Origin of the sequence: Gilliamella sp. B3892, assembly GCF_026536305.1 — a bacterium.
Lineage (GTDB): Bacteria > Pseudomonadota > Gammaproteobacteria > Enterobacterales > Orbaceae > Gilliamella.
Window position 1 is genome coordinate 1 of the sequence record NZ_JAFNOK010000012.1, and the last position, 57,671, is coordinate 57,671.

The 57,671-nt window shown below is 38.2% G+C and carries 55 protein-coding genes, 1 tRNA gene and 1 other annotated feature (1 of these 57 running past the window's edge); of the genes, 30 read left to right on the top strand and 26 right to left on the bottom strand.

The features are described 5' to 3' along the window. The first annotated feature begins 198 nt into the window (after window positions 1–198). Together J3U74_RS10595 and J3U74_RS10600 are read left to right on the top strand one after the other, a co-directional pair. Window positions 199–453 (top strand): DUF4224 domain-containing protein, encoded by a 255-nt coding sequence (locus J3U74_RS10595; protein ID WP_267329361.1) that lies wholly within the window; start codon window positions 199–201, stop codon window positions 451–453. Beyond that, complete coding sequence (locus J3U74_RS10600) at window positions 437–1,459, top strand: tyrosine-type recombinase/integrase (RefSeq protein WP_267329362.1); 1,023 nt, start codon at window positions 437–439, stop codon at window positions 1,457–1,459. The genes J3U74_RS10595 and J3U74_RS10600 overlap by 17 nt, the downstream gene beginning before the upstream one ends. 93 nt (window positions 1,460–1,552) lie before the next feature. Here J3U74_RS10600 and J3U74_RS10605 read toward each other — a convergent pair. From J3U74_RS10605 to hemA, 4 genes are all read right to left on the bottom strand, one after another. Then, a tRNA-Leu gene (locus tag J3U74_RS10605) sits at window positions 1,553–1,639 on the bottom strand. A gap of 99 nt (window positions 1,640–1,738) precedes the next feature. Then, entirely contained in the window at window positions 1,739–1,981 is a 243-nt protein-coding gene (locus J3U74_RS10610) for a zinc ribbon domain-containing protein (protein ID WP_220219543.1), read from the bottom strand. A gap of 102 nt (window positions 1,982–2,083) precedes the next feature. Continuing rightward, entirely contained in the window at window positions 2,084–2,338 is a 255-nt protein-coding gene (locus tag J3U74_RS10615) for a DUF1289 domain-containing protein (RefSeq protein WP_220219542.1), read from the bottom strand. Window positions 2,339–2,374: 36 nt separating this feature from the next. After that, entirely contained in the window at window positions 2,375–3,646 is a 1,272-nt protein-coding gene (gene hemA / locus J3U74_RS10620) for a glutamyl-tRNA reductase (protein WP_267329363.1), read from the bottom strand. A 177-nt stretch (window positions 3,647–3,823) separates the two neighbouring features. On the opposite strand from hemA, the gene lolB reads away from it, so the two are divergent. Beyond that, a complete protein-coding gene (lolB, locus tag J3U74_RS10625) occupies window positions 3,824–4,447 on the top strand; it encodes a lipoprotein insertase outer membrane protein LolB (protein WP_267329364.1) in 624 nt (207 codons plus the stop codon). 12 nt (window positions 4,448–4,459) lie between these two features. Then, a complete protein-coding gene (gene ispE / locus J3U74_RS10630) occupies window positions 4,460–5,302 on the top strand; it encodes a 4-(cytidine 5'-diphospho)-2-C-methyl-D-erythritol kinase (protein ID WP_267329365.1) in 843 nt (280 codons plus the stop codon). Between the two features lie 71 nt (window positions 5,303–5,373). Here the strand turns inward: ispE and J3U74_RS10635 are convergent, their stop codons facing one another. Next, a complete protein-coding gene (locus tag J3U74_RS10635) occupies window positions 5,374–6,021 on the bottom strand; it encodes a DUF421 domain-containing protein (protein ID WP_220219538.1) in 648 nt (215 codons plus the stop codon). Between the two features lie 166 nt (window positions 6,022–6,187). Between J3U74_RS10635 and J3U74_RS10640 the strand changes: the two genes are divergently transcribed. After that, window positions 6,188–6,358, top strand: coding sequence for a hypothetical protein (locus J3U74_RS10640; RefSeq protein ID WP_267329366.1), 171 nt, complete (start codon window positions 6,188–6,190; stop codon window positions 6,356–6,358). Here J3U74_RS10640 and J3U74_RS10645 read toward each other — a convergent pair. Genes J3U74_RS10645 through J3U74_RS10655 form a run of 3 tightly spaced genes read right to left on the bottom strand, consistent with a single transcriptional unit; the run spans window position 6,355 to window position 9,842 of the window. After that, complete coding sequence (locus J3U74_RS10645) at window positions 6,355–7,041, bottom strand: response regulator transcription factor (RefSeq protein WP_220219537.1); 687 nt, start codon at window positions 7,039–7,041, stop codon at window positions 6,355–6,357. The genes J3U74_RS10640 and J3U74_RS10645 overlap by 4 nt on opposite strands. After that, window positions 7,038–8,489, bottom strand: a complete 1,452-nt coding sequence (locus J3U74_RS10650) for a sensor histidine kinase (RefSeq protein ID WP_267329367.1) — start codon at window positions 8,487–8,489, stop codon at window positions 7,038–7,040. The genes J3U74_RS10645 and J3U74_RS10650 overlap by 4 nt, the downstream gene beginning before the upstream one ends. A 3-nt stretch (window positions 8,490–8,492) precedes the next feature. Continuing rightward, window positions 8,493–9,842: a vWA domain-containing protein gene (locus J3U74_RS10655; protein ID WP_267329368.1), complete on the bottom strand. Its 1,350-nt coding sequence runs from the start codon at window positions 9,840–9,842 to the stop codon at window positions 8,493–8,495. Window positions 9,843–10,128: 286 nt separating this feature from the next. Between J3U74_RS10655 and apt the strand changes: the two genes are divergently transcribed. The 3 genes from apt to J3U74_RS10670 all read left to right on the top strand — a co-directional run bounded on the left by apt (window position 10,129) and on the right by J3U74_RS10670 (window position 13,257). Then, window positions 10,129–10,680 (top strand): adenine phosphoribosyltransferase, encoded by a 552-nt coding sequence (apt, locus tag J3U74_RS10660; protein ID WP_220219534.1) that lies wholly within the window; start codon window positions 10,129–10,131, stop codon window positions 10,678–10,680. Between the two features lie 309 nt (window positions 10,681–10,989). After that, window positions 10,990–11,760, top strand: a complete 771-nt coding sequence (ddaH, locus tag J3U74_RS10665; protein WP_220219533.1) for a dimethylargininase — start codon at window positions 10,990–10,992, stop codon at window positions 11,758–11,760. A gap of 87 nt (window positions 11,761–11,847) precedes the next feature. Continuing rightward, a complete protein-coding gene (locus J3U74_RS10670; RefSeq protein ID WP_220219532.1) occupies window positions 11,848–13,257 on the top strand; it encodes a basic amino acid/polyamine antiporter in 1,410 nt (469 codons plus the stop codon). A gap of 15 nt (window positions 13,258–13,272) precedes the next feature. Here J3U74_RS10670 and J3U74_RS10675 read toward each other — a convergent pair whose 3' ends face one another. After that, complete coding sequence (locus J3U74_RS10675) at window positions 13,273–14,019, bottom strand: tRNA1(Val) (adenine(37)-N6)-methyltransferase (protein ID WP_267329369.1); 747 nt, start codon at window positions 14,017–14,019, stop codon at window positions 13,273–13,275. Next, window positions 14,009–14,680, bottom strand: a complete 672-nt coding sequence (gene nfi / locus J3U74_RS10680) for a deoxyribonuclease V (RefSeq protein WP_255556219.1) — start codon at window positions 14,678–14,680, stop codon at window positions 14,009–14,011. Before nfi ends, J3U74_RS10675 begins: the two co-directional genes overlap by 11 nt. Window positions 14,681–14,734: 54 nt before the next feature. On the opposite strand from nfi, the gene J3U74_RS10685 reads away from it, so the two are divergent. The 3 genes from J3U74_RS10685 (at window position 14,735) to J3U74_RS10695 (ending at window position 18,006) form a co-directional block, all read left to right on the top strand. Continuing rightward, complete coding sequence (locus J3U74_RS10685) at window positions 14,735–15,319, top strand: IMPACT family protein (protein ID WP_267329370.1); 585 nt, start codon at window positions 14,735–14,737, stop codon at window positions 15,317–15,319. 1,387 nt (window positions 15,320–16,706) lie between these two features. Then, window positions 16,707–17,204: a GNAT family N-acetyltransferase gene (locus tag J3U74_RS10690; protein WP_370634054.1), complete on the top strand. Its 498-nt coding sequence runs from the start codon at window positions 16,707–16,709 to the stop codon at window positions 17,202–17,204. Window positions 17,205–17,268: 64 nt separating this feature from the next. Then, complete coding sequence (locus tag J3U74_RS10695) at window positions 17,269–18,006, top strand: rhomboid family intramembrane serine protease (protein ID WP_267329371.1); 738 nt, start codon at window positions 17,269–17,271, stop codon at window positions 18,004–18,006. A gap of 60 nt (window positions 18,007–18,066) precedes the next feature. Here the strand turns inward: J3U74_RS10695 and lolE are convergent, their stop codons facing one another. From lolE to lolC, 3 genes are read right to left on the bottom strand one after another with little or no spacing between them, the layout of a single operon-like run. Further along, complete coding sequence (gene lolE / locus J3U74_RS10700) at window positions 18,067–19,308, bottom strand: lipoprotein-releasing ABC transporter permease subunit LolE (RefSeq protein WP_267329372.1); 1,242 nt, start codon at window positions 19,306–19,308, stop codon at window positions 18,067–18,069. A 1-nt stretch (window position 19,309) separates the two neighbouring features. Further along, the gene (gene lolD / locus J3U74_RS10705) at window positions 19,310–20,026 is read right to left on the bottom strand and encodes a lipoprotein-releasing ABC transporter ATP-binding protein LolD (protein ID WP_267329373.1); all 717 of its coding nucleotides are present in this window, start codon (window positions 20,024–20,026) and stop codon (window positions 19,310–19,312) included. Continuing rightward, window positions 20,019–21,221, bottom strand: coding sequence for a lipoprotein-releasing ABC transporter permease subunit LolC (gene lolC / locus J3U74_RS10710; RefSeq protein WP_366518661.1), 1,203 nt, complete (start codon window positions 21,219–21,221; stop codon window positions 20,019–20,021). Before lolC ends, lolD begins: the two co-directional genes overlap by 8 nt. A 160-nt stretch (window positions 21,222–21,381) precedes the next feature. On the opposite strand from lolC, the gene mfd reads away from it, so the two are divergent. From mfd to mmuM, 5 genes are all read left to right on the top strand, one after another. After that, complete coding sequence (gene mfd / locus J3U74_RS10715) at window positions 21,382–24,846, top strand: transcription-repair coupling factor (protein ID WP_267329374.1); 3,465 nt, start codon at window positions 21,382–21,384, stop codon at window positions 24,844–24,846. 32 nt (window positions 24,847–24,878) lie between these two features. After that, entirely contained in the window at window positions 24,879–26,435 is a 1,557-nt protein-coding gene (locus J3U74_RS10720; protein ID WP_267329375.1) for a DUF945 family protein, read from the top strand. A 344-nt stretch (window positions 26,436–26,779) separates the two neighbouring features. Further along, window positions 26,780–28,255 (top strand): YdgA family protein, encoded by a 1,476-nt coding sequence (locus tag J3U74_RS10725; protein ID WP_267329376.1) that lies wholly within the window; start codon window positions 26,780–26,782, stop codon window positions 28,253–28,255. 97 nt (window positions 28,256–28,352) lie between these two features. After that, a complete protein-coding gene (gene mmuP / locus J3U74_RS10730; protein WP_220219521.1) occupies window positions 28,353–29,753 on the top strand; it encodes an S-methylmethionine permease in 1,401 nt (466 codons plus the stop codon). Beyond that, window positions 29,743–30,687: a homocysteine S-methyltransferase gene (gene mmuM, locus J3U74_RS10735; RefSeq protein ID WP_267329377.1), complete on the top strand. Its 945-nt coding sequence runs from the start codon at window positions 29,743–29,745 to the stop codon at window positions 30,685–30,687. Before mmuP ends, mmuM begins: the two co-directional genes overlap by 11 nt. A 629-nt stretch (window positions 30,688–31,316) precedes the next feature. On the opposite strand, the gene hxlB is transcribed toward mmuM, so the two are convergent. The 8 genes from hxlB to J3U74_RS10775 all read right to left on the bottom strand — a co-directional run bounded on the left by hxlB (window position 31,317) and on the right by J3U74_RS10775 (window position 38,253). Beyond that, window positions 31,317–31,853, bottom strand: a complete 537-nt coding sequence (gene hxlB, locus J3U74_RS10740) for a 6-phospho-3-hexuloisomerase (RefSeq protein ID WP_267329378.1) — start codon at window positions 31,851–31,853, stop codon at window positions 31,317–31,319. Between the two features lie 3 nt (window positions 31,854–31,856). Further along, the gene (locus J3U74_RS10745; RefSeq protein WP_267329379.1) at window positions 31,857–32,513 is read right to left on the bottom strand and encodes a ribulose-phosphate 3-epimerase; all 657 of its coding nucleotides are present in this window, start codon (window positions 32,511–32,513) and stop codon (window positions 31,857–31,859) included. Window positions 32,514–32,526: 13 nt separating this feature from the next. After that, window positions 32,527–33,042 (bottom strand): YjbQ family protein, encoded by a 516-nt coding sequence (locus tag J3U74_RS10750; protein WP_267329380.1) that lies wholly within the window; start codon window positions 33,040–33,042, stop codon window positions 32,527–32,529. 114 nt (window positions 33,043–33,156) lie between these two features. After that, window positions 33,157–33,441 (bottom strand): PTS sugar transporter subunit IIB, encoded by a 285-nt coding sequence (locus J3U74_RS10755; RefSeq protein WP_267329381.1) that lies wholly within the window; start codon window positions 33,439–33,441, stop codon window positions 33,157–33,159. A 14-nt stretch (window positions 33,442–33,455) separates the two neighbouring features. Beyond that, the gene (locus J3U74_RS10760; RefSeq protein ID WP_267329382.1) at window positions 33,456–34,793 is read right to left on the bottom strand and encodes a PTS galactitol transporter subunit IIC; all 1,338 of its coding nucleotides are present in this window, start codon (window positions 34,791–34,793) and stop codon (window positions 33,456–33,458) included. A gap of 31 nt (window positions 34,794–34,824) precedes the next feature. Beyond that, window positions 34,825–35,280: a PTS sugar transporter subunit IIA gene (locus J3U74_RS10765; protein ID WP_220219514.1), complete on the bottom strand. Its 456-nt coding sequence runs from the start codon at window positions 35,278–35,280 to the stop codon at window positions 34,825–34,827. Then, window positions 35,270–37,246 carry a BglG family transcription antiterminator gene (locus tag J3U74_RS10770; protein ID WP_267329383.1) on the bottom strand — a complete coding sequence of 659 codons (1,977 nt, stop codon included), beginning with the start codon at window positions 37,244–37,246 and terminating at the stop codon, window positions 35,270–35,272. The genes J3U74_RS10765 and J3U74_RS10770 overlap by 11 nt, the downstream gene beginning before the upstream one ends. 398 nt (window positions 37,247–37,644) lie before the next feature. Then, complete coding sequence (locus J3U74_RS10775; RefSeq protein WP_220219512.1) at window positions 37,645–38,253, bottom strand: riboflavin synthase subunit alpha; 609 nt, start codon at window positions 38,251–38,253, stop codon at window positions 37,645–37,647. A 294-nt stretch (window positions 38,254–38,547) separates the two neighbouring features. Between J3U74_RS10775 and crcB the strand changes: the two genes are divergently transcribed. Further along, a complete protein-coding gene (gene crcB / locus J3U74_RS10780) occupies window positions 38,548–38,928 on the top strand; it encodes a fluoride efflux transporter CrcB (RefSeq protein ID WP_220219511.1) in 381 nt (126 codons plus the stop codon). A gap of 103 nt (window positions 38,929–39,031) precedes the next feature. After that, entirely contained in the window at window positions 39,032–39,430 is a 399-nt protein-coding gene (locus J3U74_RS10785) for a cell division inhibitor SulA (protein WP_220219510.1), read from the top strand. A gap of 431 nt (window positions 39,431–39,861) precedes the next feature. Here the strand turns inward: J3U74_RS10785 and J3U74_RS10790 are convergent, their stop codons facing one another. Next, window positions 39,862–40,479 carry a TetR/AcrR family transcriptional regulator gene (locus J3U74_RS10790; protein ID WP_267329384.1) on the bottom strand — a complete coding sequence of 206 codons (618 nt, stop codon included), beginning with the start codon at window positions 40,477–40,479 and terminating at the stop codon, window positions 39,862–39,864. Window positions 40,480–40,678: 199 nt separating this feature from the next. On the opposite strand from J3U74_RS10790, the gene J3U74_RS10795 reads away from it, so the two are divergent. From J3U74_RS10795 to hisIE, 11 genes are all read left to right on the top strand, one after another. Continuing rightward, window positions 40,679–41,887 (top strand): Tm-1-like ATP-binding domain-containing protein, encoded by a 1,209-nt coding sequence (locus J3U74_RS10795; protein WP_220219508.1) that lies wholly within the window; start codon window positions 40,679–40,681, stop codon window positions 41,885–41,887. Between the two features lie 14 nt (window positions 41,888–41,901). Beyond that, the gene (locus tag J3U74_RS10800; RefSeq protein WP_220219507.1) at window positions 41,902–42,729 is read left to right on the top strand and encodes a phosphoenolpyruvate hydrolase family protein; all 828 of its coding nucleotides are present in this window, start codon (window positions 41,902–41,904) and stop codon (window positions 42,727–42,729) included. A gap of 414 nt (window positions 42,730–43,143) precedes the next feature. Continuing rightward, window positions 43,144–43,554 (top strand): DoxX family protein, encoded by a 411-nt coding sequence (locus J3U74_RS10805; RefSeq protein ID WP_267329385.1) that lies wholly within the window; start codon window positions 43,144–43,146, stop codon window positions 43,552–43,554. Between the two features lie 549 nt (window positions 43,555–44,103). Then, window positions 44,104–44,229, top strand: a sequence feature (His leader region). Window positions 44,230–44,267: 38 nt separating this feature from the next. Beyond that, entirely contained in the window at window positions 44,268–45,167 is a 900-nt protein-coding gene (gene hisG / locus J3U74_RS10810) for an ATP phosphoribosyltransferase (RefSeq protein ID WP_267329386.1), read from the top strand. A gap of 7 nt (window positions 45,168–45,174) precedes the next feature. Beyond that, window positions 45,175–46,476, top strand: a complete 1,302-nt coding sequence (gene hisD, locus J3U74_RS10815) for a histidinol dehydrogenase (RefSeq protein ID WP_267329387.1) — start codon at window positions 45,175–45,177, stop codon at window positions 46,474–46,476. 9 nt (window positions 46,477–46,485) lie between these two features. Beyond that, complete coding sequence (hisC, locus tag J3U74_RS10820) at window positions 46,486–47,544, top strand: histidinol-phosphate transaminase (RefSeq protein ID WP_267329388.1); 1,059 nt, start codon at window positions 46,486–46,488, stop codon at window positions 47,542–47,544. A gap of 8 nt (window positions 47,545–47,552) precedes the next feature. After that, on the top strand, window positions 47,553–48,620 hold the full coding sequence (gene hisB, locus J3U74_RS10825) for a bifunctional histidinol-phosphatase/imidazoleglycerol-phosphate dehydratase HisB (RefSeq protein ID WP_220219502.1): 1,068 nt from the start codon (window positions 47,553–47,555) through the stop codon (window positions 48,618–48,620). Further along, window positions 48,620–49,207: an imidazole glycerol phosphate synthase subunit HisH gene (hisH, locus tag J3U74_RS10830; RefSeq protein WP_220219501.1), complete on the top strand. Its 588-nt coding sequence runs from the start codon at window positions 48,620–48,622 to the stop codon at window positions 49,205–49,207. Before hisB ends, hisH begins: the two co-directional genes overlap by 1 nt. Before the next feature lie 17 nt (window positions 49,208–49,224). After that, window positions 49,225–49,962, top strand: a complete 738-nt coding sequence (gene hisA, locus J3U74_RS10835) for a 1-(5-phosphoribosyl)-5-[(5-phosphoribosylamino)methylideneamino]imidazole-4-carboxamide isomerase (RefSeq protein WP_366518662.1) — start codon at window positions 49,225–49,227, stop codon at window positions 49,960–49,962. Continuing rightward, the gene (gene hisF, locus J3U74_RS10840; RefSeq protein ID WP_220219499.1) at window positions 49,944–50,720 is read left to right on the top strand and encodes an imidazole glycerol phosphate synthase subunit HisF; all 777 of its coding nucleotides are present in this window, start codon (window positions 49,944–49,946) and stop codon (window positions 50,718–50,720) included. Before hisA ends, hisF begins: the two co-directional genes overlap by 19 nt. Then, complete coding sequence (gene hisIE / locus J3U74_RS10845; RefSeq protein ID WP_220219498.1) at window positions 50,714–51,340, top strand: bifunctional phosphoribosyl-AMP cyclohydrolase/phosphoribosyl-ATP diphosphatase HisIE; 627 nt, start codon at window positions 50,714–50,716, stop codon at window positions 51,338–51,340. Before hisF ends, hisIE begins: the two co-directional genes overlap by 7 nt. 67 nt (window positions 51,341–51,407) lie before the next feature. Here the strand turns inward: hisIE and cysB are convergent, their stop codons facing one another. The 3 genes from cysB to matP all read right to left on the bottom strand — a co-directional run bounded on the left by cysB (window position 51,408) and on the right by matP (window position 55,645). Beyond that, window positions 51,408–52,379, bottom strand: a complete 972-nt coding sequence (cysB, locus tag J3U74_RS10850; protein ID WP_220219497.1) for an HTH-type transcriptional regulator CysB — start codon at window positions 52,377–52,379, stop codon at window positions 51,408–51,410. A gap of 170 nt (window positions 52,380–52,549) precedes the next feature. Beyond that, entirely contained in the window at window positions 52,550–55,150 is a 2,601-nt protein-coding gene (gene topA, locus J3U74_RS10855) for a type I DNA topoisomerase (protein WP_267329389.1), read from the bottom strand. Between the two features lie 30 nt (window positions 55,151–55,180). Then, window positions 55,181–55,645 (bottom strand): macrodomain Ter protein MatP, encoded by a 465-nt coding sequence (gene matP, locus J3U74_RS10860; protein ID WP_220219495.1) that lies wholly within the window; start codon window positions 55,643–55,645, stop codon window positions 55,181–55,183. Between the two features lie 148 nt (window positions 55,646–55,793). On the opposite strand from matP, the gene J3U74_RS10865 reads away from it, so the two are divergent. Further along, window positions 55,794–57,476: an amidohydrolase gene (locus tag J3U74_RS10865; RefSeq protein ID WP_220219494.1), complete on the top strand. Its 1,683-nt coding sequence runs from the start codon at window positions 55,794–55,796 to the stop codon at window positions 57,474–57,476. A gap of 139 nt (window positions 57,477–57,615) precedes the next feature. Here J3U74_RS10865 and J3U74_RS10870 read toward each other — a convergent pair whose 3' ends face one another. After that, window positions 57,616–57,671 carry the 3' end of a PTS fructose transporter subunit IIC gene (locus J3U74_RS10870; RefSeq protein WP_267329390.1) on the bottom strand. It continues 1,348 nt past the right edge of the window, so the window shows 56 of its 1,404 coding nt (coding positions 1,349–1,404); its start codon lies beyond the right edge, outside the window; its stop codon occupies window positions 57,616–57,618.

A 57,671-nucleotide genomic window follows, 5' to 3' on the forward strand; every position in this document is an offset into this window, starting at 1 on the left:
TGGAACAACCGCAGGAGTTGCAATGGCCAATAATAGAAATGCAATTCTATGTGAATTGAATCATGAATATGTTGCTCTCGTAGACGAACGTATTAACTCAATAGTGAACAAATAACAAGGAAATGATTATGACTAAACAATTAAAACCCTACCCGTTTTGTGATAGCGCAGATTTATTTATTGATGAAAGACGAATGTATGAATGATATTGAGTTAGGAGATTTAGGCGTGAGCGAATCAATCATATTAACTGATGATGAATTACTGCTGCTAACGGGCAGAAAAAACAAAAGTCTTCAAATAAAATGGTTAAGAGAAAACAAGTTTAGCTTTCATGTCAATTTACTTGGAAAGCCAATAATTTTGCGTTCATCATTGAATCAAAAAGTAATCATTGAACAAAAACAACAGCAAGAGCCAGATTTTGGAGCTTTAAATGGCAAGGAACCGTAAGGACAAAAAAGACAACATCCTTCCCCCACGCGTATCAAAAAATAAATATTCATACTACCTCAAAACAAAAGAAAACAAAACAGTTACACTAGGCTCAATAAATATGAGCATGGTTGAATTATGGGCAAAGTATGAAGGGGTAATTGCAGAACAACAGAAAGTGATGACGTTTAGTAAATTATGGAACATGTATTTAAAAAGCGCAGGGTTTAATAAACTAGCGTCACGCTCACAAAAAGATAAGCTAAAAGGAGCTAAAAAAATATTACCCGTTTTTGGTCATATAAATGTTAATAATATTAAACCAGAGCATATACGGCGATATATGGACATTAGAGGCGAGCAAAGCGAAGTGCAAGCAAATCATGAGCTATCCTATATGTCTGTTACATTTGGTTGGGGATATGAACGTGGATATTGTAAAATTAATCCCTGTGCAGGTATTAAGAATTTTACGATCACACCCAGAGATAAATATATCGACGATATCGAATACTACACTATCTATGATGAAGCTATAGATATTATTAAAGTCGCAATGGAAATATCATATTTATGTGCTGCTCGACAGGGTGATATACTTAATCTAAAACATAATCAGATTCTAAAAGAAGGCTTGTATATCAAACAAGGAAAAACAGGTAAAAAACAAATCAAGCAGTGGACAGAAAGGCTAAAAAAAGCTATTGATTTAGCCACAAAACTATTTCCGCCCTCTTCATCCGATTCTTTGGTTTTACTTAATCAGTCAGGAGAAGCATTGATCCAAAAAACATTTAATTCATATTGGCTGGATGCAAAACGAAAAGCAGAAGAAAAATTAGGTAGAGAAATCGATTGCACATTTCATGATATTAAAGCTAAAGCTATTTCAGACTACGAAGGTGCGACAAAAGATAAACAGCTATTTAGTGGTCACAAAACTGAAGCACAAGTTAATACTTATGACCGAAAAGTTAAAGTTACACCAACCTTAAATCCCCCCAAAAAAGAAAATTTATTCTAACTGTATATTCTAAGTGAATTCCAAGCATGTATTTTGTTTAGCTGTAAAGCAGCAAACAAATAATATAACGAATTGATTTAATTGGTGTTTAAGTGGTGCCAGTGGTCGGACTCGAACCGACACGCTTTTAAGGGCGGCGGATTTTGAATCCGCTGCGTCTACCAATTTCGCCACACTGGCATTAAGAAGTGTAAATAAGTAAACGTTGGCATTATACTAAGCTTTGCGATATCTGCAACAGATATTATCGTTAAGTCTTCTGGTTGCCTAAAATTTCAGCTACCATTTGCGTTTCCATGCCGGTAATTTTTTAAGAATGACATAAGCGGTCTGTTTTGCCACCGGATAAATGATATTGTGCTCTTTTGCATAACGTAATGTGACTTCCTGCCATTTTTCATCAAACGTTTTCATCGTCCCGTCTTGATGAGCGCAATGTTTACAATAATTTTTGGAGATATCGTGTAAAGGATAATCGCCGATTGATGTCATTGGCATACCGCAGGCAATACACATTTTCATAATTTAATCCCAATTCACCAAATGAAAAAACACATACGGATAACAAAATCCTACTCCGAGTTTAATAGGATTACAAGATGAGTTTAGCAGGATGATAACAGTTTAAAAGTTCAGCTCCATTTGTGGCGTCGTAGATGTGGATTGTTGTTGGCGTTGTTGCTGTATTAGCAAATAGCGACGCCTTAATGCTCGCTGTTTGCATAAACGTAACACGTCTTGTTTTTGACTATTAGATAGCTTTAACCAGTTAAACCGCTCTGCTCTTGATCGATAGCAAGTTAAACAATAGCCTTGCTTATCGGTCTCACAAACACGTTTACAAGGGCTTTGAATATCAAAAAACTCAATCTGATCCAATTTTTACCACATCCTTTTAGGGTGCTGTATAGATGCTTAATGCGCCTTTAACCCTAAAGCTTTACTGAGTACTTTAAAACAATCATCACAATCATGCGCAGCTGCGTGTAATAACGTTTGAGTTGGCGCATGAATCAGTTTATTGGTTAATCGATGCGAAAATTCGGCAAATACCTCATCGATATTCGCACCCTGTTTGATAGCGTTACGAGCCTTGAGTTCTAACTCTCGCTTAATATTTTCGGCGTTACGTCGATACTGTACGATATAATCAACCGCTTCTCTGGCTTTCAACCATTCAAGAAAAATCTCCGCTTGCTGTTGAATAATGGCGTGGGCTTCTTGAGCGGCAATTGCACGTTGTTCAAGATTATGCTCAACCGTTTGTTGCAAATCATCAATAGTATAAAGATGAATAGGTTTGAGTTGATTGACTGTCGCTTCTATATCACGAGGCACCGCCAAATCGATAAATAGCATTTGCCGATAATCTCGAGCTTGTAATGCTTGTTTAACCATTGTTTGACTAATAATAGGTGATAAGCTCGCTGTCGAACTAATAACAATATCAACCTCGCTTAGCCGAGCTGCAATATCCGATAAAGCAATCATCTCAGCATCAACAATTGCGGTAAGTTTTAATGCATTTTCAACCGTGCGATTAGCAACAATGATATGATTGAAGTTATGGGGTTTTAAATAACGGGCAATAAGCTCAATAGTTTCCCCTGCTCCAACCAGCATAATATTTAAGCTTGAGGTATCAGTAAATAACTGGCGAGCAACTAAACAGGCAGCATAAGCAACCGATGCGGTATTGGCTCCAATATTGGTTTGACTACGCACAATTTTGGCAACATGAAATATCGATTGAAACAGTTTAGTTAATTTGACCGATAAGCAATTTTGTTGCTGTGAATAGTGATAAGCTTGCTTAACCTGACCTAAAATCTGCGGCTCACCAATAATCATCGAATCGATACCACAGGCAACTGACATTAAATGTTCAACGGCTTGTTGCCCTTCATGCCAATAAAATGAATCTCGATAATGACTGATATCAAAATGATGAAATTGCGCTAACCAGTTTTCAACAGACTGTTTAAGCCGTAAATAGTCAGTTTGATGCTCATAACTTAAGTAGATTTCAGTTCGGTTACAAGTCGATAAAATAACACAGCCTTCCACTAAAGGATGTTGGTAAAGACTAGATAACGCTTGTTCGACTAATTCATTAGGAAAAGCCAATTTTTCCCTTAAAGCTAGTGGCGCTGTTTTATGATTAACACCTAATATTGTAATTGACATTGCAATGCTTCTTATTTTAAATTTTTTATTAGAAATAATTATTTTATTAAGCGTTCTTTGGGTTTGTATTATACATAAAAAAAATATAAAGGTTAATTTACAGTTAGATTTTCTTATTCGCTCATTTATCAGTTATAATCATCCTACCCTAGCCTAAACTAACTAAAGAGCTGACTTATGTTTCATAAAATAAAATATGTGCTTGTTATAAGCTTGCCATTGCTAATTACAGCTTGTCAAACGACCAAATATCAAACTACGGCATCATCACAGCAACAATGGCAGATGCATCAACAAGAACTTAAACAAATTACCGCTTTTCAAGTTAAAGGTAGCATAGCCCATATCGGCGAAAAAAACCGCAGCTATGGACGTTTCTTAATCACACAACAATCACCTAATCGTTACGAAATTAGATTAACCACACCGATTGGTACCAATATTTTAACGCTCAGAGCCGAGCCTGATTATGCTCAACTGACTGATAGTGACGGTGGACGTTATGATGATAGAAACGTTGAAAGTTTAATGAGAAGAGTGACTAACGTGAACATTCCGCTTGAGTCATTACACAATTGGTTGAAAGGTTATTCTGATGATCCAAATGCCGATAAATTAGATAATTTGGGTAGATTAGCCGCCACTTCATTTATGCAAAACAATAATAAATGGGCGCTTAAAATTACCAATTATGATACCTATACCTATCACAACAAAAAGATTGATTTACCGGCAACAATTGAACTTACCCATAAAGATGATCTTGTTCGCCTAAAAATCAGCAACTGGACTTTACAATAACGGATAAACCGAATGAAACACTGGTTGTCACCTGCTAAATTGAATTTATTTTTATATATTACTGGTCGTCGTGCTGATAATTACCATAATTTACAAACGCTGTTTCAATTTATTGATTATTGCGACAGCTTAACATTTAACGTTACGGCATGTGATGAGATCAAATTATTAACACCATTTGATCACGTCCCTGCCGATAAAAATTTAATTACCATTGCCGCACAGCGATTAAAAAATTATAGCAATCGGCAGGAATTAGGTGTCGAGATAAGTATTGATAAAAAAATACCAATGGGTGGCGGCCTTGGCGGTGCATCATCCAATGCAGCCACCGTGCTAGTTGCATTAAATCATTTATGGCATCTTAATCTATCAACACAAACATTAATGGAAATCGGGCGTCAAATTGGCGCTGATGTACCGATTTTCATTTACGGACATGCTGCTTTTGCCGAAGGAATTGGCGATCAGTTCCAACGTGTTGATATTGCCGAACATTGGTATTTAGTCAGTTACCCAAATATTGAAGTGTCAACGATAGACGTATTCAACGATCCTAAGCTGACTCGTGATACAGCTTGTCGAACGATTGATGAGCTTCTTTCAATACCCTTTGATAAACTCAGTAATGATTGTGAAAAAGTGGTACGTCAACGTTATCCCAACATTGATGAGTTAATCCATTACCTTTCACAATTTGCCCCTACCCGACTAACCGGCACAGGCGCATGTGTTTTTAGTCAATGCCAATCAAAAGATCATGCTTTGGCATTACAGGCTAAACTTAATAACACCATGTCGGTGAGTAGTTTTATTGCAAGGTCATTAAATCATTCGCCTTTGTACCAATCATGAAATCTAACCTTAAGGCGCTCAGTTAAAGCGACTTAAGGTTTATCAAAATTGTTTGCAATTACTATGATTGACTAATTAACCGCATCGCTAGGAATTATAAATAGATGCCCGTTATAGTATTCAACACAATATAGCCCTTCATAACTGTGATAACCTTGCTCAGCTAATTTCGCTTTTAGCCAATCTTCATCTTTTCCTAAATCTTTAAGTACATCATCTAACGGCTCTTCGTTTTCCAGCACGATTGATGCTATTCCTTTATCGCCTTTTTTAATGACCGACAGTTGCCCATTAGGCTCTAAAATCGCCTTTTCAACTTCGTGTATGGTAAATATGTTTTTCATTCTTAATAAAACGGCAAAACTCGACATGTCTAAATTGACCGCCGCAAATTCATTTAATTTAATTTTGCCTTTATCCATTAATACAATGGGATTACCGACAATAAAGGCTTTGGCATTTTGACTTTTCTTTTTTAAATAGTTGGAAACATACATAATCGTTGTCCACATCAGTAGCACAACCAAAAAATCAAATATCGTTAATTTAGGGTTATAGATGATGCCGCCAGCAATACCACCCAAAATCATATTACCGATAAAATCAATGCTGGACATTTGAGATAACGATGTTTTACCGGTGATTTTAAGAAATAAAATGATACAGATAAACACGACAAATAATTTCACTGCAATAATTAAAAAATCGTAATAATTCATTTTAGTCTTACTCCAATAGTATTGATAAAACATCAAACAAGTTATAGGGTTATAAAAACAAATGAATAGAACTAAAAACAGTACAGCAGCGAAAGTGACGCTTTTAAGAAAAAATTGTCACGATTAATGGTTTAAATGTATTTCGCCCATTTGCGAAATGCCAATCTTGAACACATTTAAAATACCACATAATCTGTTTATTCAATACCACCTGTATTCGGCTGGATCTATTACAGATGATAGTTTAAAGCCAGCAGACTACAGTAACGAACAGCAACGAACCGCAACGCTTAAAGAGCGTGACAAATCTAAACCGATCAAAACCGTTATCGCCTAGTACCGATAACCCAGTCCATGTGCGGTTTTGATTAAAGTTGGATTGAGTGGATCGATTTCTATTTGCTTACGCAACTTAGAAATATGTTGATCTAACGTTCGGCTATTGGGTGAATAATCATAGCCCCATACATAATCAAACAACATATCGCGAGTGACAACCTGATTTTTATGTTGATATAAGCACTCTAAGATTTTTACTTCACGCAATGAAAGCTCAATAACTTGATCATTTCGTTTGGCACAAAGTTCGGTTGGGTAAACCCATAAATCACCAAAAATAAAAAATGGACTGGATGTTTGATTAGAAGAGAGTTGAGATTTAAGATAACGTTTGGCAATGGCTTTGATTCTTGCTCTGAGTTCGTGGATACCAAAAGGCTTACTCATGTAATCATCGGCACCCAATTCTAGACCAATCACCCGATCAATCTCTTCATCTTTGGCCGATAAAAATAAAATGGGAACATCATCATTAGCTTTGCGAATCTCACGGCAAACAGAGTAACCGTCTAAGTCCGGCATCATAATATCTAAAATAACAAAATCGGGCGGGTTTTTACTAAATAGCTCAAGAGCGATTGTACCATTGGAAGCCTCAATAACGGTGTAGCCTTCCTGCTCTAAAAGATCGGTCATCCCCTTTCGGATATATTGATCATCTTCGACAATTAAAATTTTCATTTTGACTCCATTAAGATTAATGAAAACGCAACGCCTGGTTTCTCATTAGTCACTTTGATACTACCATTGAGCTGTTGGGCTAATTGATTTGCAATAGTTAAACCAATACCAGTGCCCGAAACGCCTTCGGTAATTGAAGAGTTAATTCGATAAAAAGGCTTAAAAATCTTTTTTAATTGATTATTAGCAATACCATTACCATAATCTCGAACGGTAATAATGGCTTTGTGATTTTGTTCAGTCAGAATTAAATCAACTTTTTGACCATTTGAAGCATATTTCTCAGCGTTACTTAAAAAGTTGCTGATGATCTGTATCACGCTGTCTTGATCCGTATTCATCATAAAATCATAATGAACATCACAAATTAAATTCAGTTCTAAAGACTTGGTTTCCAAAACCGGCCTAAAGGTGAAATAAATTTGCTTTACAAGTTGAGTGATATTGACGGGTTTAATATTGAGTTTAGCTGGCTTATTAAAATTGAGCACATTTTGTACTAATCTTGTCAGCCGATTACTTTCACTGGTGATCACATCCAAATAATCCGGTACCGGTTGGACTTCATCAATTAATCGCTCTTTGAGCATTTCAGAATAGAGAGATATATTGGTTAATGGTGTTTTAAATTCGTGAGACACTTGCCCGACAAAGCTAACTTGTTGTTTTGCCAAACGTAATGTTTGGGTATATTCGCGATAACAATAGAGAGCAAGTCCTAAAATTATCAGAATAAATAAAACAATAACACTGACACCAAAAATATAGATATTGGTTAAATTTGCTGATTGATAATAATAAGTTAATTGCCAATTTTGTAACGGATAATCTAATGAGATCACAATTTCATTAGGGTACTTTTCCCCGTTATTATAAATCTGCTTTTCATCATTAGATAAATTAAAGCTATCGTTCATTGCCTTTTCATCTAACAGATTGATCACATCTAATGATAATTTAATATTAGAAAGTTCAAAACCGATAATGGTATCTGACTGGATTGACCAATAAACTAGGTAATTATAGGCTTGATACCAACCTGTGCTCGAACGGTGCTGTTCATTTTGAGTATTATGGTTAAATAAAATCGAGTTATCATATCCAATAGATTCAACTAATTGAGACCATTGTTTATCTGTATCATTGCTTAAATATTTAATAACACCATGGTCAATCACAAAAATATTTTTTACATCAGTTTGGATTTGTAACAATTTATCTATATTTGATTCATCATATAATAATATGTCAGACAGGCTATTAAAATAGGTCGATCGCTGGGTTAACAGCGATCCAATTAAAGACTTTATATTTTCTGCACGGCTTTGTGCTAACAACTTCTCCTGATTTTCGCGTTTTATTACTTCGTGTTCTAGCGTGCGCCAACCAAGATAGCTAAAAGCCATAATAAATATACAAAGAGATAGGATCGCTGTTAATTTTTTCATAAGTTATTTTTCGATTTTATTTTGTCTCGATTGAAATTGTTTTTCGACCATTTTCTTACGAGCAACTTTTGCATCATCCTTCTCGATTGCATCAGCTAAAGCCTGATTAATATCCATTTGTGCTTTCATCTTTTCGCTAGCTTCGGGAGCGATACCCATGTATCGCATTGATTCTTCTGAAAGCTTCTCTGCAGAAACAGTTAATAGTGATTTAGCTTCTTCCGTTTTTCCTTGATTATACAGTGCCACCGCTTCGTCATTTGCCAGAATAACTTTTTGTATTTCACTTTCAGCAATAATATTTGGATCAACCGCTTTATCTACCACATCTTGCTTATTGGTATAAGCAATATTGACGGTCTGATTTTCTTTTTCTACTTTCTTATTAAGTAAGTCATTATACGAAAATTCGATATTTGCTAAAGTTTTATTTTCGCCAGCTTTTCCTTTTGGTGGAATAACTTCTAATAATACATACCTTTCTTGATTTGCATATAGCTGGTTCATTTTAATAATCACTTTATTACCTTTAATGATACCATCTCGACCCATTAAACGAACAGGTTTTGTGCCATCTTTAAGATTAATGGTAATAACAATATCTTGCGCTACAGTGGACATGACATCTTTAAATTCCCGAACAAATACATTTTCAAGTTTGGAAGTATCATCAACAAATACATGATTACCGTCGCTGTAACTGGCAATTGAAGACATCAGTTGTTCATTATAGTCATCGCCAATACCAAAAGTACTAATGGCAATATTCTTTTTAGCCGCCACAATCGCCAATTCGGATAATTCCGATACAGAAGATGGCCCTATATTAGCTTGTCCGTCCGAAAGGAGGATGATACGGTTAACATTATCCCGTGAAAGTTGTTTAGAAACCTGATTTATCCCTTTACTTACACCGGCAAATAAGGCAGTACCGCCATTTGCAACCAGATTTTTTTCAATTAAACTTATTATTTTTTGTTTATTTTTGACTTTGGTCGAAGACAGAATAACTTCAGCATTAGTATTATAAGCAATAATTGATAAAGTATCGTCCTCATTTAACATATTGACAGCTAAAATAGCGGCTTCTTTCGCTTTTTTGATACGTTCGCCTGACATCGAGCCTGAACGATCAATAACAATTGCCAAATTGATAGGTACACGTCCGGTCGGTTCATTTTTTTCACCAATTAACGATATTCTCAGATAATTCTTTTCTTCACCATTTTCCAGAATAATTGGCTGAGCAAGTTCAGACTGAACTTGAATTCGAGGTTTAACCAAATCGGTAGCCTGACTCATAAAGCTCAATAGGGTAAATCCTACAGCAGTTATTAGTTTAATCATTTTCATTGTTTCATCCCTTTGTGAAAAGTTTATTTAATTATCCAACTTTTGCCAATCAAAATGTCTAATGCATGTATTTATATGTAAAAGTATGTAAAAACAATTACGAGTTTGAAAATAGACCTTTAAACAGGATTGAGGAATAGAATTCCTTTAAAATTTACAGGTTAATATAACAGCAATTGCCTTATTTAACCAACATGTCATTTTTTGTTTATTGCCAGCTTAAAGAGCAAAGGTATATAATAAAAAATTAGCAACTCTTATAGAGAACATATAGAGAATCTTGAATATGACTCAGTTACAAGAAAAACTTGAACTTATCAGAAACAGTATCATCACTATTCCCGATTATCCTAAACCAGGGATTTTATTTCGTGATATTACCAGCTTACTTGAAGACCCTATTGCATTTAAAACCGCTGTTGAATTACTGATTGACCACTATCGAGATAAAAAAATCGATAAAGTTGTCGGCACCGAAGCCCGTGGATTTATCTTTGCCGCTCCTATCGCCTTAGCATTAGGCGTAGGATTTGTACCAGTTAGAAAACCGCATAAGTTACCGCGTCACGTATTTAGCGAAGCGTACCAACTGGAATACGGCACTGATACCCTCGAAATGCATTGCGATGCTATCAAACCTAACGAACGAGTATTAATCATTGATGATCTGCTAGCAACCGGTGGTACTGTTGCTGCAACCGCCAAACTAATTGAAAAAGCAGGAGGCATCGCTCAAGATGCGGCTTTTGTGATTAATTTACCGGATCTGCATGGTAAAACAAAATTAACCGATTTAGGTATTAACTGTTTTACTCTCATCGACTTTCATGGTGAATAACCGACTAAACGGGGGTGAAGCTATCGCCCTCGCACCACCAAAATCAGCATAAAAGCCATGGATAAGGCTTTACTCATAACTAACGAAATTACTACCATTTTTTAACAGTTCATTAACATGTTGCCCTTTCCTTTTCTTTTTTCAAAAGATATTCATCACTTTATCGCTGACTCCAAATCATACATACGCAATCCCCGCATCACAATATAAATGCATAAAAAAGCATATTAATGCTTGATTAAGCCAATAAACTGAATTATTATGCAAAATCTAAGCATAATTATTTATAAAGAAAGGAAATGTAAATAGATGAAAAAATTTAGTCATATTATTGCCCGAACACCTGCTAAATCATTGGTTGACGGATTAACTTCAGCAAATTTAGGTAAGCCCGATTATCAAAAAGCCTTAGATCAACATAACAACTATATTCGAGCCTTACAGCAATGTGATGTTGATATTACCATTTTACCCGCCGATGAGCGCTTCCCCGATTCAGTGTTTGTCGAAGATGTCACGTTGTGCACACCACATTGCGCAATTATCACTCGCCCCGGCGCACCTAGCCGCCGTGAAGAGACTGAAATTATGATCGACACGATTGAACGATTCTACCCAAATAAAGTAGAACGCATTACCGCGCCGGGAACGGTTGAAGCTGGTGATATTATGATGGTTGGTGATCATTACTACATTGGTTTATCTGCCCGCACTAATCAAGAAGGTGCAGATCAAATGATCGCTATTTTGCAAAAGTATGGCTTAAGTGGTTCAGTTGTCACTTTAGAAAAAGTGCTACATCTAAAAACCGGCCTTGCTTACCTTGAAAACAATAACTTACTTGCAGCCGGCGAGTTTATTACTAAACCGGAATTTCAACATCTTAATATTATTACCATACCGGAACAAGAAAGTTATGCCGCCAACTGTATATGGGTTAATGGGCGGGTCATTATGCCTTCAGGTTACCCGATAACTAAAGCAAAAATTGAAGCATTAGGTTATATCGTTCTTGAAGTCGATACCTCGGAATACCGTAAAATTGACGGTGGTGTAAGTTGTATGTCATTACGATTCTAAACCATTGTTAAACGAGAAATAATAGTTAGACGAGAAACAATAATTATACGAGCCTATTTCAATTTAATTGACCAAAAAGAAAACACAATGAATACACCAGTAAGAAAAAAACTCGGCATCCTACCGCTTACCCTTTTGGTGGTAGGTAGTATTGTTGGCAGCGGGATTTTTAGTTTACCGCAAAATATGGCTGAAGGCGCTGGCGCCGGCGCTATTTTGATTGCATGGGTCATTACCCTATTTGGCATGTTAATGCTAACGAGAATATTTCAATATCTCTCAATCCGTTTTTATAAAATTAACGACGGTTTATACGGCTATGTACGTGAAGGCTTTGGCGATTACATCGGCTTTAATGCCGCATGGGGATACTGGATATCAGCATGGATGGCCTGTGCCAGCTATTTAGTGATTCTTTTTAGTGCGATAGGCTCGTTTGATTGTTTTAATTATTTTGGCGACGGAACGACCTTGCCGTCAGTAATTGCCGGACTGATTTTTTTATGGATAGTCCATTTTTTTGTCTTAAAAGGCATCTATCGGGCATTTTTACTTAACTGTTTAGTCACTCTGGCCAAAATCATCCCCATTGGGCTATTTATTATTTGTGTCATTTTGGCATTTAAGGTAAATACCTTTAAGATCGATTTTTGGGGCTCACCACAGCTCGGCACAATCATCGAGCAGATCGAGCACACCATGCTTTACACGGTTTGGGTCTATTTAGGTATTGAAAGTGCGACCGTCTATGCCGCTCGAGCCAAAAATATGATCAGCATTAGTCGAGCAACATTTTTTGGCTTTGCCATCACCAGTCTGTTATTGGTTTGTGTTTCGGTTTTATCGTTGGGCGTTGTGCCACAAAATGAACTTGCCGAAATGAAAAACCCCTCTATGGCGTTAGTGATTGAGCGAGTCGTCGGCAGTTGGGGCGCGACCTTTATTAATCTGGGTTTGATTGTGTCAGTCAGTGGCGGCTTATTATCATGGCTGATGTTAGCGGCTGAAATGCTCTTTCTCACCGGACAAGGTGAAAAGCACACCGTACCAAAATGTTTTGGTAAACTTAATAAAAATGGCACCCCGGCCAATGCGTTATGGTTAACCACGTGTTTGGTTACCATATTAATTATTCTGGCGCACTTTCATCAATCCGGTTACAACACCTTGATTCAGTTATCGACATCAATGGTACTTATCCCCTATTTATTAGCGGCGCTGTTTGTGTTTAAACTCGCTTTAAATCGTGGTAAAGCTTATTTGATACTGATTGGTTCAGCCGGATCTATCTACGGATTTTGGCTGATTTATGCAGGCGGCATGTCCTATTTACTGTTATCGATGATTTTATATAGTGTGGGGCTGGTTTTTTATCTTTATGCCCGCAAACAGCGAAACTTACCTGCATTTAGCTATCTGCATGATAAACTTTATGCGATAGCAATCATTACACTGGCAATCATTGCTATCATCTATTTTTATATCCTGCCAAGTTAATATCAGTAAATGGCGTTATTTTCTGAACAGATAAAAGTCAGTCAATAGCGCTCTGAACGCTTTTGAGTACCGCCCGTCAACATCACGCATACAAAGTTGCTGGGTTAAAACATTGTGCGTTGGCTCAAAAGCAAACGCCATTAGTGACAACGAATATTCTTTATCTGCACTATAGTTAACATTCATCTGCTGGTGTAAATAGAGCTGATTTGACTCACATAACATCTTAAACTGATCGGCTAAGTGATAAGGCAGGACTAAACAAAAAAGCCCGTTTAACGACAATAGTCGTTTAACTGAGGCAATAAGCTCTGTAAAGCTTAACGTTTCAGTATAACGCGCAAACTGCCGCCTTGTAGTTCGACAGGCAACGGCTGAGGCAAAATAAGGCGGATTGGTCACAATCAGATCATAACAATGGGCTTGATTTAATTGAAACTGATTAAGATCGGCAATCATCGCATTTATCGATTGAAAATCGGCTTGCAAACTATTTTGCTGGCACTGATTCACCGCTTGCTCATCAATATCAATCGCATCGATTTGACAATCGGTACCTGCTAAACGTTGTGCTAGCATTAACGCAATAACACCACAACCGCAACCAATATCCAACACCTTTTTGGGCATCGTTTCCAGTGGCGTCCAAGCACCTAATAAACAGCTATCGGTCGTCACTTTCATTGGGCTGTTATCGTGGGCGACAAAAAAGCGCTTAAAGGTAAATCCGCCTTTTTTTAATGCTGTTTGATCAGTTGTCATGGCAAAATTTCTTAAATAATGGTTTATTGGACGCAACCGCATCCGCCCAGCGTGTCGGCTCCGGTAAGCGATATCCCCGTAAACATAAGTTCACCCATTTGAGTGCACTATCGAAACTAACACGATGACCGGGTGAGATAAATAACGGATTACAGTTATTTTTGCTTTGTAGAACCCAACCAATTTGCGCCTGTTTATCAATTAACGCAGTGACATTACCGGCGACTTTGGCAATCGGCTGAAATTGACCGCAAAGGCGCTTTTTAGCCACACCAATAGTTGGCATATCCAATAACAACCCAAGATGGCTAGCGATGCCTAAGCGGCGAGGATGGGCAATGCCTTGACCGTCGACAAAAAGCAAATCCGGTTTATGTTCAACTTGTTGCCAGGCGGCAAGTAAAGCCGGATACTCACGGAAAGAGAGATAGCCAGGAATATAGGGAAAGGTCGTCTCTATACGAGCGATATGATGCTCAACCAGCACCAATTGCGGGTAAGTTAAAATCACAATGGCTGCTCGGGTAATTCGACCGTCATCTTCAAAACCCACATCGGTACCACCAATTAATTTCACCGATGAGCTAAACTCATCAGTTAGTTTAACCTGCCCGGCTAATTGTTGTTGTGATTGTTTTAATTGTTCTAAATTGATAGACATTTTTATTTCGCTGAGTATGATCTATGGCAATAAATCGATTTTACCAGAATTAGTATGCCATATACATTAGCAAAACCGACCCAATTCATCGAAGAGATCAAAAAAAGCCGCTTTATTGTTAATGCGGCGCCGGCGGTAAATCCCCAGCAAGCCGGAGAGTTTATTGACCAAATCAGTGATCCAAATGCCACCCACAACTGCTGGGCGTGGAAGATTGGGCAACAGTATCGCTTTAATGATGACGGCGAACCGACCAGCACCGCCGGGCGCCCTATTTTATCGGCCATTGAAGGGCAAGATTGTGATCAAGTCGTGGTGGTGGTTACCCGCTATTTTGGTGGTATAAAACTGGGTACCGGTGGCTTGATACGAGCCTATGGCGGCAGTGCCAGCCACTGTTTACAACAAGCAGAACTGATTGAGCTTATCACACGCATACCGGTCGAATTTCACTGCTATTACAGTGAATGGCCTATCATTGAAAATCGACTTAAAGAGCTTGATGCGATTATTGAAAATCAAGATTTTGATGCGCAAGGCGTCAATGTTAGTTTGGCAATCACTGAAGATAAAACCGCAATACTACAAAAAAACATCAGCGACATAACCCGTGGGCGAGTGATTATCCAATTACCCTAACAACGTGAGTAAGACAATAATACCGTTACTCAACAAGCTGTATAACAAATCAAAACGAAATTGACTTAAATGGCTTGACAAGAAGTTTCAGAAAACACCTATGTTTTAGTAAAAAACGTTTTTAAAAAGATGAATCAATGATTTGCTTAAAACCATTTCTGCCAGATTAAATACCCTATCCTTAGCGTTACTTTGAAACAGATACAGGTATTTAGAAAATCAGATTAACACTTAATTTCCCCAAAATAGCTTGTCAAAAACTTTCAGAAAATACCTATGTTTTAGTAAAAACGTTTTTAAAAAGATGAATCAATGATGTGCTTAAAACCATTTCTGTCGGATTAAATACCCTATCCTTAGCGTTACTTTGAAACAGATACAGGCATTTAGAAAATCAGATTAATACTTAATCGCCTCAAAATAGCTTGTCAAAAACTTTCAGAAAATACCCATGTTTTAGTATAAAAGCTTATATAAAAAAATAAATCAACGTTGTGCTTAAAACCATTTCTGCCAGATTTAATACCCTACCCCTAACGTTAGTTTGAAAGCAATACTAACATTTAGATAAAGCAGATTAACACTCAATCTACCTAAATAAGCTTGACAAGAAGTTTCAGAAAACACCCACGTTTCAGTATAAAAACGTTTTTAAAAAGATAGACAAATGATATGTATAAAACCATTTCTGCCAGATTAAATACCCTATCCTTAGCGTTACTTTGAAACAGATATAGGCATTTAGAAAATCAGATTAATACTTAATCGCCTCAAAATAGCCTGTCAAAAACTTTCAGAAAATACCCATGTTTTAGTAAAAACGTTTTTTAAAAGATGAATCAATGATGTGCTTAAAACCATTTCTGTCGGATTAAATACCCTATCCTTAGCGTTACTTTGAAACAGATACTGGCATTAGAAAATCAGATTAACACTTAATCTCCCCAAAATAGCTTGTCAAGAACTTTCAGAAAATACCTATGTTTCAGTATAAAAGCTTATATAAAAAAATAAATCAACGATGTGCTTAAAACCATTTCTGCCAGATTAAATACCCTATCCTTAGCGTTACTTTGAAACAGATACAGGCATTTAGAAAATCAGATTAATACTTTATCGCCTCAAAATAGCCTGTCAAAAACTTTCAGAAAATACCTATGTTTCAGTATAAAACCGTTTTTAAAATAGCCATTGATATTTCAATGCAAGTTTATGGCTTTGGGTCAAGTAACGAGATTTGTCCCGGGCGTTTAATACACTCAATATCACTTACCTAAAGTTGTTAAAGCCAATCAGACAAATTCGGCAAGTAGATTGCTTTATATTCTCGGTTGCTTGCCTGTGATAATCAAATTACAATAAATCACACTGTCCAAATTTTAGATTCATTATGATTACATACTGTGATGCCACTTTAGATGATTTAGCCTTTATTGTTGATGTGTATAATTCAACCATTGCCAGTCGTTCGGTAACGGCTGATATCAATCCGGTTACTGTTGAAAGTCGGCTCGATTGGTTTAACCAGCACAATCCTCAACATCGCCCCCTTTGGCTAATCAAATATCACAACCAACCTTGTGGCTGGGTGAGTTTGTCATCATTTTATGGTCGGCCGGCTTATGATAAAACTGTTGAGATCAGCCTCTATCTTCATCAGGATTTTAGAGGTAAAAAAATCGGACAAATAATGGTGGCAAAGATTGAAGCATTTGCTCAGCAAGCAGGCATAAACACTATTCTTAGCTTTGTTTTTGGACACAACACCGCCAGTGTCAATTTATTTAAAAAAATGCACTATCAACAATGGGGATTATTGCCAAATGTTGCCGAACTTGACGGTGTTTCACGTGATTTAGTCATTTTTGGTAAACCGCTAAATTAACCGTTTATTGACTGACAATGATATCGCTTTATTCTACTGATTTATCTGAAAGGATTATCTCGTTATGAGTTTATTAAAACAGACACTTTTTTTAGCCAAACAAACCAAAATTACCAGCTCGCTTGTGGTGATAAATGTTGCCTATTTTATTATATCCCGAATGCTTGATAGTCGAGGACTTACCACTCATGATAACGCGTTTTTGATTGATTGGGGGGCGGATGTTGCGCAATTGACTTTCTCCGGTCAATATTGGCGCATGTTTACCAACCTTTTTGTACATATTAGCGTTACCCACTTAGCGATGAATATGCTTGCCTTATGGAGTGTCGGCAGCATTTTAGAAAGAGTCATCCCACCTTTTGCTTTTTTAGGTATCTATTTTCTGTCCGGACTTTATGGCAGTTTAGCCAGTGATATTGCCACAATAAATGTGGTTGTGATTAGCTGTGGGGCATCGGGAGCGATTTTAGGTATTATTACGGCTTTCCTGGCGTTTTCACTTGTTAATCACGTTGATATGGAGCAGCTGCCAATAAAATCAATTATTGTCAGTTTAGTGCTTACCGCCGCAATCGGCTTGCTACCGTCTATCGATAATATGGCGCATATTGGCGGTGCCGTAACCGGATTTATTCTCGGTGGGATAGTTTCGGCATGTCTACGAAAGTTTAAATACTCTAGCAGTTTATTAAATATCATTATTGGGATAATTTTTATAATAGCGGCCGTAGGTTTATATCTAGCTTATCTAGATTATCTAGATTATCAATTTCCTGCTAACTATCGCTACTATTATTAAACTAAAAAAAGGCGTTATATACATCAATAATAACGCCTTTTTTTAAAATCAATCAGACGATTAAAAGCTATTTAAAATACGTGCCGGATCGATTTTACACGCTCGTCGGGCTGGATAATAACTGGCAATCAAACTTAACAGCATCGCGGTTACAAAGACAATTAACACATCAAGAAAATGAATTTCGGACGGTAAAAAATCGATAAAGTAGATATTACTGTTCAAAATTTTATGCCCCATTAATGACTCAATCCCTTTCATTATGTTTGAAAGTTGCCAAGACATTAGCACCCCTAAAATCACCCCAATGATACTGCCGATCAAGCCTGAGATAACCCCATACCAAATAAAGATATGTCTAATTAGGCGGTTGGTTGCACCAAGGGTTTTTAAAATCGCAATATCTCGTTGTTTATCTTTTACCGCAATAACTAAGGTTGAGACAATATTAAAACAGGCAACGCCAATCACGACAATCATTGCCAGATACATAATTTGCCTGATCATTTGGATATCACGATACATAAAACCGAAACTGTTTTCCCAACTGTTGAAGGTCATATTTTCGTTAAGATTTAATGCCGCCAGGCCGATGATCTGATTGGCTTGATAAAGATTATTCACATTGATCATTAAACCTGTGACACTGTCACCCATATCCAGCAGATTTTGCGCATCACTCAACGGCACTAAAGCGATATTATTACTTAAACTACCACTTAATTCTAAAATACCTTGCACTTGTAAACGTACCCTTCTCGGGGATTTAAGCTGATTCGGTTCGCTTGATACCGGAATTAATAACGATACCCAATCGCCTTCGCTCACCGCTAAACTTTTGGCTAACCCAGATCCAAGGATAATTTGTTGCTGGTCTGCCTTAAACGATGACCATTTATCATTTAAAACATAATTAGGTAAAGCGCTGATTTGTTGCTCTTGCACCGGATCAACCCCTTGCACCTCGACCGCCCCCAGCTTACTCCCGTTTTCAACCAAACCGGTAAAACTGACAAAAGGAGCGCTTGAAACTATGTTTGGGCTATTATCTTTTAGCTCTTGTTGGACATCTCGCCAATTATCTAAGTTACCGATTTCCGGATATAATTGACCGTGCGGCACAACCGATAAAACCCGATTATGCAGTTCCCGCTCAAAGCCATTCATGGCACTCAAACCAATAATTAGCGCCGCTATACCTATAGCAATACTGAAGGTTGAAACAATTGAAATTAACGACACCATGCCACTTTTACGGCGCCCTCGGCGAAATCTAATGGCGGTAAAGAGAGATAAAATCATATTAATTACCCATTAAACTTGTGTTGGCTGCACTGCTTTCAGTTAATCGCCCGTCACTCATAATTAACTGTTTATCAAGTTTGTTTGCTAATGCTAAATCATGGGTGACCACTAAAAAGGCGGTACCATGTTCACGGTTTAACTTGATAAGCAGATCAAAAATCGCATCGGCTGTTGATTTATCGAGATTACCGGTTGGCTCATCAGCCATAACTAAAGCCGGATTATTAATTAACGCGCGCCCAATTGCCACTCGCTGACGCTCACCGCCAGAGAGCTCAGACGGGCGATGATTGGCTCGTTTAACTAAATTAACCGAATCAAGCATCGCCATAGCCCGTTGTTTGGCTTCGTTTGGTTTTACTCCACCAATTAAAAGCGGCATAGCGACATTTTCCAGCGCCGTAAAATCGGGTAAAAGGTGATGAAATTGATAAACAAATCCAATTTGTTGATTACGCAGTTGCGCCTTTTCCTGCTCGGATAACCGATTAAGTTGTTGCGACTTAAACAAAATTTCACCCGATGTCGGTTGATCTAATCCGCCAAGCAGATGCAACAAGGTACTTTTACCTGAGCCGGAACTACCAATAATTGCCATTAATGATTTTGGATAGATATCAAACGTGACATCTTTTAACACCTCTGTCACCATTTTGCCTTCTTGATAGGTTTTACACAGATTTTTAGCTGACAGTAGTTTTTCTGAATTATTCATAACGTAAAGCCTCGGCAGGTTGAATATTAGCGGCACGGTAGGCAGGATAAATAGTTGAAATTAACGATAACATAAGCAATCCAAAAATAATTAATATAATTTGTGTCGGTTCAATCAAAGACGGCAACAAAATACCGGCAAACGACAAGCCCAAAACTTGCATGATTTCATTGAGATAAAGCGCAATCAACAATCCTATCGTACTGCCTAACAAGGTACCAATAATGCCCGATGTCGCACCTTGAATAATAAAAATGAGCATGATTTTTAATCGTGACAGCCCTTGCGTTTTCAAAATGGCAACTTCGCCTTGTTTTTCCATAACTAACAAGCTCAGCGAGGTGATAATATTAAATGCCGCCACAATAACAATTAAGCTAATGAGTAACCCCATAACATTTTTTTCCATTTTAACCGCTTGAAATAGCTCGCCTCGCTTAGCTCGCCAATCATTAAAGACTAATCCGTCCGGTAATGGTGCGCTGACCACTGAAGCAATATCTAATGGTTTATCTAAAAACAGCCGCCAACTGGTAATGTCGTTGCCACGATAACGTAATAAATTTTTGGCATCGGTTTGATTAACATAAATTAATGCTTGATTGATATCATGATTGACGGCAAACAGCCCAACAACATTAAATAACCGCTGTGAAGGAATACGACCAATTGGCGTAATTTGGCTAGCGTCAGTCACCATTAAGCGAATTTTATCACCCAATCCCACGCCTAGTTGATTAGCTAAGCTCTGTCCTAAAATCACATTATATTGTCCGGCTTTAAGTGCGGAAATCTCGCCCATGTAGATATAGTGCGTAATCGGATCATTATCTTCAGCATTAATCCCCATTAAGGTACTAACCGTGATGCTATGCTCACTTTGTAGAATCACATCACCGGTGACTAAGGGCGTAATGCGGTTAACGCCGGGTATTTTTTCAAATTGTGATGAAGGAAAGGCAACCGGATCGAGTCGACCTTGTTGTGTGGTAATTTGCGCTTGCGGAAAAAACTTTAAAATACTGTTTTGCATCTGTTCTTCAAGTCCATTCATAACCGATAACACAACAATCAGACCGATAGAACCTAGCATAATGCCGATCATCGACAGCCATGATACAAACCTGCCAAAGCCGTCGGTCTTTTGACCGTAGACATAGCGCAAGCCAATAAAAAACACTAATGGGCGAAATATTTTTGACATAAACGTATACAATACCTGAAACTTTGTGATAAAGCTTAACGAGTTGAATGTAAAGTGCTTATCATACAGGATTAAACAGATATAGAAAACAACCACGTAATTACGTTATAATCCTGCAATAACTATCGCAACGATATCAATTAACCTTATCATGCCTAATATAATGAATATTTCGACAATCATTCCTAAAAAATCCGGTGATATCAAGCAAGTGGGTGAACTTGTTGGCTCATCATTATCTCAACTGTGTGCGCAAGTAATTGAAGCGCATAATGGCTTAGTTGTGATTATTACCGATGATATGCAACAAACTACCCGAATTAATGAGGAGCTGAAACAGTTTTCTCGCTTTCCGTCAATATTCTTTCCCGATTGGGAAACCTTACCTTATGACAGTTTTTCACCGCATCAAGATATTGTATCGGAACGTTTATCGTGTCTTTATCATTTAGGACATTTGACTAAAGGTGCACTCATCTTACCGATTAATACCTTAATGCAAAAAGTCTGCCCACAAAGCTATTTAGGCGGGCATGTCTTTATGATGAAAAAAGGCTTAAGTATTAGCCGTGAAAATCTACGTTTACAGCTGGAAAATGCCGGTTATCGATCTGTCAGCCAGGTTATGGAACACGGCGAATATGCAACCCGTGGCGCCCTGTTTGATATTTTCCCTATGGGGAGTGATAATCCGTATCGGATTGACTTTTTTGATGATGAAATTGATAGCATTCGAACCTTTGATGTCGAAACACAGCGCACGCAAGATGAAATAACCGAAATACAATTACTTCCGGCTCACGAGTTTCCTTTTGATAAATCGGCTATTGAACTATTTCGCAGCCAGTGGCGTGAACAATTTGAAGTCAGACTTGAGCCAGAAAGCATCTACCAGCAAGTGAGTAAAAATATTTTGCCCACCGGCATTGAGTATTGGCAAGCACTGTTTTTTAGTGAGCCGTTAACGCCACTATTTTCCTATTTTTTAGATAATACGTTGATTATCAATACGGCAAACATTGAACAATTTGCCAATAAGTATTGGCAAGATATTTTGCAACGATATGAAAGCCGCCGTGTCGATCCTATGCGGCCGTTATTAGCGCCAACGACGATTTGGTCTAAAACCGACGAAATATTTGCTTATTTAAAAAATTATCCCCGCATTGTGGTTTCTAATACCGCCTTTAAACAATCGGCGAAAAGTATCAATCTGCCTTATCGCACTTTGCCCGATATTGCCATTGCGATGCAACAGAAAGATCCTTATTTACACTTTCAACAATTTATTGATGATTTTAACGGTAAAATTGTCTTTTCGGTCGAGTCGCAAGGCCGCAAAGAGGCGTTGCAAGAAGTGCTTGGTCGTATTCGGATTCACCCAACAACAATCGATCAACTCACTGAATTAAACCAGACTGAAAACCGATTCTGTTTGATGATTGGCGCCAGCGAGCAAGGCTTTATTGATGAACAACAAAACTATGCTTTTATTACCGAAAACGAGTTATTAGGTCGGCGGATTATCCGTCGTAAAAAAGAGCATAAACAAGCGATTAATACTGATAACTTGATTCGAAGTTTAGCCGAATTAACGCCCGGTAAACCGGTTGTGCATATTGAGCATGGGGTTGGACGATACGCCGGACTCACCACGTTAGAAACCGGTGGCATTAGTGCCGAATACCTTATCTTACTTTATGCAAATGACACTAAGCTTTATGTTCCGGTATCTTCATTAAATTTAATTAGCCGCTACTCAGGTGGTGATGAAGAAAATGCCCCACTAAACAGACTGGGCACCGATGCATGGAGTAAAGCCAGACAAAAAGCCGCCGAAAAAGTTCGGGATGTGGCCGCCGAATTGCTGGATATTTATGCTGAGCGGGAGAGCAAACCCGGATTTGAATTTAAACAAGACCGTGAACAGTATGAACTATTTTGCAGTGCATTTCCCTATCAAGAAACGGAAGATCAGCAAAATGCCATTGGTGCTGTTATTGGCGATATGTGTTCACCATATGCCATGGATCGCTTAGTGTGTGGCGATGTTGGCTTTGGTAAAACCGAAGTGGCTATTCGCGCCGCATTTTTAGCGGTGATAAACCAAAAACAAGCAGCAGTATTAGTCCCAACTACCCTGCTTGCTGAGCAACATTATGAGAGTTTTTGTGACCGTTTTGCTAATTGGCCAATTCGAATTGAAAGCTTATCTCGCTTCAAAACCGCCAAACAACAACAAGCAATTATTAAAGCGTTGGGCGAAGGTAAAGTCGATATTGTTATTGGCACCCATAAATTACTGCAAGAAGATGTGAAATGGAAAGATCTTGGACTACTTATTGTCGATGAAGAGCACCGTTTTGGTGTTCGGCAAAAAGAACGAATTAAAGCCATGCGTGCCAATATCGATATTTTAACGCTAACGGCCACCCCTATTCCACGTACACTTAATATGGCAATGAGTGGTATGCGTGATTTGTCAATCATCGCAACGCCACCAGCACGTCGACTCGCTGTGAAAACATTTGTTCGGGAATACGATGATTTAGTGATTCGTGAAGCGATATTACGTGAAATCTTACGTGGTGGTCAGATCTACTATTTACATAATGATATATCAGATATTGAAAGCGTAAGTGAAAAACTGGCACAACTGGTACCGGAAGCTCGAATTACCATTGGTCATGGTCAAATGCATGAACGGGATTTAGAGCGGGTGATGAATGATTTTCATCATCAACGTTTTAACATACTGGTTTGTACAACCATTGTCGAAACCGGTATTGATATTCCCAATGCCAATACAATAATTATTGACCGTGCTGATAAATTTGGTTTAGCACAATTGCATCAATTACGAGGTCGTGTTGGGCGCTCTTATCATCAAGCTTACGCTTATTTATTAACGCCTCACCCTAAATTACTGAGTAAAGATGCGAAAAAACGCCTTGATGCCATTGCCACTTTAGAAGATTTAGGCGCCGGTTTTGCACTTGCCACCCATGATCTTGAAATTCGTGGCGCTGGTGAACTACTGGGTAGCGATCAAAGCGGGCAAATCGAAACTATCGGTTTTAACCTTTACATTGAATTGCTTGAAGATGCGGTCAAATCCCTAAAAGAAGGCAAAGAGCCGACGCTTGAATCCTTGCTTAATAGCCAACAGACTGAAGTAGAGTTAAGATTGCCAACCTTAATTCCTGATGATTTCATCCCCGATGTCAATACCCGTTTGTCACTCTACAAGCGAATTGCGAGTATTGAAAATCTTGATGAGCTAACCGACATTCAAGTTGAAATGCGTGATCGCTTTGGTCAATTACCCGATGCAACAGTGTTTTTATTAGCCACAACCAAAATCCGTTATTATGCTAACCAATTAGGTATCACAAAAATTGAATTTAGCGATAAAGGTGGTTATATAGAATTTGGTAATAATAACCAAGTTTCGGTCGATTATTTAATTGAACTAATTCAAAAAGAGCCTAAAAACTATCGTCTCGAAGGAACAAACCGTTTAAAATTACAACAAAAAGAGTTACAACAAAATCAACGTATTGATTATATTAATAATTTACTAAGTGATTTTGCAAAGCACCGTGAAAATCCATAATGAAATTTAACAACAAATAAGGAATTATGATAATGAAGAAGGCATCAGTCGCGATTGGGATAGTTGCTGTATTAGGCATAGCTTATGTTGGCTCAACTTGGTACTCGGGAAACCTTATTGAAGATAATATCGATGAGCAGATAACCGCTATTACAAAGCATCTTAACAGCAATAAACGTTCGGTTAGATTTAACCTGATTAAGAGTCATTACGAAAAAAATCTGTTTTCGAGCAAATTTCACTTAAAAGTGACGCTATCTCAACAACCTAAATACCAATCGGAGGCTAGCGATGATGATCAACTTACCCTATTTGAAGATGATATAGCTATTCACCACGGACCTTTTCCACTTGCCGCCTTAGCTAAAGGTAATTTTACCCCTCAACTCGCTTTGATTGAATATCAAATGTCCGAAAAAAAGAACCCTGATCTTTGGAAGAAAGCGGGTAATCAGCCTCCACTTACTGGTTATATAACTATCGACTATAACAGCAATAACCAAATTAATTTAATCACCAAAGGGGGAGAACTAACACATAATGAAATCCCGTCACTTAGCCCTGATGTAACAATAGAATATGGTGAAAGTAGCATCAATTTATTTAGCAAAAATCATGGTCATGATATGGGTGGTAACATAAAAAGTGATAATTTCAGCATTTATGCCAACAATGAAAACAAACTATCAATTTCTCAGTTTGAAGCTTCTCTCTCCTCGCCTAATGGTCTGGGTTTACAGGATTTTGAGATAAATATTGGCAAGCTATTTCAACGTGATCTTACTGAATTTCCTCTAGATGCATTATCCGTAGATGTTGAGCTTTATGATATTTTGAAATTAGAAAATTTTAAAGCCAAAGGCCGTGTTAATGGCATAACTAAGGATATAGAGATACATAACACTTTGGATAAATTAGTCTCGTTATCTGAGGAGGAGCCGGATTTAGTGTTATCTAATATCGACCTGAAGCAAATTTACCGCGCAGCTAACGATAATCAACTGCCAAATGGTTCCCTGCAAATGAAAATTGAGTCAATCAATTATGGACAACAACACCTCGGTAAATTGATATTCGATATCGATTTTTCAGATTCGAATGATTTGTTTGTCAGGAAACTTGTTTCATTAGGACTTGGAGCTATTGAATCTAATCATGCTAGTGTCCCTAACAATCCGAACATTGCATTGAATATATTCAATTTTCATTCCGATGCAGGGGATTTAAATTTTTCTTTCAAAATTAAACAATTAAGTCTGGGGAGCATCAAGACGTTTTTAAACGATACTGTTCTAACAAAAATCAAACTTGAAGCACCATTTGCCGTTTTAGATCGCTTTGTTGCTCAAGTGTCAAATCCTGATTCGAGTGATGTCACTGATGAACAATTATTTGAGACAAACAAAATAATAGACTCACTGTTACATGAGCTTGAAGATAGTCCGATTGTCGATATCAAACAAGGAAGTAACCCGGGCATTTATAGCGATATAGAGATTCATGGCAATAAAGATAAAATAAGGCTAAATAATCATTTCATATCAAAAGAAGAGTTTTTACAATTTTTCGAATCAAATGTGTATGATTAAAAAAACAGTCATCCTTAACCTATTGCGCCAATATTATTGGCGTAATATCGCTGAAAATCAGCAAAAATGGTAAAAAATACCCCTATACAGCCAATAATCTCCCCCTACTCAATTATTTTCCGATCGCACTATTCGCCTGTCTGTAACGATAAAAATGTTAAAGTAATAGGGCTTACCCATTGTCAAAGGTTTAAAAAGTTATCGCTTCATAGGCTTAAATCGTTTAGAATTGCCAACGATCAGCTTTAACAAATTGAATGCGTTATAAATTTGTTCGTTGATTTTGGATTTTGCTAAGAAACAAGAACAATAATTTACAATTTTATAAATGAAAGAGATTTGACATGAAAAAAAGTACACTAGCTATTGGTATTATTGCAGTATTAGGCATTGGATATGTCGGCACATCATGGTATACAGGAAATGTAATTGAAAATAACTTCGACAACTACATTGCTGAAATCACTAAAAATTTCAACAACTCTCAAGAAATGTTCAATGTCGTTATCACCCATAATCAACCGGAAAAAGGCCTCTTTTCAACTAAGATGCATATGAATGTAATGCTAACGTCATTAGATGATGGCCGTAGCGTTAAATTATATGATGATAATATCACGATTCATCATGGACCTTTCCCTGTTGCTGCGTTAAGCAAAGGTACTTTTTTACCTCAAATGGCTTGGGTAGAATTTGAACCTACTGAACAAACATCGCCAGAAGTTTGGAAGATTGCTGGTAATAAGCCTTTTTACAAAGGTCATTTGGGTATTACTTATGGCGAATTTTTTACATTACAATTGGTCTCTAGCGCAATCAATCTATCTTCTGATGTCATTCCAGCAATCCCTAGTGGAAACTCAGTGGCATTTAGTAGCGGTGAAATAACGGTAAAAGGCAATTCTGATTTATCTGATTTGCAAGTCAATACAAAGTTAGATGACCTGGATGTCACCATTAGTGACAGTAATGGTAAAAATAACATTAAAATCGACGGTTGGAATTTATCTCTACAGCAAGGAGAAAACCATCAAGATTTTCTATATGAATTTAAAGTTGATGACGTAAAACTCACTGCATTTAATAGCATCCCTTTACTGAAAATCCATAATATAACTCAAAAAGGTACGTTAAACTTTCTTGAAATGCAACAAGATATAACAGCAAGTATTGATAAAATTGAAGTCGATCCGCGTCCATTAACGATGGGACAAATCGCAAACTTTTCTATCAGTGATTTACAATTCAAGCAAAAAACACAAATTGATGATAAGGAAAGAGTCAATGGCTCATTGTTATTGAAAGTAGGTTCTTCAACATATGGAAAACAAAACTTAGGTGATCTTACTTTTGACTTCAGTGTTAAAAATCTATCTAAAGAATTTGATAGAAATCGTTATTCTACTGCCATTGGTTCAGAAATTACTGTCAATGAGATTAGTTTGCACAATGAAGCAGGTGTTGCAAAAATAAGTGGCTTATTTAAAGCAGCTGATGAAGTGGATGAAGAAGATCTAGATATTAATAACATACTAAATTGGGATACAGTTAAAGGACAACTTGAAATCCCTTTCAGTGTAATAGCATTAGTGAAAACACAAATAGAATCGCCTAATGATGAGAAAATATCACAAAATAAAGTTGATATGAACCGAATGCAGGTAGCAACTATGGCTAAAATGGCTTTCGCTGATAATCCTATGTTTAAAGTTGATGACAATGGTATTTCAAGTAATATATCAATTATAAAAGATCAAGAGTATAAGTTGAATGGTAAAACATTTACTAAAGAAGAATTAGAAGCATTAACGAATCAATGACTCCATTAAACGCCGTACCTCAATTTATTCACTCGTCAATTCCACTAGCTTAGCTAGTGGAATATTATTTTTAATTTATCAACATTGAAACATCCCTATGAATACTCAACCTTCGTCGTTAGATCAAAATCAATTTAAACGGACCATGAAGACAAGGCATCTGATAATGCTGTCACTAGGTGGGGTCATTGGTACAGGACTCTTTTTTAATACGGGTTATATCATTGCCACTGCCGGCGCAATAGGGGCAATTATTGCTTATTTAATTGGCGCTTTAGTGGTCTATTTAGTCATGTTATGTTTAGGTGAACTTGCCGTTGCCATGCCTGAAACGGGTGCTTTTCATACTTACGCTTCACGCTTTATCAGTCCCGCTACGGGATATACGGTTGCTTGGCTTTATTGGCTCACTTGGACAGTTGCGCTAGGCTCGAGTCTGACTGCTGCCGGCTTATGTATGCAATATTGGTTCCCGCAGGTTTCGGTATGGATCTGGTGCTTAATTTTTTGTATCGTTATATTTACGTTAAATATTATTAGCTCACAATTTTTTGCCGAAAGTGAATTTTGGTTTTCAATCATTAAAGTTATCACCATTATTGTTTTTATTATCGCAGGTAGCGCTGCAATCTTTGGTTTTATTCCAATGAAGAACAACATGCCAGCCCCATTTTTACATCATATTACTGAAAATGGTTGGTTCCCTAACGGTATCACCCCAATTATTATGACAATGGTCACCGTTAACTTTGCTTTTTCTGGAACAGAACTTATTGGCATTGCCGCCGGTGAGACACATCATCCGGAAAAAACGATTCCATTAGCGATAAAAACAACGATTTTACGACTGATAATTTTCTTTGTTGGCACCATTTTTGTGCTGGCTGCTTTACTCCCGATGAATCAAGCAGGAGTAATAAAAAGCCCTTTTGTTGAGGTATTTGAAAATATTGGTTTACCTTATGCCGCAGATATCTATAACTTTGTTATTATCACCGCTATTTTATCCGCCGCTAATTCGGGACTTTATGCCTCTGGTCGAATGTTATGGTCTCTGTCAAATCAAGGGACTTTACCTAAGTGTTTTAGCCGACTCACTGGCAACGGTATTCCAACTATGGCAATTATAGTCAGTATGTTAGGGGGATTATTAGCACTCTTTTCCAGTGTGATTGCGCCCGACACGGTATTTGTTGCGCTAACGGCGATCTCTGGATTTGCGGTAGTTGCTGTTTGGCTGAGTATCTGCGCTTCTCATTACTTTTTTAGGAAGCAACTCACTGATGCTCAAGTTAAATCGTTAAAATATAAAGCACCATTTTATCCATTCGTTCCCATTTTGGGCTTTATACTTTGTTTAGTTGCTTGTGTCGGATTAGCGTTCGATCCGAATCAGCGCATCGCGTTATATTGTGGTATTCCTTTTGTCATTTTCTGCTTTATTGCGCACCATTTTACTCAAGTCTATCAAAAACGAGCAGTTAAAAATGAAATGTAATAACCTAATTGACCAACTATTAAAACAGAAAAAATATATTATCATCGACGGCGCTTTAGCAAGTGAGCTACAACGCCGAGGATGCGATCTTAATGATAGCCTTTGGTCAGCCAAAGTGCTCATTGAACAACCGGAACTTATCAGCCAAGTCCATTATGATTACTTTAAAGCCGGCGCCGATTGTGCCATTACAGCCAGCTATCAAGCTTCACCGCAAGGCTTTGCACTAAAAGGTATTGATTTAACAACATCCATTGCCTTAATTAAAAAAAGCGTTGAGCTTGCTAAACAAGCAAAACAACGCTATTTAAATGAAACGGGGCTCAATAAACCACTCATTATCGCCGGCTCTGTCGGCCCTTATGGTGCCTATTTGGCAAATGGTTCCGAATATACTGGCGATTATCAACTTAGCGAAGCGGCTTTTATTGATTTTCATATTGAGCGAATAACCGCCTTAATTGAAGCGCAGGTTGATATGTTGGCATGTGAAACACTGCCTTCATTTGCTGAAATTAAAGCCTTAGCCAAACTTATCACTAATTTTCCGTCGATTAGCTGTTGGTTTTCTTTAACGTTAAAAGATGAACATCATCTCAGTGACGGCACCCCATTAACTGAGGTTATCGAATTTTTAAATGGTTGTGATCAAATTGTCAGTATTGGTATTAACTGTATTGCGCTGGAAAAAGTCACCCCTGCCCTTGAAGTATTAAGCACACTGACTCAAAAACCATTAATTATCTACCCTAATTCGGGTGAACAGTATGATCCAACAACTAAACAATGGCATGCAAACCATAGCCATAATTGCACTTTTAGCAATCAATTACCCCGCTGGATAGAATTGGGTGCCAAATTGATCGGTGGCTGCTGTCAAACAACGCCGGATGATATTGCCCAAATAGCCCGGTTATTAAAAGATAAAATGTAACCGTTTTTTGACAAGAAGTTTCAGAAAATGTATATGTTTAAGTATAAAGCTTTTTTATATAGTAAACCGATTAAGAATCTATTTCAGTACCAGACATAAACACTCATAGCTTCTTGTCAAAAACTTTCAGAAAATGTATATGTTTAAGTATAAAGCTTTTTTATATAGCAGACCGATTAAGAATCTATTTCAGTACCAGACATAAACACTCATAGCTTCTTGTCAAAAACTTTCAGAAAATGTATATGCTTAAGTATAAAGCTTTTTATATAGTAGACCTATTAAGAATCTATCCCAGTACCTTGTATAAACACCAATATTTCTTGTCAAAAACTTTCAGAAAATGTATATGTTTGAGTATAAAGCTTTTTTAATATGGTAAACCGATTAAGAATCTATTCAAATACCTTGCATAAACACCAATATTTTCTCGTCAAGAACTTTCAGAAAATGTATGTGTTTGATTATAAAGCTTTTTTAATATGGTAAACCGATTAAGAATCTATCCCCTTACCTTGCATAAACACCAATATTTCTTGTCAAAAACTTTCAGAAAATGTATATGTTTAAGTATAAAACATATCAAATACTGACTAATACACTATTTGATATGTTTTTATTATTTGACATTATTCAATATTGGCATGCCTTGACTTCATCAGTTCAGGCGATTGATGTAACAGCCCCATTAATCGATAAATCACGCTATCATAAATCAGTAATGCTAGTTGTTCAAAAGTACTGCCCATGGGTTGGGTAAAATGGGATAATTCAATCTTGACAGTCACACAGCTATCGGCCAGCTTCGCCAATGTTGAGTCGGCATTGCCGGTTAGAATAATGACTTTCACTCCCAGCTTTTGCGCCTGTTTGGCATAAGCAATTAAACTTGCGGTTTCACCGGAATGGGAACCCAGTATCAGCACATCATCCCCATTGGCTTTGGGCTTACTGATTTCGTTAATCACACTTACTGACAATCCTAAATGCATTAAGCGATTGGCAAAAGCACTAATTATTAGACCCGATCGCCCCGTTCCGGCTAAAAAAATGTGATTGGCAGCAATAATAGCATCACAAAATTGATTTAACTGATTTTGCTCAATATGATCAATCTGTGCAGTAATTTCATCTAATATATTGTTAAGTATGGTTTTAATTTGCATATTTTATCCTTGTGCCATGATTGCGGTTAACTTAGCAATATTGTTTTGGATATCATTGTTTTTGAAAATAAAGCCACCGGATACAATGTTTGTCGCACCGGCTTGTAAACAATCTGATAAATTTGCATCGGTAATATTACCGTCGACTTGAATATCGTAATGGTAATTATGCTTAATCTTTTCCGATTGCAATTGAGCCATTTTCGCCAGCGTGAAGGGTAAAAAACGCTCTCCCTTTTGTCCCGGATTAACGCTCATCACTAATACACGATCAACAATCGGCAATAACAGTTTTAGTGCGGCGACCGGTGTTGACGGATTGATCGCAATGCCAACTTTAATCCCATAACTGATAATTTTGTCGATTACAAAAGCGTGGTGAACAGTTGATTCAAAATGAAAGGTCAAAATATCAGGTTTAACGGCAATAAAATCCATAATCGATAGTTCCGGTTTTTCAATCATCAAATGACAATCGACCTTAAAGTGAGTATGTTTTTTTAAACTTGCTATAAATTCGCTATTAAAACCTAAGTTTGGCACATAGTGATTATCCATAATATCTATATGCACATCACTTATCCCACAGCTTTGTAAGGTGGATAAGGTGTCTTTAATCAGATAGAGATCGGAATTAAATAATGAGGGTGACAACAACATAATGACTCCTTATTCAAAGCCCCATAAGCATAAAATTTACTGTACGTTGCCTTGCTCGCAACGTATCCCAATCGACGAAGTAAACTCGTCCAAGTGAGCCAAGTAACGGCTTGCCATTTTTGACGATAATAACCAGTGAACAGCTACCAAATAATGAGGATTTTATATGGGCATCGGTATTTAGCATTACCCATTTTTCAGCAGGATAATGGGGGTCATTTAAACTTAAACCAAAGGCAATATGTTTTGGTCCCGGGCTGTTATACTGGTTTTCACTGGTCATTTTGGGCACTATTTTTTCTAAAATATTATTGATGTCCACATGTAAAAGATCGTCCCCATAAAAGTTGGTGTCATGCATTGACTCTTCAAAAAATAAAGAACAAGTGGTGTGCGTTGTGGCAATGGTTAATTGCCCGTTTTGGATATTAGCGTGTTGCATAAACTGATCGAGTGCATTACTAATATCATGATAAGAGTGCCGACCAACTACAGTACTGATCGTTAAAGTATGATGATAGATTTTCATTTTTGACGCTCTGCTCTCTCCTCCCCCGTTTTTAATCACTCTGCGTTATATGCCGCAAGTTGAATTAACCAAAACAGAGTAATATTAACGAGGGAATTAATCTGATAAATGGTGCTAAACCGCTAAACGTTTGCTTAACTCTGCAAAAAACTCATCTAGCCCGACACCAGTTAATAGAGGTAACCCATTTAGCACTTTATCTTTTATCGACTCAGGAACAATGGTTGTGCTGACAACGACATCATAAGCGTCAATTTTGTTAAGTTCATCGGCAATTTTGGATTGATAAATAGTGACATCATTTAAGCGGTTTTTATCCGCCAACCACTTGTTTACCTTACTGACTGCTATCGTTGATGTGGCATGCCCTGCTCCGCACATTATTAATAGTTTTTTCATCGTTTGTTTTCCTTTTAATACATTTCAATTTTTTTGATTTTGTTGATATAGATAAGTAGACATAAGATCACAAGCGCTAAGCCTATTAATCCTAAATAACCCAAATAATTTAGTAACAGTACAAATAAGGTAACTGGCCATAATCCACATAAGATAACGCTAACGGTGCCAGCCATACCCACATCGTAATTAGCTAAATGAAAAACGTCGGTAATAATCGGCGCTAACCAAGTTGACATATACAGGCATATCACTAAATAGATTGTTCCGCCCAAAATTGATCGGACAATATTGCCTTTGAAAAAAGGGACCATTAGGCAAATGCCAAAAGCGTAAAAAGCTAAATCACCAAAGGGTAATACTTTGTTGCCCGGTAAAATTAATGCCAGCAGTAATGAGACCGGCACCATAATTAAAGCGGTTGCCATAACGGCAGGATGACCGACTGTTAATGCGGCGTCCATACCGATGTTAACCTGTTTTCCATTGAGTTTTTTTCGGGTAAATTCACGAGCGGCATCGGCAACCGGTAGTAAGCCTTCCATAAACATGGCAACCATTTTGGGCATGATTTTCATAATGGCTGCCGTTGAGATCCCTAATTGACCAATTTTAGGGACATCATAGCCTGCCAATATACCGACGACTAAGCCGATGATTAATCCAATTACAACCGTATCACCAAAAATACCAAATTTTTTGGTTAATGTTTCTGAATCGGCATTGAGCTGATTTAATCCGGGGATGCGGTCAAATAACCAATTGAGTGGAATGGCGACAATTGCGCCGGATAATGCCATTAAATGGGTGATTGCAATGCCGGGATAACCAAAAAACGAGCTAATCGCTTTTTGCAGTAAATCAGCTAACAACCATTGCAACATCACCGCAGTAACAGCGCCGATTATACCGATCCAATATTCACCTGTGACCGCATAAGCAACCAACCCTAAGAAAATAGCAAACCAGAAGTTCCAGATATCAACATTTAATGTCCGTGTCCAGCCTAAGGATATAAATAAGAAATTGATCACAAGTGAGGCCGGTATAAGTAATAATCCCAGTGTGGTTGAAAACGCCAATGGTCCGCCAACACCACAGCCAATATCCATTATGCTTAATGATGTGCCATATTGTTCACCCATTTTTTGAATGGCGACCCCTAAGGTATCTGACAATAATGAAATCACTAAGCCTAATCCAACAATACCAATACCGACTGTGATGCCCGACATTAACGCTTTGGAAAAACTGACCCGAAAAAAAAGACCAATGACAAAAATAATGATAGGTAAAAAAACTACCCCACCAAGATTAATTAACCATTGAAAAATGCTAGTTACACTCTCCATTTGTACCTCCTTGAATAAAAGTAAAGGCGCATTAGTTCACGCCTGCTTGATCTAAAATAGCGATAAATTCGTTAACGCAATGACATGTTGTTAAGCGGGCTATTTGTTGTTCATTTTGGAATAAAGCGATTAAGTTCTGTAAGTTTTCAACTTGTTCATGGGGTTGTTTCATTGCCAGCATAAAAATAAATTTGACGGCAACTTTCTCCTGCTCATTTGTCATGGCTGAAAACATAATCGGGTGTTTTAATGATGCAAAACAGATTTGCGATTGATTAACTTTTGATGAATCGGTATGCGGCAGAGCAAAACCAGTTGAGTTAACCAATAATCCGGTAGGGTATTGTTGCTCTCTTTGTAAAATTCCGGCTAAAAAATCCTGTTTTACCATGCCGTGCACGTATAACATTTGTGCCATGGTAGTTAAGATCTCTTGCTGATTTGTTGCCTCAATATCAAATAGGCATAACTGTTTATCAAAGTACATCTTTCATTCCTCTTTGATTATCCAAAAATTGTTTTAGTTGTTTAAAATGCGTGATATTTTTTAGCCTCGATATCGCCGCTTTATTTGACACAATCTGATAAATCTCAGTAAAAACATCATTGATATTACTAATATTTTGCTCGCAAAGGCTGACCATAATAATGACGCTTATATCGATCATTCCCCACTTAATTGGTTTACTTAAGGTCATAATTGCGATGCTCGAACGGCAAACAAACATCGGGGAGCCATGGGGTAAAGCAATACCCTTTTCAATAGAGGTATCGCCAATCTGTTCACGCTGGAGTACTGATTGCCGATAACGATCTGTGACATAGCCGTTATCTTCAAGCAGGGTGATTAATTGATTAAGGCAATCGCTTTTGTCATGAATATCAACTTGAAGTTGTATTAAATCCGGCATAATAAATTTTGCTATTGCGGGATAGTGACCTATCTGATCGGCAAAATTGTTGGGGCGATTAAGCACATAATCCGCATAAGCTTGCATTATCTTTTGATAATCATGAGTATTTAATAGTGATGATATTTTCACTATCGGTTTATTAACATTATGAATATCGAGCGTAGTAATAATTAAATCGACATTGGTTAAATCGGTCGAGGCTAATTTTGACACGGAAAAAACTTCGATATTATCCTTTGACGGTAACAATTTACGCACTTTGCTCAGCACTAAATTAGACGAAGCGCAACCATATTGGCAGATAATCACAATATTGTTAGCGTCAGCGGCTTTGTCTAAGGCAATTTGAAAATGGATCAATAAAAAAGATATTTCATGATCATTAAGGCGAATATCAAATTTGCGCTCTAAGTCCGATAACGCATACCAAAGCACACTAAATAGCGTTGAGTACTCTTGTTTTATCTCATTTAGCAATGGGTTATTTACTCTGATCTGTCTTTGCATACGGGTGATCATGGGTGGAAAGTGAGACAACAATGAGTGAAATAATTTGCTATCTTTGCTCAGATCAACCCCCTCAATATCGCTAATTTTTTTGATAATTTGCCTAACGGTTTGTTCATAAAAGCTGTTATCAACTTTGAGTGATTCATCAAAAATACGGTGCGCAAAAAAGAGTTTACTTAGATATTTGATATCATTGGTTGCAAAGTTAACGGCAAAAGTCGTTTCGAACTGTTTAGTCAGATCAACTGCAATCAAATAAGATTGCATATAGCGGATGTGGTTAAATAAGAAATCTTCTTGCTCATCAATGGTAAAACCTAATTTAAGCCTTTTTAATAAAATGGTTATCGCAATAAGCAAAGAGGATAGATAGTATTCTGATGTTTGTTGAACTAACGATTCATCATGGTTAAGTAGTATCTGGCTGATTTGCTCAAAGGACTTATCACCAAATAGTGACATCATCAACTGATTGATATAAATACTGTCTTGTTTATTAACATAGCCGGAGAGAAAATATTTGATAGCTCGTTGTATTTGGCTCTCTTTACCTTGAACAATAATGCGCTTGTGGGTCACTTTAATGGTTACCCCTTCTTGTTCTAGTAAGCGATTAATAGACTCGATATCTTTATGTAACGAAGTTTTACTGACGATATAATCATTCGATAATTGCTCAAGCGAGAGGGTTTCATGATTTAAACAGCAACGTTTTACAATATCCAACCGTCGATACTCAGGCGTTAACCGGCGAGCTTTTTTATTAAAATACCCATGGGTATTGTGTTGCTCAAGGTAACAGATTATTGGTTCAATTGGCTGTTTTTTACCGACTAAAATAAGCCCTTTGCGTGGTGATTTTTCAATAAAAATTTCAGTATTAAAGGCTTTTGCTAACTGCTGATTTAGCTTTTCAACATCTGCATAAATGGTTTTGGTTGAAATTAATAATTTGGCGCTAAAATAGATTGCGGGTTTAAATGCCGATTCATTAAAAAGTAGCTTAAGTAAATCGATTTGCCTGTCCATTCCCCCACTCCCTTTTATCTCTGTTGTTGCAATATTTTTTCTGACTGATTAGTAAAAAGTATAATGAGTTGAATAAATAAGACGATGACATTTTTTTCCGCATTAATATGGAAGCAAATGTCATAGTCAGAAGGCGGGAGCAGCTTTATGATGAGATGCGTCATCATAGGTTGGCTATAATGTAATGGGTTTAAAATGGGTGGGAAATGTGTGCAAACTTGCTTTGTTTGATCCAATAAAAAACCGCCGTAAAGCGGTTAATCATAGTATTACAGCGCGGTCGATGTTTGTTATCATCAAACAAAATAGATAAAACCGTTAAGCTTTGCGCTAGTATTGGCGGGTCATAATAGTGTATTACCCGCAAAGCGCCATTAGCTTTAAGTTTTTAAATTTGTCTATTTTTTGGTTGCCAGTACTCTTTCAACAGTATCGACTATGGCTTGTGTTTGCGAATCAATTTCGATATTGACCTTATCATCAACTTGTTTATTGCCTAGCGTTGTTATTGCTAAAGTTTCCGGAATAAGATGAATATCAAACCCATTTTGCGTCACTTCGCCAATGGTTAAACTGGCTCCGTCGATGCCGATAAAGCCTTTGTATAACACATATTTCATAAACTGTTCTGGCAAGGTTAAATGCATGGTGCAGTTGGTCGGTGTTTTTTCAATCCGTTCAATTGTTGCAGTGCAAGAGATATGCCCGGACATTATATGCCCCCCCACTTCATCACCAAATTTGGCACTACGTTCAATATTAACGTAATCATTAATCTGTTTACTGCCTAACGTGGTTAAGGCGAGCGTTTCTTGCATGATATCAAACCAAACCGTATCATTTTCAAATTTGGTTACCGTTAAACAACAACCGTCATTAGCAATTGAAGCGCCAATTTCAATCTTAGCGGTTAACGATTTAGGTAACTTGACTTTATAAGTTCTTAATTTATCACGATCGACAATATCAATAATTTGTCCAACGCCTTGTACAATACCGGTAAACATATCTTTTATATCCTGTTTATATTGACTCTTGGCGGTTATTCTAGCCTAATGTCATGTCGATTTCCTGTTAATTCATCGGATATTTGCGATAACCAATTTAACTTGTTAATTCTTAATCAAAAATAATTCAATCGATTGAAAAGCGTGGCGACCTTGGATTAAAAGATATTCATTTTATGATGCAACTGTTATGATCATCATTTTACAATTATCTATTGAAATCAGGCTGGTTAATGATTGCCATTTAAATGCTATTGCCAATATCATTACGCCTTAAATGATTAGGAATTAATTATGCTAAAACTTATTTTAGCCATTTCAGTCGGATCGGTCGCTGGTGGTTTGTTGCGTTGGTTTTTATCGCTTAAATTTAATCTTATTGCCTTTGCGATACCTTTAGGCACGCTACTGTCAAACCTGATCGCCGGTTATATTATTGGCTTTGCCATTGCCTTTTTTAATCACGCCAATCTTTCCGCCGAATGGCGATTATTGGTCATAACCGGTTTTTGTGGAGGTTTATCCACCTTTTCGACTTTTTCTGCCGAAATTGTTAACTTTTTGCAAGAAGGCCGTTATACCTTAGGGCTGACAATGATTGCCGTTCATGTGATTGGGTCAGTTTTGATGACGTTTTTAGGAATATTGTCCTATCAATTTTTACGAACATGCTAATGACTTAATCAAAAATATTTCAAAAAATCGACATCAAGAGAGTTTACAACCTTAAAATACTGTATTAATATACACTGTATACAAATACAGTATCGAGGTTATTATGCTTATTGAACATTCAACGCCCCAATTAACGGCGATAGATTTTGAATCTCCTTTTCAACAAATTTTACAACAACAACGCCCGTTATTACGATCGTTCAATAAAGCCAAAAAATGGCAATTATGGTTATCTGATCGCCCAATGTTAAAACGGTCATGGATTAATACTGCCGGCCTTGATAAGCAAAAAGTGGTGCATTTAAGCAATTTAAAAGACGAAAGTTTAGTTGCCACTATCGAAAAAGCACTGCAAAGCAAAACTTGCAGTTATGTGGTTGCTTGCATCAACCAACTCAATGATCAAGATAAACAGCGTCTTGAGCAAGCGGTACTGTCGAGCGATACATGCTTACTTTTAGTTCACGATCAGTTGAGTGAACAACCTGTCGCCTACCATTAATTTGATCATAATAATGCAATACGCCTACTTTCATGCAGGCGTATTTGAGTCCACGGCTGAATTAATCATGCTAAGACAGTACGTCAGTAGAATAATAAATAGCGTTATTACTCTACTGATCGCTTAACCTTAATTCGACCAATCAAGCCTAAAATAGATAATGCCTCTACAGCATTATCATTATTTCAAATATAACATTAGCCACCGCACGCTTTTTTTGTTTGACGTTCAATTTGTAAACACGATGAAACGATCACACTTATCGAAAAAGTGCAGTTAACAACAGCAAAACTTCGCTTGCAATTGTATGGCTAATGAACGATCGACTATCAATTGTTTTGTATTTTAACTTTACTAATGATTGACTAAAATAACGGTTATCGTTTTGTTAAGTCATTTAAAGTAGATAAAAAATGTATGCAATAAGGTGTTTATTGCTTATTTAATGCATCTTGTCGGGCTTGATTTATGATTGCTTTAGACATCCATTGGGCAATAGATATCAGTTGTTGATTATTTAAGTTCCAAATATCTTTTAATACCATAAAGATTTCTGAACCGTAGACTACCGAAATAGCATAAACGACCTTTTGGTATAACTCTTCGGGTAATTCAAACTTTAACGGTTGCAATATAGCCGGTAGTATCTCTTTACGATTACCCCGTACAAACTTTTTCTTTTGAGGTTCAACATTGCGCCGTTGATTTGCCCACTGTTGTAAAGATATTCTCAAAGCAGCACGCAAAGCGCCTTCATGTTTTAACATCTGCGGAAAGGCAAAAGCCAGAAAATCATTGACTCTTTCCTGACAATCGGATTTATCCGACTTCCAATAAAAGATAGGACCTAATGAGCATTCAACCACCGCCGCAATCAAATCACTTTGCGTCGGAAAATAACGGTAAGCTGTCGCTCTTGATATACCTGATTTATCGGCAAGTTCGGTAATGGTTAATTCACCGCCCTCCTCTAGTGCTTCCAATGCTGTGTTAATTAAACGATGAAAAGTTCGCTTTTTTGCTCCAGTATATTGTTGAAACAAAGCCATAAGATATATTCGCCTAAGAATTTTTTTTGAAGGTTTAATGTAGGTGGCGCCTATAATACTGCATTTTTTTTAAATTTTTAAAGCATATTTTTTGAAAAAAAATGAGACTTTAGTCTCATTTTATATATAATGTACCACTAACCTGGATTCGTTTGGTTAATGTTTTGAGTTCGACTTTATATCCAACAAGGAGAAATAAATGGCATTACAGGACACGATTTATTTGGTAACAACCCTTGACACCAAAGGTGAAGAGGCAGTTTTTATAAAGAATTTACTTGTACAAAAGAATCTCGTTTGTAAGTTAGTCGATATTTCAACTCTTTCACATCAATACAATCACTTCGCAGATATTTCATCCGAAACCGTCGCAAATTTTCATCCCAATGGAAAAGAAGCAATCTTTAATGCCGATAGAGGCAATGCCATTGTAGCTATGGCAAGTGCATTTAAATCATTTTTAATGGCGCAAAAGGATGTTGCTGCAATTTTAGGTCTGGGTGGTTCAGGTGGAACAGCATTAATTACCCCAGCAATGCAATCATTACCGGTCGGTGTACCAAAATTAATGGTATCAACCATGGCATCGGGTGATATTTCCGGTTACATTGGCGCCAGTGATATTGCCATGATGTACTCCGTCACCGATATTGCCGGCATAAATGTTATTTCACGTAAAGTTTTAACAAACGCCGCTAATTTTATTGCCGGCGCAGTATTATTTAAATCTCAAGAAGCCGTTGAGGATAAACCGGCTATTGGTTTGACCATGTTTGGGGTTACCACCACTTGCGTACAGTCTGTCACAGCAAAACTTCATGACAACTATGACTGTCTGGTTTTTCATGCAACCGGCAGTGGCGGTAAAGCAATGGAAAAATTGGCTGATAGCCATTTACTGCAAGGTGTGCTTGATATCACCACAACTGAAGTATGCGACCATTTATTCGACGGCGTACTCGCTTGTGACGAAGATCGCTTTGGTGCGATTGAAAGAAGCCAAGTTCCTTATATTGGATCGACCGGTGCGCTTGATATGGTCAATTTTTCAAGCCCGGATACGATACCGCAAAAATATCAAGATCGCTTATTTTATCCGCATAACCCACAAGTAACCTTGATGAGAACAACGCCGGAAGAAAACCGGAAAATGGCGAATTGGATAGCAACCAAACTCAACAAATGCCAAGGCAAAGTAACATTTATTATTCCTGAAGGTGGATTTTCAGCTTTAGATATTCAAGGTGGTGCTTTTTGGTCACCGGAAGCAAATAAGGCATTTATTGATGAATTTGAGAAGGTTTTTAATCAAACCGAAAATAGAAAATTAATTAAAGTGCCTTATCACATCAACTCACCAGAGTTTTGTGATCTTGTTATCAATGAATTTACCAATATTATGAAATAACATTTGGAGAATATATGAGTAGTAAACGTGCACAATTGCTTAAAAAATTCCATGACATGATTTCAAAAGGTCAACCTATTATTGGTGGTGGAGCAGGTACAGGATTATCAGCTAAATGTGAAGAAGCAGGTGGCATAGATCTCATCGTTATTTATAACTCCGGTCGTTATCGTATGGCTGGACGTGGTTCGTTAGCAGGGCTTTTAGCTTATGGTAATGCTAACGAAATTGTCATGGATATGGCAAAAGAAGTTTTACCCGTAGTAAAAAACACACCAGTGCTTGCTGGTGTTAATGGTACTGATCCATTTTGTATGTTTGATCAGTTTTTAGATAAATTAAAAGAAACAGGTTTTGCCGGTGTGCAAAATTTCCCAACCGTTGGACTTATCGACGGTAATTTTAGAGCTAACTTAGAAGAAACCGGCATGGGTTATGCGTTAGAAGTTGAAATGATTCGTAAAGCCCATGAAAAAGATCTCCTTACGACACCTTATGTCTTTAGTGAGCAAAATGCCATTGATATGGCAAAAGCTGGCGCTGATATTTTAGTACCTCATATGGGATTAACCACCGGTGGTAGTATTGGTGCTGAAACAGCACTTAAGCTTGCTGATTGTGTACCATTAATTAATCAATGGGCAAAAGCAGCTAAAGCGATTCGCCCGGATATTATTATCCTTTGTCATGGTGGTCCAATTGCTACCCCTGAAGATGCTCAGTATATTTTACAAAACTGTCCGGACTGTAACGGCTTTTATGGTGCTAGTTCCATGGAACGACTACCTACAGAAGTTGCTTTAAAGCAAACTACAGAACAATTTAAACTTATTCGTCGCTAACAATAATGAAGAAAGCAATAACGGCTACAGCAATGTAGCCCGTTATTTATTCCAACCTCTCCCCTACTAATCTAACGCTTATCACCTTTAATTATCCTCGGTTTGCCAAAACAATTAATCTTCATTTTATTGATCAAATAAATTTAATGATTACTGACGAGAGAGTGTTTAAATAATGCGTGCTGAATTTTTTTGCTTGGTTGCCGTTTAAGTTTATCTAGCATCGGTATGATTTTCTATGACTTATCACAATGATTTTGGCGATTAAATTCACGTATAACTTTACAAGATGTCATAATTTATGAAACAATCACTTCGTATTATCCTATTTTGACCGAGTAATAGCCATTAGTATCATTTTATACCATTATCAATTGATGTTATTTTGCTAACTTAAATATAGGAAAAATAAAGATGAAACAATATCAAACTGATCTAGCAGCACTTTTTTTACGAATTGCTTTAGGTGTTATGTTTTTGGTTCATGGTTTCACAAAATTACTGGTTTTTACCCCGTCCGGCACTTCACAATATTTTGAATCTCTTGGCTTCCCTGGCTTTACAGCCTACATTGCAATCGTGTTTGAAATTGGTGGCGGTGCGTTGTTACTGCTAGGTATTTTTACCCGTGTTATCGCTATTATCGCTGTGATTGAAATGTTGGTTATTACCTTTATCCATTATGGCAATGGTTGGCAATTTTCCAATACTGGCGGCGGCTGGGAATATCCGGCATTTATGACTATTACCGCCCTCAGCCTTGCACTTTTAGGCAATGGGCGTTATAGCGTATTAAGACATAAATACCCGCAATTGGCAGATTAAAATCTGGTATCCAATTTTATTGATACCCTCAAATTCAATCGATAATGCTACTTAGAAGGTATATGTTTTAGGTCAAAACATATACCTTCCGCATTTTATAAATCCTGTTGTTATAATCTAAATAATTTTCAGTCAGTTTTGTTATATTTATTTCAATAATCTATCTAAATGAGTTTGCTCAGTTTTCGCAATCTCATTCAAGTATCGACCATAAGCTAGTCATACCTCAAATAAGATTACCGTGCTTTGAATAATCATGCATCATTTCCGCATCAAATTCACCCAACATCACCTCATTACCAATCGCTTTAGGCTGACTATACGACTATTACGGCAATTTGTCAGATATTTATAAATCCGCTGTTTAGCTATCCAACGCAATACTCTTTTACTGAACAAGGTAGTATAGTAGGTAACTATTTTTTATTAAATTAAAAAAAATAGTTGCGAGTAAATAATTTCTGTTATATTTTGTTCACTAATTGACACAGTAAATCAAATTAATGGTTTTAATTTTATGAATTGTTTTTGCGTTTTAGTTATTAAACATCATCATCACCATCATTCCTGAATAGTCTTCGGGCGATTGGTGCTGGAAGACATTTGGTCTTCCGGTGATATCGCGAAAGCAAATAGAAAACCCTCGGAAGATCAAACTTCCGAGGGTTTTTTGTTTGTGGTTTAAAATTTTTTTGGATAAGTTGGAGAATAATATGTTGGATAATTCACGTTTACGTATAGCAATGCAAAAATCTGGGCGCTTAAGTGACGAATCGAAAAAGTTACTGGCACAATGTGGCATTAAGATTAATCTACAAGAGCAACGCTTGATTGCCTTTGCTGAAAATATGCCGATTGATATCTTGCGTGTTCGCGATGATGATATCCCCGGTTTAGTCATTGACGGCGTGGTTGATATCGGTATTGTCGGAGAAAATGTGCTTGAAGAAGAAGTACTTGATAGACAAGCTGAAGGCGAAGATCCTAAATATAAAAAATTACGTCGGTTAGATTTTGGTGGATGCCGACTATCGATTGCAGCGCCAAGAGATTTTAACTATACCGGTCCTGAATGTTTAAATAACCTACGAATCGCCACCACTTATCCTCACCTACTCCGTCGTTACCTCGCTCAATATAATGTTACCTTCAAAACCTGTTTGCTTAATGGATCGGTTGAAGTCGCACCTCGTGCCGGACTGGCGGATGTGATTTGTGATTTAGTCTCAAGTGGTGCAACGCTTGAAGCAAATGGTCTACAAGAGATCGAAATAATCTATAAATCCAAAGCATGCTTAATTCAACGTGACGGCGAGATGTCAGCGACTAAACAGGCATTAATCGACAAAGTAATGACCCGTATGCAAGGGGTGATACAAGCTCGTGAATCTAAATATATTATGCTACATGCCCCAACCGAAGTATTAGATGAGGTGGTTGCATTATTGCCGGGTGCTGAAAATCCAACAATATTGCCATTAACCGGTGAACAAAATCGAGTTGCCCTCCATATGGTAAGCTCCGAATCGCTGTTCTGGGAAACCATGGAAAAGTTAAAAGCATTAGGCGCAAGCTCAATCCTTGTGTTACCAATTGAAAAAATGATGGAGTAAAACAACTATGAAACTCTCTTACTGGCAACAATGTACAGAGCAACAACAAGCGCAGCTATTAACTCGCCCCGCTATGGCGGCTTCTGATAGCATTAGTCAAGCGGTTAGCTCCATTTTAGATCAGGTAAAACAAACTGGCGATGTCGCTTTAAAAGCGTTAAGTCAGCAGTTTGATAAAGTTGAAATCAATCATCTTAAGCTATCTCAAGATGAGATTAAAACCGCAACCGCTCAAGTTGATCCGGCATTAAAACAAGCGATGCAATTAGCGGTGAGCAATATTAAAAAATTTCACCAAGCACAAGTTAAACCGTCGATAACGGTTGAAACGATGCCCGGCATCACCTGTCAATTAGTCACAAGACCTATCGACTCGGTGGGGCTTTACATTCCCGGTGGCTCCGCCCCACTACTCTCAACAGTATTAATGCTGGCAACCCCGGCAAGCATTGCTGGTTGCCGCAAAGTGATACTCTGCTCACCGCCACCAATTGCTAACGAAATTCTTTATGCGGCTGAGCTGTGTGGTGTGACAGAAATCTATCAATTAGGTGGCGCGCAAGCGATTGCAGCAATGGCATTTGGTACCGAAACCGTTCCGAAAGTGGACAAAATATTTGGGCCAGGCAATGCCTACGTTACCGAAGCAAAACGCCAAATTAGCCAGCGGCTTGACGGAGCAGCAATCGACATGCCGGCAGGTCCTTCAGAAGTTCTGGTTATTGCTGATAGCTCAGCTAACCCAGCATTTATTGCCGCTGATTTATTATCTCAAGCAGAACATGGCCCCGATTCGCAAGTGGTACTGCTGACGCCGGATGAAAAAATCGCACAAGCGGTATCAATCGAAGTCGACAAACAGCTGGCACAATTATCACGCCAGGCGATTGCCGAAAAAGCGTTACAAGAAAGCCGACTTATTGTCACCAAAGATTTACAGCAATGTGTTGAAATCAGTAACCGTTATGGACCTGAACATTTAATTATTCAAACCCAAAATGCCGACGAGCTTGTCGAGCAGATAACCAGTGCCGGATCGATTTTTCTAGGTGACTGGTCGCCTGAATCAGCCGGCGATTATGCATCGGGCACCAACCATGTATTACCGACTTATGGTTACACTGCTACCTACTCAAGTTTAGGATTAGCTGACTTCCAAAAACGCATGACCGTTCAAAAATTAACGCCGGAAGGCTTGCAAGCAATTGGTAATGCGGTTGAACTTATGGCGCAAGCTGAACAACTCACCGCGCATAAACAAGCGGTCACCCTTCGTTTAACGGCATTAAATGCAACCAATCAAAAGTAGGTAAATAACATGGATATTAATCAATTAGTCAGAAAAAATGTACAAAAATTGACGCCGTATCAATCTGCTCGCCGCATTGGTGGTCAAGGCGATGTATGGCTTAATGCTAACGAATACCCTGTTGCACCTCACTTTGAATTAACCGAGCAAACATTAAACCGCTACCCAGAGCCGCAACCGGAGCAAGTGATAAAGCGTTATGCGCAATATGCCGGCGTACAGTGTGAACAATTAATTGTTAGCCGTGGCGCCGATGAGGCAATAGAGTTACTGATGCGAGCGTTTTGCGAACCGGAGCAAGACAGTATTTTATACTGCCCGCCAACTTACGGTATGTATCAAGTCAGTGCTGAAACGCTAGGCATTAAAATTAAAACGGTACCGACGACTTCAGACTGGCAGCTTGATTTACAAGCCATTGCGCAAAATCTTGATACCGTTAAATTAATTTACGTTTGTTCGCCAAATAATCCAACCGGTAACTTGATAAAACCGGAAGATATTAAAAGCTTGCTCAAGCAGGCAAATGATCGTGCTTTAGTGGTAATTGATGAAGCCTATATTGAGTTTACTCCTCAATCATCTGTGGTGAGTTGGCTCAACGAGTACCCAAACCTCGTGATTTTACGAACATTATCCAAAGCCTTTGCTTTAGCTGGATTGCGCTGTGGCTTTGCTATTGCTAACAAACCGGTGATCGACGCCTTACAAAAGGTGATTGCGCCTTATCCATTAGCCACGCCGGTCGCTGATATTGCCAGTCAAGCACTGAGTAAAGACGGGATTGAGACGATGAGACAAAATGTCGAAAAGCTTAATAACCAAAAACAGACATTTATCGAGGCGCTCAATAAATTATCAATAGTTGAAAAAGTTTACCCTAGCTGGTCTAACTATTTATGTGTTAAATTTCAAGAAGGTAAAGACGTATTTAAAACCTTATGGGATCAAGGCATTATTTTGCGTGATCAAAGTAAATCCACCGGACAAACTAATATGATTCGCATCTCTATTGGTACTCAAAGCGAATGTGAAGCGGTGATCACTGCACTTAAAGCGATAAACTAGGAGCAATCATGTTACAAAAATATTTATTTATCGATCGTGACGGAACCTTAATTACTGAACCGCCAATTGATTTTCAAGTTGATAGTTTCGAAAAACTAGCATTTGAACCGAATGTCATTCCGGCACTACTTAAATTACAAGCAGCGGGTTATAAGTTGGTCATGGTGACCAATCAAGACGGTCTGGGTACTGACAGTTACCCACAAGCGAGTTTTGACGGTCCACACAATTTGATGATGCAAATTTTTGCATCTCAAGGGGTGAATTTTGAAGAAGTGTTAATCTGCCCACACTTTCCGCAAGATAATTGTCAATGTCGAAAACCTAAGATTGAATTAGTCTTACCTTACTTAACCAGTGGAAAGCTCGACAAAGCAAAAAGTTATGTAATTGGTGACAGGGTCACGGATATTCAACTTGCTGAAAATATGCAGATCAACGGATTACGTTATGACCCAATTACCCTTAACTGGAATGAAATAGCCCAACGATTAACCACCGCTGATCGCTATGCAAAAGTGCAACGTAATACTAAAGAAACCAAAATACTTGTTGAAGTTTGGCTAGACCGGCAAGGTGGTAGCCAAATCAATACCGGTATCGGCTTTTTTGACCATATGCTTGACCAAATTGCGACACACGGTGGTATTAAACTCAATATTCAAGTTGAAGGTGATTTACATGTTGATGATCATCACACGATTGAAGATACCGGTTTAGCTTTAGGTGAAGCCTTAAAATTGGCGCTAGGTGATAAACGAGGCATTACACGTTATGCTTCTGTCATCCCTATGGATGAGTGTTTAGCTACATGTGCAATGGATATATCTGGTCGTCCTTATCTGGTCTTTAAAGCGCAGTTTACCCATCAAAAAGTGGGCGATATGAGCACCCAAATGGTTGAACACTTTTTTTACTCAATCAGTTATGCAATGGGTATTACGCTCCATATTGAAACGCAAGGCGATAATGATCATCACAAAATTGAAAGCCTATTTAAAGCCTTTGCCAGAACGCTTAAGCAAGCAATTAAAATCGAAGGTGATAGACTACCTAGTTCAAAAGGAGTTTTGTAATGAATATCGTCATTTTAGATACGGGGTGTGCCAATCTGGCCTCAGTAAAATATGCGATTGAAAGGCTTGGCTATCAACCAATTATTAGCCTTGACCCCGATGTCGTTATCAACGCTGATAAGCTGTTTCTACCGGGTGTTGGCTCAGCTTCGGCGGCAATGGAAAAATTAAAACAACGCAATTTAATCGACCTTATTAAAGTCTGTACTCAGCCAGTGCTTGGTATCTGTCTTGGCATGCAACTGTTAGCTGAGTATAGTAGTGAAGGACATGTTCACACGTTAGGTATTATTGATGAAAAAGTAGCGAAAATTCCGGATACCGGATTACCGCTACCTCATATGGGGTGGAATCAAGTATACCCTAAAGCCGGTCATCATCTATTTAGAGATATTCCTGATGGTGCTTATTTTTACTTCGTACATGGATACGCCTTACCATTATGCTCATCAACTATCGCAGAAACCAATTACGGCGAAAGCTTTACAGCTGCCGTACAAAAAGACAACTTTTACGGTGTTCAGTTTCATCCCGAGCGTTCTGGCTCGGCCGGTGCAAAATTGCTGAAAAACTTTTTGGAGATGTAACAATGACGGCTAACCCAATTATCATTCCTGCGCTCGATTTAATTGACGGCTCAGTTGTTCGCTTGCATCAAGGCGACTATGAAAAAAAACGCGATTATGGTAACGATCCATTAACTCGCTTGCAAGCCTATGCCAATGAAGGCGCAAAGCTATTGCATCTGGTTGATTTAACCGGTGCCAAAGATCCTAAAGCCCGCCAAATATCACTAATAAAAACGCTGATTAATGGTGTACAAGTACCGGTACAAATTGGTGGCGGCATTCGTCATGAAGACGATGTTAAAGCCCTACTTGCCGCCGGTGCTAGTCGGGTTGTAATTGGCTCAACGGCAATTAAAGAGCCTTCATTGGTTAAGCAGTGGTTTAAAACTTATGGCGCCGATGCGTTAGTTTTGGCATTAGATGTCCGCATTGACCAACAAGGCAATAAATATGTTGCTATTCACGGCTGGCAAGAGGATTCTAAAAAGACGCTTGAGCAAGTGATTGAAGATTATCTCCCTTTTGGTCTAAAACATGTACTATGTACCGATATCTCTAAAGACGGTACACTCAGCGGGAGCAATATTGAATTATATCAACAAATCAGCCAACAATACCCTCAAATTGCTTTTCAAGCTTCCGGAGGCATCGGTCAATTAGCCGATGTGCAAGCTTTAAAAGACAGTGGCGTGGCCGGGGTCATTGTGGGACGAGCATTGCTCGAAGGTAAATTTACAGTTCAGGAGGCAATTTCATGCTGGCAAAAAGGATAATCCCTTGTTTAGATGTGCGTAACGGGCAAGTGGTTAAAGGCGTACAGTTTCGCAATCATGAGATTATAGGTGATATCGTACCACTGGCAAAAAGATATGCTCAAGAAGGTGCTGACGAACTGGTTTTTTATGATATTACTGCGTCATCAGACGGCCGGGTAGTAGATAAAAGCTGGGTGGCCAAAGTTGCCGAAGTGATTGATATCCCCTTTTGTGTCGCCGGCGGCATAAAAACAGTTGAAGATGCCGGGCAGATTTTGGCTTATGGCGCAGATAAAATTTCAATCAACTCGCCGGCATTAGCAAACCCAAAATTGATCACACAGTTGGCAGATTGTTATGGTGTGCAATGTATTGTTGTGGGCATCGATACTTGGTATGACAAACAGACGAATAACTATCACGTTTATCAATTTACCGGCGATGAAAAACGCACTGTGGCAACCAAGTGGAATACTATTGACTGGCTGCAAGAGGTACAACAGCGCGGCGCCGGTGAAATTGTTCTTAATATGATGAATCAAGACGGCGTTCGTCATGGTTATGATCTTGAGCAATTAAAAACTATGCGTGAAGTGTGCCACGTGCCGCTGATTGCCTCCGGCGGTGCAGGTGAGATGAAACATTTTTTAGAAGCATTTAAAGACGCTCATGTCGACGGTGCATTAGCCGCTTCAGTCTTTCATAAACAAATTATTAATATTGGCGAACTTAAACAATATTTAGCTAACCACGGAGTAGAGATACGATTATGCTAGTTTCAAATTCTAATGACCCATTTGATCCAAATCAGCTTGATTGGCAAAAAGTTGACAATTTAATGCCGGTGATTATTCAACACTATGTTTCAGGCGATGTATTGATGCTTGGTTACATGAATCAATCAGCACTTAGCCAAACGCTCGCTAGTGGTAAAGTCACCTTTTATTCACGCACTAAAGCCCGTTTATGGACAAAAGGCGAAACATCAGGGAATTTTTTAAATGTGGTCAGCATTTCAACTGATTGTGATAACGACACTTTGCTTATTTTAGTTGATCCGGTTGGCGCAACTTGCCATACCGGCTCAAATAGTTGCTTTGCCAACGCACAAACACAGTGGGGATTTTTATATCAGCTCGAACAGCTGATTGCTTCGCGCAAAAATGCCGATCCTAAGTCATCTTACACCGCTAAACTCTATCATGACGGTACGAAGCGTATTGCGCAGAAAGTGGGAGAAGAAGGGGTTGAAACAGCTCTTGCCGCAACGGTACGTGATACTTTTGAACTTAAAAATGAATCTGCCGATCTAATTTATCATCTGTTGGTGTTATTGCAAGATCAGAATCTATCTTTACAAGATGTGATTGAGATATTAAAAGCAAGACACAAATAGTTTTACTTAATCAAAGTGTGACCCGTTTCGCACTTTGATTTTTTACAAACCTCACTGGGCAAATCATTTAACGGATCGGCAGTTTTACCCCATTAAACATTGCTTGAACTTGGACATTATTTTCACACAAAATCAGCTTATCAACCGTCTGTTTATTCAAATGCGGCGAAAATTGACTGATAAACTCATACATATAATTACGTAAAAATAGTGAACGTGCAAAAGCAATATAAGTTGTGCTATAAGGAAAGATATGCCCGGCATTGAGCACAACAAAATCACTATCGGCTGATTCATTAACGGCCATTTTCGCCACTATCCCTACCCCAACCCCTAACTTAACATAGGTTTTAATCAAGTCAGCATCGGTAGTACTAAAGACAATATTAGGCAACTGATTGGCTTTGATAAAAGCTTGATTTAAGTCAGAACCGTCGTTAGAAAAATCGTAACTGACCAGCGGATATTTCGATAACTCTTCAATGCTGATCAAACTGCTTTTTGCCAGCGGATGATCTTTCATCACAATTACCGCTTGATTCCAATGATAGCAAGGCAAAGCTATCATATCATCGTTAAGCTGTGCCAGATCGGTAATAATGGCAAAATCGGCTTGTCCACTTTGCGCCTGCAATAAGCATTGTGAAGATGAGCCCTGCTCCATGTGTAAAGTAATGCTTGGGTATTGTTTCATAAACTGTTGAATGACAACGGGCAAGGTATAACGGGCTTGAGTATAGGTGGTTGTGATTGTTAGCGTCCCTTGGTTTGGTTGGCTAAACTCTTTAGCGATAATTTTTATATCGTGTGATTTGTTTAAGATTTCCCGGGCTAAACTAACAATTTTTTCGCCGACCGGCGTGACTTCTGAAAGGTGTTTTCCCACTCGGGTAAAGATTTGAACACCTAATTCATCTTCAAGTAATTTAATCTGCTTGCTAATGCCAGGCTGTGAGGTATAAAGCTTTTCCGATGTTAACGATACATTGAGATCATTATTAACGACTTCAACAATATATCGTAGTTGTTGCAATTTCATGATAAAGGCTCCTTTAACTTTACCGGCTTTGCTCTTTTTCGAAACAAGCAAAAAAGAGAACAACCATAAAGTTATTCCTTTTACACTTTAGCACAAACCTAAACTGCATTTTTATACTAAAACGTAGACAAAACCCGAAACAGTGTAATGACTGTTTCGGGCACTCTTAGCTATTTTTTACCGCTAATCCATTTGCCATCAACATATTGCATTACCCAGCCCGTCGATTTTCCGTTAACTTCAGAAGTCACATATTGTTGTTTACTTTTTCGGCTAAAACGAACGATAGCAGGGTTACCGTCAGGATCTTTACTTGGTGCTTTAGTAAGATAGAGAAACTTTTCCGGTAAACGATCTTTAAATCGTTGCAATTCCTCGATCAATGGCGCACGTGTTTCTCTGGATTTAGGGAAATTATGGGCAGCTAAAAAGATCCCCGATGCACCGTCACGTAACACAAAATGCGCATCTGACTTAACGCATTTTAATTCAGGCAAATCAACAGGATCTTCTTTCGGTGGTGCCACATCACCATTTTTTAATATTTTACGGGTATTTTTACAATCCGGGTTAGTACATCCCATATATAACCCAAAACGACCCGATTTTAAGTGCATTTCAGAACCACATTTTTCACACTCAATAATCGGACCTTCGTAACTTTTTACTTTAAAGTTACCTTTTTCAACAATAGAGCCATCACAAATTGGGTTGTTACCACAAATATGTAATTTACGCTCATTATCCAGTAAGTAGCTATCCATTGCAGTGTGACATTTTGGGCATCGTTTACGTGCACGTAAAGCATCGGTTTCAGCCGTGTCGGCCTCTTCTAAGATGTTTAGCGTTTCGTGTTCAGGTATCAGGTTTATGGTTTGTTTGCAGCGCTCTTTAGGCGGTAAAGCATAACCCGAACAAGCTAAAAATACGCCCGTCCCCGCAGTTTTAATTCCCATTTCACGCCCACAATTTGGACATTTAATTTCAGGTGTTAAAACTAAAGGATTAAGTTGCATACCACCTTTATCTGGCGCTTGCTCTGCAACTTCTAAATGCTGACTAAAATCACTAAAGAACTGATCGAGCACTTCCCGCCACTCTTGTTTTTTGTGAGCAATCTCATCGAGCGCATGCTCCATACGGGCAGTAAAATCATAGCTCATTAAATCATTGAAGTTTTCATTCAATCGGTCAGTAACAATCTCACCAATCTTTTCAGCATAAAAACGGCGATTATCTAAACGAACATAACCCCGGTCTTGAATAGTCGAAATGATCGTTGCATAAGTCGACGGCCGGCCAATCTCACGTTTTTCAAGCTCTTTAACCAATGACGCCTCGTTATAGCGTGCTGGCGGTTTAGTAAAGTGCTGATTTGGGTTTAGGCTGATTAAATCCAACTTATCATTAACCGCAACGGTCGGTAAGATTTTATCTTCACTGTTTTTGGTCAACTGTGGTTGTACTTTTGTCCAACCGTCAAATCGTAAAGTACGCCCTTTGGCTTTTAAAATAAAATCGCCGGATTTGACCGTAATAGTTGTCGAATTATATTCGGCTGATGTCATTTGACACGCCACAAATTGGCGCCAAATTAATTGATATAACTTACACGCATCTGCTTCAACATCACTGATATTGTCGGCCAAAATGGTAACATCAGAAGGACGAATAGCTTCATGGGCTTCTTGCGAGTTCTTTTTACTGGTGTAAACATTAGCGGTTTTAGGTAAGTACTTATCACCAAAATGCTGTCCAATATAATCTCGCACCATGGTTAACGCATCTTGACTTAGATTGGTCGAATCGGTACGCATATAGGTAATATAACCGGCTTCGTAAAGGCGCTGTGCCAACATCATCGTCTTTTTAACGCCAAAACCTAAACGGGTGCTAGCAGCTTGCTGCAATGTCGAGGTTATAAAAGGGGCTGTTGGATTACTTTTGGTCGGCTTTTGCTCAATATTTGTTACATGATACTGACTTTTATTAAGCTCAGCTAACGCCATATCAATAGCAACTTTATCTTTAGGCTCAAATGCTTCATCTTTGTAATGCGTCACTTGTAGCGTTAATGGCTCTTGTTTGGCAGTACTTAAGTCGGCATAGAGATCCCAATACTCTTCAGGAATAAATGCATGAATTTCACGCTCACGCTCAACTACAAGGCGCACAGCAACAGACTGAACACGACCAGCCGATAGCCCCCTTGCGACTTTTTTCCAAAGTAGTGGTGATAACATAAAGCCCACCACACGGTCCATAAATCGGCGTGCTTGTTGAGCATTGACCCGATCCATATCAATCATCGCTGGATGATTAAAGGCATTTTTTATAGCGGTTTTGGTGATCTCATTAAATACCACCCGACGATATTTGCTATCATCGCCACCTATCACATCTTTAAGATGCCAAGCAATGGCTTCCCCTTCTCTATCCAAGTCGGTTGCCAGATAGATCATATCGGCATCTTTGGCTAATTTTTTAAGTTCGGCAACCACACGTTCTTTGCCGGGTAAGATCTCATAGTGTGCTTTCCAACCGTTATAAGGATCAACACTCATGCGATCTACTAGCGCCTGTTTTTCAGAACGCTTAACTTTTTTCTCTGTTTTATCTTTGGCGGTTTTTTCTGTGCGCTGGCTACTGCCACTTACCGGAAGATCTCGAATGTGCCCCACGCTTGATTTAACCACGAAATCTTTGCCAAGATATTTATTTATCGTTTTTGCTTTGGCTGGTGATTCCACAATAACAAGGGATTTTCCCATAATTAAACCTATATTATCCTGTTGTTTACGTTATTTACTCTCAACTTCGTTAAGAAGAAGCGAAAGTAAATCATCTTTAATTGTCGATACTTTATTGACGTATTGCTCTTTTTGCTCAGCATCTTCAATCAGTTGTGTAATTGTTTGTGACAACGTGCAACCTCGGCGCTTAGCTAAACTTGCCAATCGTTGCCAGACTAGAAACTCTAAATCAATTGATTTTTTTCGGGTATTTTGTTGTTCAGCATTAAAATGTCGTTTACGTCTTGCCCGAATGGTTTGCTTCATGCGATTGTCTAAATCGGGATTTAAATGCGCTTTTATCCAATCAACGACACGTGTTGGATTATGCTCTAATAACAGTAATTCATTGACGGCATGATTTGCAGCGCTTTTTTCTAAATAACGCGTAATAGCTTCGCCTTCTAAATGCCTTTTTACTAGATAGTGCCACTTCCAACCACATTCAAGGTTTTCTAATTGCTGATATTTCATAGGTTCACCTTGTGACGCTGTAACTATTTCGCCTATTTGTAGCATAAACTTAAAACACAATAAAGAAAATTATTGCATTTGACAAATTTTTTATAAATCTGCTATCGTTCACCTTTCACTTTGTTCTTCATTTAAGGAATCGCAAATAATGGCTAAAGCCGATGTTATTTATATTAATGGTTACATTTATACCGCAGATAGACAAGATACTGTCTGTGAAGCTATAGCAATTAAAAATGGTTATATCATTGCCACTGGTAGCACGCAAGAGATAAATAACAGTCATTATGTAGATAATCATACTACAGTTTACGATCTGCACGGCAAAACAATGATGCCAGGCATTATTGATTCACATTTGCACACCTTCTGGGGTGGGATGCAACTGTCATCTTGCAATCTCAACTATCAAAGTTTAACGGTCGAACAAACGCTAGCCATTATTCAAGATTATTTAGATAAAGATAAAACTAATCATGATTCACACTGGCTACAAGTTCGTGGTTGGCTAAGACAAGAAGTCTTGCCGATTGGTACTGACATCACTCGTTTTGACCTTGATAAGCTAAATACCAAGCGCCCGGTTATTTTGTTTTCTAATGACTGTCATACTTTGGTTGCTAACACAACGGCTTTGGAAAAATTCGGCATCGATAAAAATACTCCGGAACCGACTGACGGTAAAATCGGTCGCACCGATGACGGTGAACCTAATGGCATTTTAGAAGATGCGCCGGCCATGCGTGCTTTTGATAGTATTTCGAAACTGACCGAAGAACAAGCCGCACATATTGCTAAATTAGCACAAGCGGAACTAAACAAACAAGGCGTAACAGCGGTTATGGATGCTCGGATAACCGAAACCCAAGCCGATGCCTTTTTAAAGCTACAACAGCAAGATCAACTTACTATACGCTTATTTGGCGCACGTGAGTTACCGCCGGATGATGTCACCTCAATCGAAGCTATACCGGCTTTACTGGAAAAAGTTAAACAGTTTGCCAGCCGTTACGACGATAAAAACTGGCAACCTAAGCCCGGTATTAAAATTTCACATACTAAACTGTTTGTTGACGGGGTAATGCAAGCGCCATTAATGACAGCAAGACTGTTGCAACCTTATCAACTTGAACATGAAAAAGATCGTTATGGTGATTTATACTACTCAACTGAGATGCTAAATGCTTTAATTTTAGAGTCATCTCGTGCCGGTTTTCATCCACATATGCATACAGTTGGCGAAGGTGCCATTGAAGTGGTGCTTGATGCAATCGAAAAAATGCGCCAAGCATTACCCGATGCCGATATCCGCCCTAGCACGGCACATAATGAACTCAGTGCAGCACATCAATATGCAAGGTATAAGCAATTAAATGCTTGTGTCGTGTTTTCATTCCAATGGGCTGGCTGTAGCGATGCCATGGTTGAACAATATCAAACACTATTTGGCGAAAAGCGCTATAACGGTTTAGAATCCCACGGGCAATATATTGATGCAGGCGTCAACTGCGCCTTTGGTAGCGATTGGCCAATCGATCCATTAAATGAGTGGTATGATTTTCAAGTAGCCATGACCCGACAAATTGATGCACAGCATCCACGATTAAACAGTGACCGTAATTTAACCGCTACCGAAGTTTTACGCTGTGCAACCATTGGTGCCGCTTATGTGCTCAAACAAGACGAGTATATTGGCTCAATTGAAAAAGGTAAATTTGCTGATTTGATTATTTTAGATCGCAATCCATTTACCATTCCGGCAACCGATATGCAAAATGTCAAAGTGTTAACCACAATTATCGGTGGTAAAACAGTTTATCAGCAAGATTAAAGTAAAAAAGCGTTTTTATTACTATAAAAATTTAAGTTGACTATCTCCAATCGTGTGGCGAGATAGTCAATTTGAGCTGATAATGCAGCCTCAACTAGATAGTATTACACCGTCAGCATTGACGGTGTAATATCATTGATTACTGATCTTCAATGACCTCTTCAGTCTGATCGGCATTTTTTCGGGTAAAGTGTA

Bases quoted from the DNA above. Each gene is read 5' to 3' on its own strand.
- J3U74_RS10595 (WP_267329361.1), top strand. From the start codon at position 199: ATGAATGATATTGAGTTAGGAGATTTAGGCGTGAGCGAATCAATCATA.
- J3U74_RS10600 (WP_267329362.1), top strand. From the start codon at position 437: ATGGCAAGGAACCGTAAGGACAAAAAAGACAACATCCTTCCCCCACGC.
- J3U74_RS10610 (WP_220219543.1), bottom strand. From the start codon at position 1,981: ATGAAAATGTGTATTGCCTGCGGTATGCCAATGACATCAATCGGCGAT.
- hemA (WP_267329363.1), bottom strand. From the start codon at position 3,646: ATGTCAATTACAATATTAGGTGTTAATCATAAAACAGCGCCACTAGCT.
- lolB (WP_267329364.1), top strand. From the start codon at position 3,824: ATGTTTCATAAAATAAAATATGTGCTTGTTATAAGCTTGCCATTGCTA.
- ispE (WP_267329365.1), top strand. From the start codon at position 4,460: ATGAAACACTGGTTGTCACCTGCTAAATTGAATTTATTTTTATATATT.
- J3U74_RS10635 (WP_220219538.1), bottom strand. From the start codon at position 6,021: ATGAATTATTACGATTTTTTAATTATTGCAGTGAAATTATTTGTCGTG.
- J3U74_RS10645 (WP_220219537.1), bottom strand. From the start codon at position 7,041: ATGAAAATTTTAATTGTCGAAGATGATCAATATATCCGAAAGGGGATG.
- J3U74_RS10650 (WP_267329367.1), bottom strand. From the start codon at position 8,489: ATGAAAAAATTAACAGCGATCCTATCTCTTTGTATATTTATTATGGCT.
- J3U74_RS10655 (WP_267329368.1), bottom strand. From the start codon at position 9,842: ATGAAAATGATTAAACTAATAACTGCTGTAGGATTTACCCTATTGAGC.
- apt (WP_220219534.1), top strand. From the start codon at position 10,129: ATGACTCAGTTACAAGAAAAACTTGAACTTATCAGAAACAGTATCATC.
- ddaH (WP_220219533.1), top strand. From the start codon at position 10,990: ATGAAAAAATTTAGTCATATTATTGCCCGAACACCTGCTAAATCATTG.
- J3U74_RS10670 (WP_220219532.1), top strand. From the start codon at position 11,848: ATGAATACACCAGTAAGAAAAAAACTCGGCATCCTACCGCTTACCCTT.
- J3U74_RS10675 (WP_267329369.1), bottom strand. From the start codon at position 14,019: ATGACAACTGATCAAACAGCATTAAAAAAAGGCGGATTTACCTTTAAG.
- nfi (WP_255556219.1), bottom strand. From the start codon at position 14,680: ATGTCTATCAATTTAGAACAATTAAAACAATCACAACAACAATTAGCC.
- J3U74_RS10685 (WP_267329370.1), top strand. From the start codon at position 14,735: ATGCCATATACATTAGCAAAACCGACCCAATTCATCGAAGAGATCAAA.
- J3U74_RS10695 (WP_267329371.1), top strand. From the start codon at position 17,269: ATGAGTTTATTAAAACAGACACTTTTTTTAGCCAAACAAACCAAAATT.
- lolE (WP_267329372.1), bottom strand. From the start codon at position 19,308: ATGATTTTATCTCTCTTTACCGCCATTAGATTTCGCCGAGGGCGCCGT.
- lolD (WP_267329373.1), bottom strand. From the start codon at position 20,026: ATGAATAATTCAGAAAAACTACTGTCAGCTAAAAATCTGTGTAAAACC.
- mfd (WP_267329374.1), top strand. From the start codon at position 21,382: ATGCCTAATATAATGAATATTTCGACAATCATTCCTAAAAAATCCGGT.
- J3U74_RS10720 (WP_267329375.1), top strand. From the start codon at position 24,879: ATGAAGAAGGCATCAGTCGCGATTGGGATAGTTGCTGTATTAGGCATA.
- J3U74_RS10725 (WP_267329376.1), top strand. From the start codon at position 26,780: ATGAAAAAAAGTACACTAGCTATTGGTATTATTGCAGTATTAGGCATT.
- mmuP (WP_220219521.1), top strand. From the start codon at position 28,353: ATGAATACTCAACCTTCGTCGTTAGATCAAAATCAATTTAAACGGACC.
- mmuM (WP_267329377.1), top strand. From the start codon at position 29,743: ATGAAATGTAATAACCTAATTGACCAACTATTAAAACAGAAAAAATAT.
- hxlB (WP_267329378.1), bottom strand. From the start codon at position 31,853: ATGCAAATTAAAACCATACTTAACAATATATTAGATGAAATTACTGCA.
- J3U74_RS10745 (WP_267329379.1), bottom strand. From the start codon at position 32,513: ATGTTGTTGTCACCCTCATTATTTAATTCCGATCTCTATCTGATTAAA.
- J3U74_RS10750 (WP_267329380.1), bottom strand. From the start codon at position 33,042: ATGAAAATCTATCATCATACTTTAACGATCAGTACTGTAGTTGGTCGG.
- J3U74_RS10755 (WP_267329381.1), bottom strand. From the start codon at position 33,441: ATGAAAAAACTATTAATAATGTGCGGAGCAGGGCATGCCACATCAACG.
- J3U74_RS10760 (WP_267329382.1), bottom strand. From the start codon at position 34,793: ATGGAGAGTGTAACTAGCATTTTTCAATGGTTAATTAATCTTGGTGGG.
- J3U74_RS10765 (WP_220219514.1), bottom strand. From the start codon at position 35,280: ATGTACTTTGATAAACAGTTATGCCTATTTGATATTGAGGCAACAAAT.
- J3U74_RS10770 (WP_267329383.1), bottom strand. From the start codon at position 37,246: ATGGACAGGCAAATCGATTTACTTAAGCTACTTTTTAATGAATCGGCA.
- J3U74_RS10775 (WP_220219512.1), bottom strand. From the start codon at position 38,253: ATGTTTACCGGTATTGTACAAGGCGTTGGACAAATTATTGATATTGTC.
- crcB (WP_220219511.1), top strand. From the start codon at position 38,548: ATGCTAAAACTTATTTTAGCCATTTCAGTCGGATCGGTCGCTGGTGGT.
- J3U74_RS10785 (WP_220219510.1), top strand. From the start codon at position 39,032: ATGCTTATTGAACATTCAACGCCCCAATTAACGGCGATAGATTTTGAA.
- J3U74_RS10790 (WP_267329384.1), bottom strand. From the start codon at position 40,479: ATGGCTTTGTTTCAACAATATACTGGAGCAAAAAAGCGAACTTTTCAT.
- J3U74_RS10795 (WP_220219508.1), top strand. From the start codon at position 40,679: ATGGCATTACAGGACACGATTTATTTGGTAACAACCCTTGACACCAAA.
- J3U74_RS10800 (WP_220219507.1), top strand. From the start codon at position 41,902: ATGAGTAGTAAACGTGCACAATTGCTTAAAAAATTCCATGACATGATT.
- J3U74_RS10805 (WP_267329385.1), top strand. From the start codon at position 43,144: ATGAAACAATATCAAACTGATCTAGCAGCACTTTTTTTACGAATTGCT.
- hisG (WP_267329386.1), top strand. From the start codon at position 44,268: ATGTTGGATAATTCACGTTTACGTATAGCAATGCAAAAATCTGGGCGC.
- hisD (WP_267329387.1), top strand. From the start codon at position 45,175: ATGAAACTCTCTTACTGGCAACAATGTACAGAGCAACAACAAGCGCAG.
- hisC (WP_267329388.1), top strand. From the start codon at position 46,486: ATGGATATTAATCAATTAGTCAGAAAAAATGTACAAAAATTGACGCCG.
- hisB (WP_220219502.1), top strand. From the start codon at position 47,553: ATGTTACAAAAATATTTATTTATCGATCGTGACGGAACCTTAATTACT.
- hisH (WP_220219501.1), top strand. From the start codon at position 48,620: ATGAATATCGTCATTTTAGATACGGGGTGTGCCAATCTGGCCTCAGTA.
- hisF (WP_220219499.1), top strand. From the start codon at position 49,944: ATGCTGGCAAAAAGGATAATCCCTTGTTTAGATGTGCGTAACGGGCAA.
- hisIE (WP_220219498.1), top strand. From the start codon at position 50,714: ATGCTAGTTTCAAATTCTAATGACCCATTTGATCCAAATCAGCTTGAT.
- cysB (WP_220219497.1), bottom strand. From the start codon at position 52,379: ATGAAATTGCAACAACTACGATATATTGTTGAAGTCGTTAATAATGAT.
- topA (WP_267329389.1), bottom strand. From the start codon at position 55,150: ATGGGAAAATCCCTTGTTATTGTGGAATCACCAGCCAAAGCAAAAACG.
- matP (WP_220219495.1), bottom strand. From the start codon at position 55,645: ATGAAATATCAGCAATTAGAAAACCTTGAATGTGGTTGGAAGTGGCAC.
- J3U74_RS10865 (WP_220219494.1), top strand. From the start codon at position 55,794: ATGGCTAAAGCCGATGTTATTTATATTAATGGTTACATTTATACCGCA.